We start from the raw sequence: 47277 nt of genomic DNA, 5'->3' as shown, positions 1-47277 counted from the left end.
GGGGGCGGCTTGGGCGGGGCGGCACCGGGCGCCAACGCGCCGGGCGGCCCCACCCCCGCGGGGGGCGGCCCGCCGGGCGGCTTCCCCGGAGGGGGCGAGGCGCCCGGCGGTGGCGGCCAGGCACCCGGCGGGAACGGCGAGCAGCCCCAGGGCGGCTTCCCCGGCGGCGGCCAGGACGCGGGCCAACCGGGCGGCGGGAACGGGGAGTTCCCCGGCGGCGGCCAGACGGAGGGCGGGAACGGCGGCGCCCCGGGCGGTACCGCGGAGGGGCCCGGCGGCGCGGGCGGTGACGGCGGGGGCGGTGGCGGCATGGGCGGGACCACCAGCAGCGCCCTGGCCTCCTATCTGGAGAAGCACCAGGACGGCGCCAAGTGGCTGCTGGCGGTGTCGAATTCGCAGGGCGCGGCGCAGCTGATCGTGAGCACCGGCAAGCCCGTCATCTCCATGTTCGGCTTCACCGGTTCCGACAAGGCGATGACCCTCGCCAAGCTCAAGGAGCTCGTGCGCAAGGGCGAGTTGCACTACATCCAGCTCGGCGGCGGCATGGGCGGCGGAATGGGCGGAAACAACACGCTCAGCTCGCAGATCACCACCTGGGTGGAGAAGAACGGCACGGCGGTTAAGGCGAGCGCGTACGACAAGTCCGCGTCGTCCGACTCCACTTCGGAGTCCGGATCCACTTCGGAGTCCGGGTCCGCATCCGGCGCCGGGTCCGACTCCGGATCGGGGGCGCGGAGTGGCGGCCAGTCGGCCTCGACGCTCTACCGGCTGGACCCGTCCGACGTCGGCTGACCCACCCGCCCGACACCCGGCGGCCCCTGACCACATGTCCGGTCAGGGGTCGCTCGTTCGTTCTGTCATGTCTCGCGTGGACTGCACGAGTTGTTGAATCCCGACACTGAACCGACACCTCCCCTTAACCCCAACTACCTCATGTCCATGTCACCCTCCCGATTACCCGCTCCATTCAACCCGCGTAGAACGGACACCCCACGATGCCCGCCACGCACATACGCCGCTGGAAGACCCTGGCGCTGAGCACCTCCGCGGTCCTCGTCGGCCTCACCCTGCCGACCGTGGCCGCGACCCCCGCGAATGCCACGACGACCGCGTACGACAGCACGTACTACAAGAACGCGGTCGGCAAGACCGGCACGACCCTGAAATCCTCGCTGCACACCATCATCAGCAGCCAGACCAAGATCTCGTACTCCGCGGTCTGGAACGCGCTGAAGGTCACCGACCAGGATCCGAACAACAGCAACAACGTGATCCTGCTGTACAGCGGTGTCTCGCGCAGCAAGTCCCTCAACGGCGGCGACGTCGGCGACTGGAACCGCGAGCACACCTGGGCCAAGTCGCACGGAGACTTCGGCGAGGTGACCGGTCCCGGCACGGATCTGCACCATCTGCGCCCGGCGGACGTCCAGGTCAACAGCATCCGCGGCAATCTGGACTTCGACAACGGCGGCAGCACGGTCACCAACGGGGGCGGCAGCCTCGTCGACTCCGACTCCTTCCAGCCGCGCGCCGCGGACCGGGGCGACGTGGCCCGCATGATCCTCTACATGGCCGTGCGCTACGAGGGCGACGACGGCTTCGCCAACCTGGAACCCAACGAGAAGGTCGGCAACGGCAGCAACCCGTACATGGGCAAGCTCTCCGTTCTCAAGGCGTGGAACGAGGCGGACCCGCCGAGCGCCTTCGAGGAGAAGCGCAACCAGGCCATCTACGACACCTACCAGCACAACCGCAACCCGTTCATCGACCACCCGGAATGGGTGGAAGCGATCTGGTAGGCAGAGTGATCGCCTGAGCTCCCTTTGCAGAAAAGGGAGTTCAGGCGGCTGCCGGGGCCCTCGGGCGCCGGAAGGTGACAAATGAATGGCCTCAGGGCGTACAACCAGTGACGCCCCGCCCGAGTCGCACTCCCTGGACGCGTCGGACCACCGCGTCCCACCGGAACGACGAAAGGCACCCGATGTCCCGAGCACGACGCAGAAGCCGCTCCGCGCGGTTGACCGCGCCCCTGGCCGCCGCCGCGCTGCTGGCCGGAGGGGTCGGCATCTGGGCCCTCACCGGCGCCACCGCCCAGGCCGCCACCGGGTCGGCGGACGCCCAGGACGACTTCAACGGGGACGGCTACGCCGACCTGGTCGTCGGCGCCCCGACCGCGACCGTGTCGAGCAAGGCCCGGGCGGGCTACGTGGCCGTCATGTACGGCTCCGCGGCCGGCCTGTCCGCCTCACACAAGAAGATCGTCAGCCGCTCCACCAGCGGGGTCCCCGGCTCCGCCACCGCGAACCAGCGCTTCGGGTCGTCCTTCACCAGGGCCGACCTGGACAAGGACGGCTACAGCGACCTCGTGATCGCGGGCGGCAAGGAGGGCTCGGTCGTCCTGTGGGGCTCCGCCTCCGGGCTCACCGGGGGCACGGCCCTCGCCGGATACGGCGCCGCGCCGGCGGCCGGCGACTTCGACGGCGACGGCACCACGGACCTCGCCCTGTTCTCCGCGAAGTCCGTCGCCGGCGACGACCCGATACCCACCTCGGCCGCCCTGTGGAAGGGCCCCGTCTCCCGCGCCGGCAAGCCGGCCGCCGTCCTGAACATCCTCGACAGGTCCTCCTGGTGGGGATACGAGGAGAACGACGCCTCCTGTGCCACCGGTCACGGCTGCGAGGAGGACGGCGACACGGTCAGCGGTCCCGTCACCTCCGGCCAGGTCGGCGACATCAACGGCGACGGCCGGGACGACCTCGTCCAGTGGTACTACGCCGGCGACGGACAATGGGGCAACCGGCTGCTGTACGGCAGCCCGTCGGGCTTCAAGCGTGCCGACGCCCCCGGCGGCGGCACGAGCATCACCCTGAACACCGGCGTCGGCGACGTGAACGGCGACGGGTTCGACGACGTCGTCTCCGGTGGCGCCGACTGGTACGACAAGGTGCGGATCGCGTACGGCTCCGCCGCCGGCCTCAGCGATCACGTGCAGACCTTCGACCAGGACCTGGCCGGCTTCCCCGGCGTCCAGGAGGAGGGCGACGAGATCGGTTCGGCCGTCTCGGTCGCCGACGTCACGGGTGACGGCTACGCGGACATCGCGCTCGGCATCGCCGGCGAGGACGTCGCCGGTGTCGTCGACGCCGGCTCGGTCGCCCTCGTCCATGGCGGCCCCTCGGGCGTCACGGGTGCCGGCACGCAGGTCTTCCACCAGGACACCGCCGGTGTGCCCGGCGCCGCCGAGACCGACGACCGGTTCGGCGTGGCCACGGCGCTGCTGGACGTGAACGGCAACGGCCGTCGCGACCTCGCCGCGTCCTCGACCGCGGAGAACGCCTCCGCCGGCGCGGTCTGGGTCCTGCGCGGCACCACGGCCGGCCTGACCACCACGTCCGCCCTCGCGTTCGGCCCGAAGACTCTCTCGGCGCCCTACACGAACGCGCTGTTCGGCTCGTCCCTGCGCTGAGCGGCCTCGCACGACGGAGCGCCGGGGAGTGGGTCGCACCCTCCCCGGCGCTCCCGCGTTCCCGCGGCCGCGTCCTGAGCGGTCAGCCCAGGTGCGTCGGCGCGAACATCCGCAGCAGGGCGGGCAGGACGACCACCGACGGACCGGGGGCGGCCAGGGCCTTGGCCAGGTCCTCCTCCAGCGTCTCGGGGCTCGTGAGGACGCCCGGCACGCCGAACGACTCGGCGAGGGCCACGTAGTCCGGGCGCGACAGCTCCGTGGCGGTCGCCTGGCCGAAGGCGCCGGTCATGTACTCGCGGAGGATGCCGTAGCCGCCGTCGTCCACGATGAGCCAGGTGACCGGGAGGTCGCACTGCTTCGCCGTGGCCAGTTCGGCGATGGAGTACAGCGCGCCGCCGTCGCCGGAGACCGCGAGGACCGGGCGGGAGGGGTCGGCCGCCGCCGCGCCCAGCGCCGCCGGGAAGCCGTAGCCGAGGCCGCCGGCGCCCTGGGCGGAGTGCATGGTGTTGGCGCCGCGCGGGTCGAAGGCCGACCACGCCCAGTACGCCAGGATCGTCATGTCCCAGAAGGACGGCGACGAGTCCGGGAGGGCCCGGCGGACGGACGCCAGCACGTCCTGTTCCAGGGTGAGTTCCTGGCCGGCGATACGGTCCGCGACCCGGGCGAGCACCGAGGTCACACGGTCCGCCGCCGACGGGTCGGGGCGTTCCTCCACCGTCTCCAGGAGCGCGGACAGCGCGAGGCGGGCGTCCGCGTGGATGCCCAGCGCCGGGTGGTTGGACTCCAGCTTGCCGAGGTCGGCCTCGATCTGGATCACCCGGCCGCGGGGCTTGAACGTGTGGTAGTTCGAGGAGAGTTCACCGAGGCCCGAGCCCACCACCAGCAGGACGTCCGCGTCCTCCAGGAAGTCGGTCGTGTACCTGTCCTCCAGCCAGGACTGGAGGGAGAGCGGGTGCTCCCAGGGGAAGGCGCCCTTGCCGCCGAAGGTGGTGACGACCGGCGCGTTCAGCCTCTCGGCGAGCGCGCACAGCTTGCCGGACGCGTCCGACCGGACGACCCCGCCGCCCGCGATGATCGCGGGGCGGGCCGCCGAGGACAGCAAGTGAGAGGCCAGCGCGGTCAGTTCGGGGCGCGGGACCACGTCCTCGGGGGTCGCGTCCATCGCCGTGACCACCGGCAGGCTCGTCTCGGCGAGCAGCACGTCCTGCGGGATCTCCACCCAGACCGGCCCGTGCGGAGCGGTCAGCGCCGACTCCCATGCCGCCGCGATCGCGGAGGGGATCTGGGACTGCGTACGGACCGTGTGGACCGACTTCACCACGCCGCGGAACGAGGCCTGCTGGTCGGGGAGTTCGTGCAGATAGCCGTGGCGGCCGCCGCCCAGCCCCGCGGTCGGGATCTGGCTGCTGATGGCGAGGACGGGCGCCGAGGCGGCGCGCGCCTCCTGGAGCGCGGCGAGCGAGGTCAGCGCCCCGGGGCCGGTGGAGAGCAGCAGCGGCGCGGCCTCGCCGGTGATCCGGCCGTAGGCGTCCGCCGCGAACCCGGCGTTGTTCTCGACGCGCAGGCCGACGTACTGGAGCGAGGAGCGGCGGAGCGCGTCGAACATGCCGAGCGCGTGCTGGCCCGGCAGCCCGAAGACGGTCGTCGCACCGAGACCGGAGAGGGTCTCCACGACCAGGTCTCCGCCGTTGCGGCCGGGGGGCGGGTTGAGCGCGGCCTCCGTCTGTGCCGCCGACGGACGGAGCACCAGGTCGTGGTCGTGGGTCACTTGCTTCGGGCCTCCGCGATCTGGCGGGACATGATGGTGGTCAGTTCGTAGGCGGTGTGGGACGCCGCCACCGCGGTGATCTCGGCGTGGTCGTACGCCGGGGCGACCTCGACCACGTCGGCCGAGACCAGGTTGCAGGACGAGAGGCCGCGCAGGATCTCCAGGAGCTCGCGGGAGGTCATGCCGCCCGCCTCCGGGGTGCCCGTGCCGGGCGCGTGCGCCGGGTCGAGGCAGTCGATGTCGATGGAGATGTAGAGCGGGCGGTCGCCGATGCGCTGGCGCAGCTGGTCGGCGACCTCGTCGGCGCCCCGGCGGTAGACGTCCGCCGAGGTGACGATGCCGAAGCCCATCTTCTCGTCGTCGGTGAGGTCCTGCTTGCCGTACAGCGGGCCGCGGATGCCGACGTGGGAGAGCGCGGAGGTGTCGAGGATGCCCTCCTCGACGGCGCGGCGGAACGGGGTGCCGTGCGTGTACTCGGCGCCGAAGTAGGTGTCCCAGGTGTCGAGGTGCGCGTCGAAGTGGAGCAGCGCGACCGGGCCGTGCTTCTTGGCGACGGAGCGGAGCAGGGGCAGCGCGATGGTGTGGTCGCCGCCCAGGGTCATCAGGCGGGCGCCGGTGCCGAGCAGCTCGTCGGCGGCGGCCTCCACCGTCTCCACGGCCTCGTTGATGTTGAACGGGTTCGCCGCGATGTCACCGGCGTCCGCGACCTGCGCGAGGGCGAACGGGGAGGCGTCCTGCGCCGGGTTGTAGGGGCGCAGCAGCCGGGACGCCTCGCGGATCGCGTTGCCGCCGAAGCGGGCGCCCGGCCGGTACGAGACACCGGAGTCGAACGGCACACCGACCACGGCGACGTCGGTGGTGCCGACCTCGTCGAGGCGCGGCAGCCGGGCGAAGGTCGCGGGGCCGGCGTACCGCGGGATGCGGGACGAGTCGACGGGTCCGCGGGGCGTCTCGTTGCTGCTCATGGGGTATTGCCTTCTTTCCTACGCTTCGTCGCGTATGTACAACTAAGTACAACTAGTACGACTCTACTGGGGAACCGGGACCGGTTCGGACACGGGTTCGGCGACGCGGCCCGCGAGCCGCTCCCGCCAGGCGGCCAGTACCGCGGCGTCGGTCGCCGGCGTGGCCAGCGAGACGATCACGTACGCGGCCAGCGAGAGGAGCAGTCCGTAGTAGACCGGCTCGTTCGCGAGGATGCCGTACGAGGCCATCAGACCGATGACGGCGACACCGCCGACGACGACGGAGGCCAGCGCGCCGTGCACCGTGCCGCGCTTCCACAGCAGACCGCCGAGGATCGGGACGAGCAGGCCGGCGACGAGCAGGTTGTAGGCGACGGTCAGCGCCTCGACGACGTTGTTCAGCGCGATCGCCGTGCCGATCACGGCGATGCCCATGACGAGGATGAAGACGCGGTTGCCCTTGACCTCGTCGTGGTCCTCCGCGTCGCGCTTCACGGCGCCGCGCAGCCGGGACCAGATGTCGTTGTTGGCGACGGTGGCGCAGGCGATCAGGGCGCCGGAGGAGGTGGACATCACAGCGGCGAGGGCCGCGGCGAGCACCAGTCCCCGCACGCCGACCGGGAGTTCGTCCTTGACGATGGTCGCGAAGGCGGTGTCGGCGCTGGGCAGCTTCGGGTACATGACCTTGGCCGCGGTGCCGATGACGGCGCCGGCCACGGCGTAGACCAGGCAGTAGGTACCGGCGACCGTGCCGCCCCACTTGGCGGTCCTGTCACCGCGTGCGGTGAACACGCGCTGCCAGATGTCCTGCCCGATCAGCATGCCGAACGTATAGATCAGCACGTAGGTGAAGATCGTCTCGCCGCCGATGCCCAGCGGGTCGAAGTACTCGGTGGGCAGCTTGGCCTTCATCTCGCTGAACCCGCCGGCCTTGACGACCGCTATGGGCAGGAGCAGGAGCAGCACGCCGACGGTCTTGACCACGAACTGCACCATGTCGGTGAGGGTGATCGACCACATGCCGCCGAGCGTCGAGTACGCGACGACGATGGAGCCGCCGAGGACGATCGCGAGCGTGCGGTTCATGTCGAACAGGACGTCGAAGATCGTGGCGTAGGCGATGGTCGAGGTGACCGCCAGCATCAGGGTGTACGCCCACATGACGACACCGGAGATGACTCCGGCCCGGCCGCCGTAGCGCAGGTCGAGCATCTCGGAGACGGTGTAGACCTTCAGGCGGGCGATGCGGGCGGAGAAGAAGACACTGAGCGCCAGCAGGCCGAGGCCGATGGTGAAGACCATCCAGGCACCGGAGAGCCCGTACTGGTAGCCGAGCCCGACACCGCCGATGGTGGACGCGCCGCCGAGGACGATGGCGGCCATGGTGCCGGAGTACATGACGGGCCCGAGCCTGCGTCCCGCGACGAGGAACTCGCTCTTGGACTTGGCGCGGCGCATGCCCCACCAGCCCATGGCCAGCATGCCGGCCAGATAGACGACGATGACTGCGTAGTCGACGGCCATGGGTCTCCTCGGGGTGCTCTGTGGCGTGTCGTGCGGGGATGTGGGGGTCGAGCCGGCAACTGATCGCGGGGACATCCGCCCGTACCCACGGCTGCCGGTCGGGACCGACACTAGGTGGCCGGAAAGCGGCTGCGAAGTGTACGTTTCATCCATTCGATCCGAACGGGATGGAGGGATCGTCCACCGTGCCGGACCCTCAGTCGCCGTCCGCCCCGGCCGTACCACCGACGCCTCCGGTGCCGCTGTCGGCGCTGCTCGCCCGCGAGGACCTGGCCCTGCGCCTGATCGCCGGGCCGGCGGACCCCGACACGGTGATCCACTGGGCGCACACGTCGGAGATGGCCGACCCCTATCCCTACCTGCTGGGCGGTGAGCTGCTGCTGACGGCGGGGGTCCACGTGCCCGAGACGGCCCGCTCCGGCGGGGACACCCCCGGCTCGAACGAGGCCGAGAGCTCGGCGGACTACTTCGACGGCTATGTCTCCCGCATCGTCGCGGCGGGCGGCGCGGCGCTGGGATTCGGTCTGGCCCCGGTCCACGACACGGTCCCCCGCGCCCTGGTCGCGGCGTGCGACACGTACGGGCTGCCCCTGCTGGAGGTCCCGCCCCAGACGACGTTCTCCGGGGTCGCCCGCGCGGTGTGGCAGCTCATGGCCCAGGCCAGGCTGGCCGAACTCCGCCGGGTGACCGAGGCCCAGCAGAGCCTGGCCGCCGCCGCGGCCCGCCCCGATCCGGTACCGGCGGTGCTCCGGCAACTGGCCCGGCGGGTGGGAGGCTGGGCCGTGCTGTACGGCCCCGAGGGCACGGAGCTGGCCCGGGCCGGAACGCTCCCGCCGACCGGCCTCCCGGCGACGGCACGGCCCACGCCCCCGGCCCACCCCACGCTTGCGGACCGGACGACGGACACGGCCCGCCCTACGGGTACGGCCCACCCGGCGGACACGGCCCACCCGGGGGCCACGGCCCACCCGGCGGACACGGCGTCTCTGGAGGAGGTGCTCGCCGAGCTTGCCGGTGTCGTGCGGCCCGGGGCTGCCGTCCAAGGCCCCAGGCCCGCCTCCGCCACCGACACCGTGGGCGGCGTCCACCTCGCGGCCTACGCCCTCGGCAGCGGGCAGGGCTTCGTCCTGGGGGTCGCCGCGCCGCGCCGCGACCCCGGCGACCACACGATCGCCTCCGTCGCGTCCGTGCTGCTCTCCCTCCTCACCGGGGAGCACCAGAGCGGGAGCGGGGCCGCGCGGTCGGCGGCCCTGGTGCGGCTGCTGCTCGGGGCCGCACCGGAAGCGGTGGCACCGCTGCTCGGCGGTGAGCGGTGGGTGGTCGTGCACGCGCGCCCCGCCGGGGACGGCCCCGCCCCGGACGCCGTCACCGCGTCCGCGCTGGCGGCCGCGCTGGGCTCCGCGCTGGTCGACGTGGGCGGCGCCGTCGTCCGCGTCCTCGTCCCCGGCGACCGCGAGCCCACCGCGCAGCCGGGCTGGACCTGCGGGGTCAGCGCGCCCGCGGGCCCGCACGCGTGGGCGGCCGCCGACACCCAGGCGGCTCGCGCGCTGGCCCGCGCCCGCGCGACCCGGGCACCCCTGGTCCGCCACGGCGACCGGCCCGCGCTCGCGGACCTCGTCCCCCCGGAAGACGCCGAGGCCCACGCCCACGCCCTCCTCGCTCCCGTCGCCGGGACCCCCGCCCTCACCGAGACCCTCCGCACCTGGCTCTCCCTGCACGGCAGTTGGGACCGCACCGCGGTGGCCCTCTCGGTCCACCGCAACACCGTCCGCCAACGCATCGCCCGCTGTGCGGCGTTGCTGGGCACGGACCTCGACGACCCCGACGTACGGATGGAGTTGTGGTTCGCGCTCAGGGACGACTGAGCCGAAGACCCGGGATCAGGTGTCGCGACGAGGTGCCGGTCCAGGCCTCCGCGCCGCCGGAGACCGCCGTTCCGCCCGGGGCGGGCACGGAGACGACCGCCCGTCGGCCGTCTCCGCCGCGCCCCGGGTCCCGCACACCCGAGTGACGCACATCCCAGCGACCGGGACAGCCGCGCCCTCGGCGGGAACGCACCGGCACAATGGGCGTATGCCGATACCCGGGACTCCCAGCCGCGCCGAACTTGTCGACCATCTCGTGAAGACCCGTATCGCGGGCGATGTCGCCACGCCCCGCGAGAACAACCTCTCCCACTACCGCAAGCTGGCGAACGGCGAGCGCAACTGGTGGCTCGGCCTGGAACTCGGCGACCGCTGGACCGACGAGCAGGACGTGCTCGCGGTGATGGCGGAGCGGGTCGGCGTGAACGACGACCCGGAGTACCGGTACGGCCAGGACACCATCGACCCCGAGCTGACCGTGGACGCGCTGGACCGCCTGGCGGCCCGGCTGCGCAAGGCGGCCGAGGACCGGCAGCGGGTGCTGTTCGCGACCGGCCACCCCGGCGGTCTGCTGGACGTGCACCGTGCCACGGCCGCCGCCCTGCGCGCCGCCGGCTGCGAGATCGTGGTGATCCCGGACGGGCTGCAGACGGACGAGGGCTATGTCATGCAGTTCGCGGACGTGGCGGTCCTGGAGCACGGCGCCACGCTGTGGCACACGCACTCGGGCGAGCCGATGCGCGCGATCCTCACCGGCCTGGAGCGCGCGGGGCGCCCGCTGCCCGATCTGGTCGTGGCCGACCACGGCTGGGCCGGCTACGCGGGCCGGCACGGTCTGGACTCCGTCGGCTACGCCGACTGCAACGACCCGGCCCTCTTCCTCGCCGAGTCGGAGGGCACGCTCCAGGTCGTGGTCCCGCTCGACGACCACGTCATCAGCCCGCGCCACTACGACCCGATGACGGCGTACCTGCTCGACGCGGCGGGCCTGGCCTGAGCCCCGGCGGCGCCTAGATCCCGGCGATCGATCCGGGGGCGCGTTCGGCGCGTGCGAGTCCCCGGATCACCTGGAGCGGCCCGTGCCGCCGGACCGCGAGGCGGGCGAGCAGGTCGACCACCGGCGCGGTCACCCGCTCGGGGAAGTCCGGTGCCGGCAGGCCCACGCTGTACGCCAAGTCGTCCGCGTGCACGACGAGTTCCATCAGCCGGGTGAGCAGGAAGTCGTCGAGGTCGAGGGACCAGTCGCCCCAGGACGGCATCCGGACGGGCCGTACGGCGGGGGTCCCGTGCAGCTCGGTCCGCAGCCGTTCGACGGCCTCCCGGGCCCGTTCCACGAGCACCTCGTGGCCGTCCGCCGCCGTGGCCTCTCCGCCGCGCCGGATACGGACGCTGACCGCGCCGTCGACGCCGGCGTCGAGCCAGGTCACCCGCTCCAGGTAGTACTCCCGCAGCGACACCACCGGCTCCACCGGAACCGGCCGTGTCAGCAGGTCCGGCAGGGCGAGTTCCGGCCAGACGGTGTGCCCCGCCAGCCCCTGGACACTGAAGTCCCGCAGCGCGCTGGGCTTTTCCCAGGCGGCGGCGACGGCGGGTTCGGCGAGCAGCCCGACGACCGTGCCCGCGGTCTCCAGGAAGACTTCCCGGACGCGTGTCCCGCGCCCGCTCCACGACTCATCCGTATAGGTCATGACCGCCATCCAACCCGCGGCGCCGGACCGCCTCAACCGCCTTTCACGGCCAGGGATTCAACCCCTCGTCCCGCCGCTGGGCGTACCCCGGCGTGGGGTCCAGATACACCCTGCTCACCGAGGGGAACACCGCCCGGAGCCGGTCCTCGGCCTGTTCGCAGGCCCACTCGATCTGGGCCGCGGTCGAGGCGTCCCGGAAGTCGACCTTGGCGGCGATGAGCGCCTCGCGCGGTCCCTGCATGAGCGTGATCAGTTCCAGTACGGCCTCCACGTGCTCCACCGCCAGCAGCTCCGCCCGGATCCGCTCCCGCATCGGCTTGGGCAGCGGCCGTCCGATCAGCAGCTCCGCGTTGGAACGGCCCAGCACCCAGGCGACGTAGAGCAGCAGGAGCCCGATGAGCAGCGAGGCGACGCCGTCCCAGACGCCCGATCCGGTGAGCTGTCCGCCGAGCAGGCCGCCCGCCGCGAAGACCAGTCCGACCAGGGCCGCCGAGTCCTCCATGACGACGGCCTTGACGGCGGTGTCGGGCGTGCGCCGGAGGTACGTCCTGAAGGAGGCGTCGACGCGGGCGGCCTCGCCGCGTGCCTGCCGCAGTCCCGTCCGCAGGGAGAAGCCCTCCAGGAGGAAGGCGACGGCCAGCACGATGTACGACACGAGCGGGTCGCCGAGTTCCTCCCCCGCCACCAGGGTGTGGATGCCGTCGTAGATCGAGAAGACCGCGCCGCCGACGAAGGTGGCGACGGCCGCGAGCAGAGCCCAGATGTAGCGCTCGGGGCCGTAGCCCAGCGGATGGTCCTCGTCGGCGGGTTTCTCGCTGCGTTTGAGCGCGGTGAGCAGGAGCAGCTCCGTGACGGTGTCGGCGACGGAGTGGGCGGCCTCCGACAGCATGGCGCTGGATCCGCTGATGACACCGGCGACCGCCTTGGCGAGGGCGATCCCGAGATTGGCGACGGCGGCGACGATCACCGTGAAGACGCTCTCGCCGCCGCCGTCCTGCGCTGTGTCGGTCATGCCTCAGTCTTACCGAGGAAGGCCGCCTAGCGCGGGACGCGGACCACGCCCTCCTGGATCACCGAGATGGCCAGCTTGCCGTCCTGGGTGTAGATCCGGGCCTGGCCGAGGCCGCGGCCTCCCGACGCCGACGGCGACTCCTGGTCGTAGAGCAGCCATTCGTCGGCGCGGAACGGGCGGTGGAACCACATCGCGTGGTCGAGCGAGGCCCCGACGACGTCGCCGGTCACCCAGCCGCCGCGCCCGTGGGCGAGCAGGATGGAGTCGAGGAGCGTCATGTCCGAGACGTACGTCGCGAGGACGACGTGCAGCAGGGGGTCGTCCGCGAGCTTGCCGTTGGTGCGGAACCACACCTGGGAGCGCGGCTCGCGGGCCTCGCCGACCGTGCCGTACGGCGGCGCGTCGACATAGCGCAGGTCGACGGACTCCCGGGCCTCCAGGATGCGCTCCACGACGTCGGCGTCGGTGAAGACGTCGGCGTACAGCGGGAGCAGCTCGGCGGCCGTGGGCAGCGTCTCCGGGTCGGGCGCGGGCGGCATCGGGGCCTGGTGCTCCATGCCCTCCTCGTACGTCTGGAAGGACGCGGAGAGATGGAAGATCGGCTGTCCGTGCTGGACCGCGACCACCCGGCGGGTCGTGAAGGACCGGCCGTCGCGGATGCGGTCCACGGAGTACACGATCGGTGCGCCGGGGTCCCCCACCCGCAGGAAGTACGCGTGCAGGGAGTGGGCGAGCCGGTCCTCGGGGACCGTCCGCCCGGCGGCGACCAGTGCCTGCGCCGCCACCTGTCCGCCGAAGACGCGCGGAACGACGGCGGACCGGGACTGGCCGCGGAAGATGTTCTCCTCGATCCGCTCGAGGTCGAGCAGATCGAGGAGAGACTCAAGTGCCTCACTCATGGGGCAGTTGTACCGTGCAGTCTTTTCGCGGACCTTACAGGCCCATGTCCTTGGCGATGATCGTCTTCATGATCTCGCTGGTACCGCCGTAGATGCGGTTGACGCGGTTGTCCGCGTACAGGCGCGCGATCGGGTACTCGTTCATGAAGCCGTAGCCGCCGTGCAGCTGGAGGCAGCGGTCGATGACGCGGTGCGCGACCTCGGTGCAGAACAGCTTGGCGCTGGCGGCCTCGGCCGGCGTCAGCTCACCCGCGTCGAGGGCCTCCAGGGCGCGGTCGGCGACGGCCTCGGCCGCGTCCACCTCGGCCTGGCAGGCGGCCAGCTCGAACTTGGTGTTCTGGAAGGACGCGACGGTCTTGCCGAAGACGGTGCGCTCCTGGACGTACTCCTTGGCGAACCGGACGGCGGCCTTGGCCTGCGCGTAGGCGCCGAAGGCGATGCCCCAGCGCTCGGAGGCGAGGTTGTGGCCGAGGTAGTAGAAGCCCTTGTTCTCCTCGCCGAGCAGGTCCTCGACGGGCACCTTCACGTCGACGAACGCCAGCTCGGCGGTGTCGGAGGTCTTCAGGCCGAGCTTGTCGAGCTTACGGCCGATGGAGTAGCCCTCGGCCTTGGTGTCCACGGCGAAGAGGGAGATGCCGAAGCGGCGGTCCTCGGCGGTGGGCGCGGAGGTGCGGGCGCAGACGATCACGCGGTCGGCGTGGACGCCACCGGTGATGAAGGTCTTGGAGCCGTTGAGGACGTAGTGCGTGCCGTCCTCGGAGAGCTTGGCGGTGGTCTTCATGCCCGCGAGGTCGGAGCCGGTGCCCGGCTCGGTCATCGCGAGGGCCCACATCTCCTCGCCGGAGACGAACTTCGGCAGGAAGCGCTTCTTCTGCTCGTCGGTGGCGAGCGACTTGATGTAGGGCAGGCCGAGCAGCACGTGCACACCGGAGCCGCCGAACTGGACACCGGCGCGCGAGGTCTCCTCGTACATCACGGCTTCGAACTTGTACGAGTCGATGCCGGCGCCGCCGAACTCCTCGTCCACGCGGATGCCGAAGACGCCGAGCTCGGCGAGCTTGTAGTAGAAGTCGCGCGGCGCCTGGCCGGCGGCGAACCACTCGTCGTAGACCGGGACGACCTCGGCCTCGATGAAGGCGCGCAGGGTCTCCCGGAACGCCTCGTGGTCCTCGTTGAACACAGTACGGCGCACCGCCGCCACCTCCGCCTGATTGCCTGGGTCATTTCTAAGCGCTTGCTCAGATACGAGGTTACCCGCCGGTCACGAGCGCCGTCCAGAGGTCGCCCCCCGAGACGCTCGTCACGCCCCGGGAGCCGCGGGGGCCTCAGGGGCCGCGGCCGCCGCGCCGAACGCCCCCCGCGCCATCCGGTGCAGCAGCTCGGCGGTCCCCGCGCGCCCCGGGAGCGCGCCCGGCCGCCCCAGGTGAGGGGTCGAGTTCAGCAGGCCGAAGACCGAGTGCACGGCCGACCGGGCGGCCGGCTCCGTCAGCTCCGGGTACACCTCGCGGACCACCTCCACCCACAGCTCGACGTACTGCCGCTGAAGCTGCCGCACGAGCTTGCGGTCACTGTCCCGGAGGCGGTCCAGCTCGCGGTCGTGCAGGGTGATCAGGGGGCGGTCGTCGAGCGCGAAGTCGATGTGCCCCTCGATGAGCGAGTCGAGGAGCGCCTCCGCGCCCCCTCCGGCCTCCGCCACCCTGCGCTTGCCGCCCGTGAGCAGCTGCCCGCTGATCCCCACCAGCAGCTCGGCGAGCATCGCGTCCTTGCCCGCGAAGTGCCGGTAGAGCCCGGGGCCGCTGATGCCGACCGCCGCTCCTATCTCATCAACTCCCACACCGTGGAAGCCGCGCTCGGCGAAGAGCCGGGCGGCTTCCTTGAGGATCTGCTCGCGGCGGGTGGGGGCGTCGGTTCTGGTGGCCATGAAAACAATTCTAGACAGGGAGGTTAGCGGTCGTTAACCTGAAGGAAATGCGTTAACGCTCATTAACTGGTCGACCACTGGTGAGGGGACCGCAGGATGCAAGAGGCACCGGAGCTGACGAGCGCGGCAGATCCCGCGTCGGAGGCCTGGAGGGCCAACGAGGCGGCACACCGCGCGCTGGGCGAGGAGCTGCGCCAGAAGCTGGCCGCGGCGCGGCTCGGCGGCGGCGAGAAGGCACGCGCGCGGCACACCGCGCGCGGAAAGCTGCTGCCCCGCGACCGTGTGGACACCCTCCTCGACCCCGGCTCCCCGTTCCTGGAGCTGGCGCCGCTCGCCGCCGACGGGATGTACGACGGAGCGGCCCCGGCCGCCGGCGTCATCGCCGGGATCGGCCGGGTCAGCGGGCGCGAGTGCGTGGTCGTCGCCAACGACGCCACCGTCAAGGGCGGCACCTACTACCCGATGACGGTGAAGAAGCACCTGCGCGCCCAGGAGGTCGCGCTGGAGAACCGTCTGCCCTGTATCTATCTCGTCGACTCCGGAGGCGCCTTCCTGCCCATGCAGGACGAGGTGTTCCCCGACCGCGAGCACTTCGGGCGGATCTTCTACAACCAGGCGCGGATGTCCGGCGCCGGGATCCCGCAGATCGCGGCCGTCCTCGGCTCGTGCACGGCGGGCGGCGCCTACGTACCGGCGATGAGCGACGAGGCCGTGATCGTGCGCGGTCAGGGCACGATCTTCCTCGGCGGTCCGCCGCTGGTGAAGGCCGCCACCGGCGAGGTCGTCACGGCCGAGGAGCTGGGCGGCGGCGAGGTCCACTCCCGCGTGTCGGGCGTCACCGACCATCTCGCGGAGGACGACGCGCACGCGCTGCGGATCGTCCGGAACATCGCGGCCACCCTCCCCGCGCGCGGGGAGCTGCCCTGGTCCGTGGAGCCGTCGGCCGAGCCCAAGGTGGACCCGTACGGGCTGTACGGCGCGGTGCCGGTCGACTCCCGCACCCCCTACGACGTGCGCGAGGTCATCGCGCGCGTGGTCGACGGTTCGCGCTTCGCCGAGTTCAAGGCCGAGTTCGGGCAGACCCTGGTCACCGGCTTCGCGCGGATCCACGGACACCCGGTCGGGATCGTCGCCAACAACGGCATCCTGTTCTCCGAGTCGGCCCAGAAGGGCGCCCACTTCATCGAGCTGTGCGACCAGCGCGGCATCCCGCTGGTGTTCCTGCAGAACATCTCCGGGTTCATGGTGGGCCGCCAGTACGAGGCCGGCGGCATCGCCAAGCACGGCGCGAAGATGGTGACGGCCGTCGCCTGCACCCGCGTGCCGAAGCTGACCGTCGTGATCGGCGGCTCGTACGGCGCGGGCAACTACTCGATGTGCGGCAGGGCGTATTCGCCGCGCTTCCTGTGGATGTGGCCGGGGGCCAAGATCTCCGTGATGGGCGGCGAGCAGGCCTCCTCGGTCCTCGCGACCGTCAAGCGCGACCAGATCGAGGCGCGCGGCGAGTCCTGGCCCGCCGCGGACGAAGAGGACTTCAAGGCGCCGATCCGGCAGCAGTACGAGCGGCAGGGGAACGCCTACTACGCGACGGCCCGGCTGTGGGACGACGGAGTCATCGACCCGATGGAGACCCGGCAGGTCCTCGGACTCGCCTTGACCGCCTGCGCCAACGCGCCCCTGGGTGACCCCCAGTTCGGCGTCTTCCGGATGTGAGGGGACCCATGTTTGACACGGTGCTTGTGGCCAACCGGGGCGAGATCGCCGTACGCGTCATCCGTACCCTGCGCGCGCTCGGCGTGCGCTCGGTGGCCGTCTTCTCGGACGCGGACGCCGACGCCCGGCACGTCCGGGAGGCCGACACGGCCGTACGGATCGGACCGGCACCCGCGTCGGAGAGCTATCTGTCGGTGGAGCGGCTGCTGGAGGCCGCGGCCAGGACCGGCGCCCAGGCGGTGCACCCGGGCTACGGCTTCCTCGCCGAGAACGCCGCCTTCGCGCGGGCCTGCGCGGAGGCCGGACTGGTCTTCATCGGCCCGTCCGCCGAGGCGATCTCCCTGATGGGCGACAAGATCCGCGCCAAGGAGACGGTGAAGGCGGCCGGAGTTCCGGTCGTCCCCGGCTCCTCGGGCAGCGGCCTGACGGACGCGGAGCTGATCGCCGCCGCCCGCGAGATCGGCGTGCCGGTGCTCCTGAAGCCGAGCGCCGGCGGCGGCGGCAAGGGCATGCGCCTGGTGCGGGACACCGCCCTCCTGGCCGACGAGATCGCCGCCGCCCGGCGCGAGGCGCGGGCCTCCTTCGGCGACGACACGCTTCTCGTCGAGCGCTGGGTCGACCGGCCCCGGCACATCGAGATCCAGGTCCTCGCGGACGGGCACGGCAACGTCGTGCACCTGGGCGAGCGCGAGTGCTCCCTCCAGCGCCGCCACCAGAAGATCATCGAGGAGGCGCCCAGCGTGCTCCTCGACCCCGCCACCCGGGCCGCGATGGGTGAGGCGGCCGTCCAGGCGGCCCGCTCCTGCGGCTACCGGGGCGCGGGCACGGTGGAGTTCATCGTCCCCGGCGGCGACCCGTCGTCGTACTACTTCATGGAGATGAACACCCGCCTCCAGGTGGAGCACCCGGTCACCGAACTCGTCACGGGCCTCGACCTCGTCGAGTGGCAGCTGCGGGTCGCCGCCGGCGAGCACCTGCCCTACGAACAGGACGACATCACCCTCACCGGGCACGCGGTGGAGGCCCGCATCTGCGCCGAGGACCCGTCGCGCGGCTTCCTCCCCTCCGGGGGCACCGTCCTCTCCCTGCGCGAGCCGCAGGGCGACGGGGTGCGCACCGACTCGGGCCTCTCGGAGGGCACCGAGGTCGGCAGCCTCTACGACCCGATGCTCTCCAAGGTCATCGCGTACGGCCCCGACCGCCCGACGGCACTGCGCCGGCTCCGGGCCGCCCTCGCCGACACGGTCACCCTGGGCGTCCAGACGAACGCGGGCTTCCTGCGCCGTCTGCTCGCCCACCCGGACGTGGTGGCGGGCGACCTGGACACCGGCCTGGTCGAGCGGGAGGCGGCCGGTCTGGTCCCGGCGGAGGTGCCGGAGGAGGTGTACGAGGCGGCGGCGGCCGTCCGGCTCGCCGGGCTGGCTCCGGCGGGCGAGGGCTGGACCGACCCGTTCTCCGTGCCGAGCGGATGGCGGCTCGGCGGCACACCCAGACCGGTGGGCTTCTCCCTGCGGGTCCTCGACCCCGTGGAGTACACCCCGCGCGGCACCCACACGGTCACCGCCGACCGGGTCGCGGTGACCCTCGACGGGGTGCGCCACACCTTCCACCGCGCCGCCGACTGGATCGGCCGCGACGGCGACGCCTGGCATGTGCGCGATCACGACCCGGTGGCCGCGTCGCTCACCGGCTCCGCGCACGCCGGTGCCGATTCCCTGACCGCCCCCATGCCGGGCACGGTGACCGTCGTGAAGGTCGCCGTCGGCGACGAGGTGACCGCCGGACAGAGCCTGCTGGTGGTCGAGGCGATGAAGATGGAGCACGTCATCTCCGCGCCGCACGCCGGAACGGTCAGCGAGCTGGACGTCACGCCGGGCACGACGGTCGCCATGGACCAGATCCTGGCGGTCATCACCCCCGTGGAGGAGGCGGAGACGGCATGAGCACTTCCCAACTGGGCCTGCCGATGGCCGTACCGGCCCAGGCTGTACCGGTCCAGAACCTGCCCGCCCGGGTGCGGATCTACGAGGTCGGCGCGCGCGACGGGCTGCAGAACGAGAAGGGGACCGTCCCGACCGAGGTCAAGGCGGAGTTCATCCGGCGCCTCGCGGACTCGGGGCTGACCACGATCGAGGCGACCAGCTTCGTCCACCCCAGGTGGGTTCCCCAACTGGCCGACGCGGAGCAGCTGTTCCCGCAGGTGGCCGACCTGCCGGTGGCCCTTCCGGTGCTGGTCCCGAACGAACGCGGGCTGGAGCGGGCGCTGGCGCTCGGCGCCCGGCACGTGGCCGTCTTCGCCAGCGCGACGGAGTCCTTCGCCAAGGCCAACCTCAACCGGACGGTCGACGAGTCGCTCGCCATGTTCGAGCCGGTGGTGAACCGCGCCAAGGCCGCGGACCTCACGGTCCGCGGCTACATCTCGATGTGCTTCGGAGACCCCTGGGAGGGCCCGGTCCCGGTCCATCAGGTCGTCCGCGTCTGCAAGGCGCTGATGGACATGGGCTGTGACGAGCTGAGCCTCGGCGACACGATCGGCGTGGCGACGCCGGGCCATGTGCAGGCCCTGCTCGCCGAACTGAACGAGGAGGGCGTGCCCACCGGCGCGCTCGGCGTGCACTTCCACGACACCTACGGCCAGGCGCTCTCCAACACCCTGGCCGCCCTCCAGCACGGCGTCAGCACCGTCGACGCCTCCGCGGGCGGCCTCGGCGGCTGCCCGTACGCGAAGTCCGCGACCGGCAACCTCGCCACGGAAGACCTCGTATGGATGCTCCAGGGCCTCGGTATCGACACCGGGGTCGACCTCGGCCGCCTCACCGCCACGAGCGTGTGGATGGCCGGACAACTGGGCCGACCCAGCCCGTCCCGCACCGTCAAAGCACTCGGTAAAACGACTCAGTCCCACCAGGAGTGATCCGCATGTCCCTGGACCACCGACTCTCCCCCGAACTCGAAGAACTCCGCCGTACGGTCGAGGAGTTCGCCCATGACGTCGTGGCGCCGAAGATCGGCGACTTCTACGAGCGGCACGAATTCCCGTACGAGATCGTGCGGGAGATGGGCCGCATGGGCCTGTTCGGGCTGCCGTTCCCGGAGGAGTACGGCGGCATGGGCGGCGACTATCTCGCCCTCGGCATCGCCCTGGAGGAGCTGGCCCGGGTCGACTCCTCCGTGGCCATCACCCTGGAGGCGGGCGTCTCGCTGGGCGCCATGCCCATCCATCTCTTCGGCACGGACGCCCAGAAGGCCGAGTGGCTGCCCCGGCTGTGTTCCGGGGAGATCCTGGGCGCCTTCGGCCTGACCGAGCCGGACGGCGGCTCGGACGCGGGCGCGACCCGTACGACGGCCCGCCTCGACCCCGAGACGAACGAGTGGGTCATCAACGGCAGCAAGTGCTTCATCACCAACTCCGGCACGGACATCACCGGTCTGGTGACGGTCACCGCGGTCACCGGCCGCAAGCCCGACGGCAAGCCGCTGATCTCCGCGATCATCGTCCCCTCGGGCACCCCCGGCTTCACGGTCGCCGCCCCGTACTCGAAGGTCGGCTGGAACGCCTCCGACACCCGTGAGCTGTCCTTCTCGGACGTCCGCGTCCCGGCGGCCAACCTGCTCGGCGAGGAGGGCCGCGGCTACGCGCAGTTCCTGCGCATCCTGGACGAGGGCCGCATCGCCATCGCCGCGCTGGCCACGGGTCTCGCGCAGGGCTGTGTCGACGAGTCGGTCAAGTACGCCAAGGAGCGGCACGCGTTCGGGCGTCCGATCGGCGCCAACCAGGCCATCCAGTTCAAGATCGCCGACATGGAGATGAAGGCCCACATGGCCCGCGTCGGCTGGCGCGACGCGGCGTCCCGCCTCGTGGCGGGCGAGCCCTTCAAGAAGGAGGCGGCGGTCGCCAAGCTCTACTCCTCCACGATCGCCGTCGACAACGCCCGCGACGCCACCCAGGTCCACGGCGGCTACGGCTTCATGAACGAGTACCCGGTCGCCCGCATGTGGCGCGACTCCAAGATCCTGGAGATCGGCGAGGGCACGAGTGAGGTCCAGCGGATGCTGATCGCCCGGGAGTTGGGGCTCACGGGCTGATCCTTCGGGCAGAGCCGGAACACCGCGCCACCGCCGGGCACCGCCCGGCGGTGGCCGCGGCGTGTCCGGCGCTCCACTCCCACCCAAGATCCCTGGCGATCCGTCGACAGCTACCGCGCCGGGATCCAGGAGACCGTCGGACAACCGGGTCACGGGCCGCCGGGTGGTCACCGGGGGCGAGGCCCGGCCGGCCGTCGCCTCGCCGAACCGGTCTGCAGGAGCAGGCGAGTTGATGTCCGCGGTTCCGGGTCCGAGCCGGGAGCCGCGGCGTCGGCGCATCTCCGCAGACCAGGGGCGGTCCGCGATGCCGATCCCGGTGCACCCCCACCCGCTGGACAAGTGATGAGGTTAGGCTAACCTACCTTCGAACTTGTCCGGCGGGCGCTCCCGCCCCGTGCCGAAAGCAGCCACACTCATGCCCAACGCCCGTGCCACTCACCTCACCCGTCGCGGCATCCTCGCCGCGGGCGGCGCCCTCGGCCTCGGTGCCGTCCTCGCCGCCTGCGGCGACGAGGACGCCTCGAAAAACGGTGGCTCGGACTCGACGAAGGCCGCCGAGAAGTCCGGCCCGTGGACCTTCAAGGACGACCGCGGCACGACGGTGAAGCTGGACAAGACCCCGGCGAACATCGTCGCCTTCACCGGCGCCGCCGCCGCGCTGTTCGACTACGGCATCGAGGTCAAGGGTGTGTTCGGCCCGACCAGGACCAAGGACGGCAAGGCCGATGTCCAGGCCGGCGACATGGACATCAGCAAGCTGACGATCCTCGGCAACGAGTGGGGCCAGTTCAACATCGAGAAGTACGCGGGCCTCGCGCCCGACGTCCTGGTCTCGACGATGTTCGACAACGCGGGCACCCTCTGGTACGTCCCCGAGGAGTCCAAGGACAAGATCCTCAAGCTGGCCCCGAGCGTCGGCGTCTCCGTCTTCGACATCCAGATGCCCAAGCCCCTGCAGCGGATGCTCGACCTGGCCGAGTCCCTCGGCGCCGACGTGAAGTCCGCGAAGATCGTCGAGGCGAAGAAGAAGTTCGAGACGGCCGCCGAGCGTCTGCGCAAGGCCGCCAAGGCCCGCCCGGAGATCAAGGTCCTCGCCGGCAGCGCGAGCCAGGACATCTTCTACGTCTCCGGCTCCAACTTCTCCATCGACCTGGAGTACTTCAAGGCGCTCGGCGTGAACATCGTCGAGCCCTCCGCCAAGGCCCTGAAGGCCAGCGGTGGCTGGTTCGAGAACCTGAGCTGGGAGAACGTCGACAAGTACGCGGCCGACGTCATCATCATGGACGACCGCTCCTCGACCATCCAGCCGGCCGACATCACCGAGGCCACCTGGAAGAAGCTGCCCGCCGTCAAGGCCGGCCAGGTCATCGCCCGGACGCCCGAGCCGATCCTGTCGTACGACAAGTGCACCCCGATCCTCGACAAGCTCGCCGAGGCCATCGAGAACGCGAAGAAGGTCGCCTGACACCCCCTCCGTGACCGCCTGACGATGACTCAGGAGCACTTATGACGACGGCCGTAGCCGCCCCGTTCCGTTTCTTCTCCCTCCGGGTCGTACGGACGAGGCGGCTCGGTCCGTCTCTGGTCCGGGTGACCTTCGCGGGGTCCGATCTGGACGCGTTCCACTCCGACGGGCGCGACCAGTCCCTGTCGCTGTTCCTCCCGCACCCCGGTCAGGACGAGCCGGCCGTGCCCATCGAGCTGGGCGACGACTGGCGGCAGGGCTGGCGTGAACTGCCCGACGACGTAAGGGCGGTGATGCGCTCGTACACGCTGCGCGCCCTGCGCCGCGAGCCCGACGAGATCGACATCGACTTCGCGCTGCACGGCATGGAGCCGGGCGCGGCCGTCCCCGCGGGGCCCGCCTCGCGCTGGGCGTCCGGAGCGCGGGCCGGTGACCGTGTCGTGCTGCTCGGCCCGGCCGTCGAGGACAACCGGGCCATCCGCTTCCGGCCGCCCGCGGACACGGACCTCGTCGTCCTGTGGGGCGACGAGACGGCCGTCCCGGCGGTCTCCGCGATCCTCGAATCGCTCCCGGCGGGCCTGCGCGTCCGGGCCTGGCTGGAGGTCCATCACCCCGGCGACATCCTGGATCTGGCGACCTCGGCCGACGCCGAGATCACCTGGCTCGTACGGGACGAACACGGCGCCGGGAGCGCGCCACCGGCGCTCGACGCCCTGCGGGCCGCTCAACTCCCGCCCGCCGAGGCCCCGTACGCCTGGATCGCGGGCGAGTCCGGCTGCGTGAAGGAACTGCGCCGCCATCTCGTGCGCGAGCGCGGCATCGACCGCAGGCGGGTCACCTTCGTGGGCTACTGGCGGCAGGGGCTGAGCGAGGAGCAACTGCGGGAGCAGGGCGAGTAGTTCGCGGGCCAGGCGGGCGCCCTCCGGCACTTCGGAACGAGGCGTACGTCACGAAAGACGGGGGCAGGGCGGAGCACGTGATCAACTTAGGTTAGGTTAACCTAAGTCGAACCTCGCGACTCCGCCCTTTCTCCTGTCCCGCTCGGACTCTCCCCCCGCACGGAGGACCCCCACATGCGCTCGCACCTGCTCAACGACACCACCGCGGACCGGTACCGCCGCTCCGTGATCGAAGGCGTCGAGCGGGTGGCTGCCAAACTCGCCACCACCGACCGCCCGTTCACGGGTGTCACGGTCGACGACCTCGCCCCCCGCATCGACGGCATCGACCTCGACCGGCCCCTGCACGACACCACGGCCGTCCTCGACGAGCTGGAAGAGGTCTACCTGCGGGACGCGATCTACTTCCACCACCCGCGCTACCTCGCCCACCTCAACTGCCCGGTCGTCATTCCGGCCGTGCTCGGCGAGGCCGTCCTCTCCGCCGTCAACTCCTCTCTGGACACCTGGGACCAGTCGGCCGGCGGCACCCTGATCGAGCGCAAGCTCATCGACTGGACGAACGAGCGCATCGGCTTCGGGCCCTCCGCCGACGGCGTGTTCACCAGCGGCGGCAGCCAGTCCAACCTCCAGGCGCTGCTGCTGGCACGCGAGGAGGCCAAGACCGACCACCTCGCCGACCTGCGCATCTTCGCCTCCGAGGTCAGCCACTTCAGCGTCAAGAAGTCGGCCAAACTCCTCGGCCTGAGCGCCGACGCGGTCGTCTCGATCCCCGTCGATCACGACAAGCGCCTGCAGACCGTCGCCCTCGCCCGTGAACTGGAGCGCTGCAAGCAGGACGGCCTCGTCCCCATGGCCGTCGTCGCCACCGCGGGCACCACCGACTTCGGCTCCATCGACCCGCTGCCCGAGATCGCGGAGCTGTGCTCCCAGTTCGGCGCCTGGATGCACGTGGACGCGGCCTACGGCTGCGGACTGCTGACCTCGCTGAAGAACCGGAACCGCATCGACGGCATCGAGCGGGCCGACTCCGTCACGGTCGACTACCACAAGTCCTTCTTCCAGCCGGTGAGTTCCTCGGCCCTGCTGGTCCGGGACGCCTCGACGCTGCGTCACGCCACCTACCACGCGGAGTACCTCAACCCGCGCCGCATGGTCGAGGAGCGCATCCCCAACCAGGTCGACAAGTCCCTCCAGACCACCCGGCGCTTCGACGCGCTGAAGCTGTGGATGACGCTGCGCGTGATGGGCGCCGACGGCATCGGTGAACTCTTCGACGAGGTCTGCGACCTGGCCGCGGAGGGCTGGAAACTGCTCGCCGCCGACCCGCGCTTCGACGTCGTCGTGCAGCCCTCGCTCTCCACCCTCGTCTTCCGCCACATACCGGCCGCCGTCACCGACCCGGCCGAGATCGACCGCGCCAACCTGTACGCCCGCAAGGCCCTGTTCGCCTCCGGTGACGCCGTCGTCGCGGGCACCAAGGTCAACGGACGCCACTACCTGAAGTTCACGTTGCTCAACCCCGAGACCACGACGGACGACATCGCCGCCGTCCTCGATCTGATCGCCGGCCACGCCGAGCAGTACCTGGGAGAGTCCCTTGACCGCGCTTGCTGAATCCACGAACAAGACCTACGACTTCGTGGGAATCGGGCTCGGGCCCTTCAACCTCGGCCTCGCCTGCCTGACCGAGCCGATCGCCGAACTGGACGGCGTGTTCCTGGAGACGAAGCCGCACTTCGAGTGGCACTCCGGAATGTTCCTGGAGGGCGCGCACCTCCAGACCCCGTTCATGTCGGACCTGGTCACCCTCGCCGACCCGACGTCCCCGTACTCCTTCCTCAACTACCTGAAGGAGTCCGGCCGTCTCTACTCGTTCTACATCCGCGAGAATTTCTACCCGCTGCGGGTCGAGTACGACGACTACTGCCGCTGGGCCGCGTCGAAGCTGAGCAGCGTGCGCTTCGGCACGACGGTCGCGCGGGTGACGTACGAGGACGAGGTGTACGTCGTACGGACGGAGGCCGGCGAGGTGTTCCGCGCCCGGCACCTGGTCCTCGGCACCGGCACCTCTCCCCACATCCCGGACGCCTGCGCGGACCTCGGCGGCGACTTCATCCACAACTCCCGCTACATGCAGCACAAGCAGGAGCTGCAGGCCAAGGAGTCGATCACCCTGGTCGGCAGCGGCCAGTCCGCCGCCGAGATCTTCTACGACCTGCTGAGCGAGATCGACGTCCACGGCTACCGGCTGAACTGGGTGACCCGCTCGCCGCGCTTCTTCCCGCTCGAATACACCAAGCTGACTCTGGAGATGACCTCCCCGGAGTACATCGACTACTTCCACGCGCTGCCCGAACCGACCCGCTACCGCCTCCAGTCGGAGCAGAAGGGTCTGTTCAAGGGCATCGACGGCGATCTGATCAACGAGATCTTCGACCTGCTCTACCAGAAGAGCCTCGGCGGCCCGGTCCCCGCCCGGCTCCTCACCAACTCCTCGCTGGAATCGGTGCGTCACGAGGGGGACACGTACACCCTCGGCCTCCGCCAGCAGGAGCAGGGCAAGGACTACGAGCTGAGCTCGGCGGGCCTGGTCCTGGCCACCGGCTACCGGTACGCCGAGCCCGAGTTCCTCGCACCGGTCCGCGACCGGCTGCGCTACGACGACCAGGGCAACTTCGACGTGGCCCGCAACTACGCCATCGACACCACCGGGCACGGGATCTTCCTGCAGAACGCGGGCGTCCACACCCACTCGATCACCTCGCCGGACCTCGGCATGGGCCCGTACCGCAACGCGTACATCATCCGCGAGCTGCTCGGCACCGAGTACTACCCGGTCGAGAAGGCCATCGCGTTCCAGGAGTTCTCCATATGACCACCGCCACCGACATCGGCACCTTCACGGTCCGCCCCCTCGACCCCGTCGAGGACGCCCCCACGCTGCACGGGTGGGTGACGCACCCCAAGGCCGCCTTCTGGATGATGCAGGAGGCGAAACTGCACGACGTGGAGCGCGAGTACATGGCCATCGCGGCCAGTGATCACCACGACGCCTTCCTCGGAGTGCTGGACGGTGAGCCCGTCTTCCTGATGGAGCGCTACGACCCCCGGTACGTCGAACTCGTCGGCCTGTACGAGCCGGAGCCCGGCGACGTCGGCATGCACTTCCTGGTCGCGCCGAGCGACACCCCCGTGCACGGCTTCACCCGGGCCGTGATCACCGCGGTGATGGAGCACCTCTTCGCCGACCCGGCGACCGAGCGGGTCGTCGTCGAGCCCGATGTGAGCAACACGGCCGTGCACGCGCTCAACGAGGCCGTCGGCTTCGTGCCCGAGCGGGAGATCCAGAAGCCGGAGAAGAAGGCGCTTCTGAGCTTCTGCACCCGGGAGCAGTTCGCGAAGGCGGTGGCGGCATGACCCTCGCCGACAGCGTCGCCCACCTCTCCCCCGAGCGCTGGGCCCTCGCCAACCGCCTCCTCGTCCGCAAGGCGCTCGCCGAGTTCGCCCACGAGCGGCTGATCACGCCGGAGAGCCTGCCGGACGGCCGCTACGAGGTCCGCGGCGACGACGGGCTGACGCGCTACCGCTACAGCGCCGTGCGGCGTTCCCTCGACCACTGGCAGGTGGCCGCCGAGTCGATCACCCGGCACCGCGACGGCACCGAACTCCCGCTGTCCGCGCTGGACTTCTTCGTCGAGCTGAAGGAGTCGCTCGGCCTGAGCGACGAGGTCCTGCCGGTCTACCTGGAGGAGATCTCCTCCACGCTCTCCGGCACCTGCTTCAAACTGACCAAGCCGCAGATCCCGGTCCGCGAGCTGGCCGGCGCCGGATTCCAGGCCATCGAGACCGGCATGACCGAGGGCCACCCCTGCTTCGTCGCCAACAACGGGCGGCTCGGCTTCGGGGTGCACGAGTACCTCGCCTACGCGCCCGAGACCGCGAACCCGGTCCGGCTGGTCTGGCTGGCGGCGCACCGCTCGCGGGCCGCGTTCACGGCCGGCGTCGGCATCGCGTACGAGTCCTTCGTGCGCGAGGAGCTGGGCGCGGAGACGGTCGAGCGGTTCGCCGGGACGCTGACCGGTCAGGGGCTCGACCCCGAGGACTACCTGCTCATCCCCGTCCACCCCTGGCAGTGGTGGAACAAGCTGTCCGTGACCTTCGCCGCCGAGGTGGCCGAGCGGCGCCTGGTCTGTCTCGGCGAGGGCGACGACGAGTACCTGGCCCAGCAGTCCATCCGGACGTTCTTCAACAGCAGCAGCCCCGGGAAGCACTATGTGAAGACGGCGCTGAGCGTCCTCAACATGGGCTTCATGCGCGGTCTTTCCGCCGCGTACATGGAGGCGACCCCGGCCATCAACGACTGGCTGGCCCAGCTCGTCGAGAACGACCCGGTGCTGAAGTCCACCGGTCTGTCGATCATCCGTGAGCGGGCGGCCGTCGGCTACCGGCACCTGGAGTACGAGGCGGCCACCGACCGCTACTCCCCGTACCGCAAGATGCTCGCCGCGCTGTGGCGCGAGAGCCCGGTCCCCTCGCTCCAGGACGGCGAGACCCTGGCGACGATGGCGTCCCTCGTCCATGTCGACCACGAGGGCGCCTCGTTCGCGGGAGCGCTGATCGAGCGGTCGGGGCAGACGCCGGTCGAGTGGCTGCGCGACTATCTGCGCGCCTACCTCACCCCGCTCCTGCACAGCTTCTACGCGTACGACCTCGTCTACATGCCGCACGGCGAGAACGTCATCCTCGTGCTCCAGGACGGCGCGGTGCGGCGGGCGGTCTACAAGGACATCGCCGAGGAGATCGCGGTGATGGACCCGCAGGCGGTGCTGCCGCCCGCGGTCGAGCGGATCCGGGTCGAGGTCCCCGAGGACACGAAGCTGCTGTCCATCTTCACGGACGTCTTCGACTGCTTCTTCCGGTTCCTGGCCGCCCAGTTGGCGGACGAGGGAATCCTCGGCGAGGAGGACTTCTGGCGGACGGTCGCCGAGTCGGTGCGCGCGTACCAGGAGGCGAATCCCGAACTCGACGACAAGTTCCGGCAGTACGACATGTTCGCCCCCGAGTTCGCGCTGTCCTGCCTCAACCGGCTCCAGCTGCGCGACAACCGGCAGATGGTGGACCTGACGGACCCGTCGGGCGCGCTGCAGCTGATCGGCACGCTGAAGAACCCGATCGCCGGGTTCTGAGCACCGGGCTCCGGGGCAGGCGGACACGCCCCCGGAGCCCCCAGGACAGGCGGGCGCCCCGGAGACGGTCCTCCGGGGCGCCCGTCGGCATGCCTCCTAGCCGGCCGGCCAGGGGACCTGGGGCGACCGGTAGTAGCCGATGCCCAGCGCGTCCCAGCGCGGGGCCTGCGCCGCGAGCCGCACCTTGTAGGTGTCCCAGTCGTGCGTGGACGCGGGCGACCAGCCGAGTTCGGCGGCCCCGGGCAGCCTCGGGAAGGCCATGACGTCGATGTCGGCGGAGGTCGCGATCGTCTCCGTCCACAGCGGCGCCTCGACACCCTTGACGGCCGACGCGGGCACTCCCGGAAGGTAGCCGCCCGGGTCCCAGTCGTAGGCCCGGCGCACCTCCACGAGTCCGGCCCAGTCCTGGCCGAGCGGGGTGTCGGCGGTGTACTTCATGTCGAGGTACAGCCGGTCGGCGGGCGACAGCACGAGCCCGGTCCCGTTCCGCGCGGCCCGGGCGACCTGCGCCTTCTCCTCGGCGCCGGTGTCGTCGAGGCCCCAGTACTGCGCGATGGCGCCCTTCGCCGGGGTGGTCCCGGTCAGCTGGTGCCAGCCGATCACCTTCTTGCCGTACTTGGCGACGACGGGCTGCACCTTGTCCATGAAGGTCACGTAGTCGGCGTGGCTGGTGGAGTGGGCCTCGTCGCCGCCGATGTGGAGGTAGTCGCCCGGGGTGATCGCGGCCAGCTCGCGGATCACGTCGTCCACGAAGTCGTACGTCAGCGGCTTGTTCACGCACAGCGAGGAGAAGCCGACCTCGGTACCGGTGTAGAGCGGTGGCGCGACGCCGTCGCAGTTCAGCTCGGCGTACGAGGCGAGGGCGGCGTTGGTGTGTCCGGGCATGTCGATCTCCGGGACGACCTCCAGATAGCGCGCGGCGGCATACCGGACGATCTCCCGGTAGTCGGCCTTGGTGTAGAACCCGCCCTGTCCGCCGCCGACCTGGGTGGAGCCGCCGTGGGCCGTCAGCCGCGGCCAGGAGTCGACGGCGATGCGCCAGCCCTGGTCGTCGCTCAGGTGCAGATGCAGCTTGTTGACCTTGTAGAGCGCCAGTTCGTCGATGTAGTGCTTGACCTGGGGGACGGTGAAGAAGTGCCGGGAGACGTCGAGCATGGCGCCGCGGTAGCCGTAGCGCGGGGTGTCCGTGATGGTGCCGCCGGCGATACGCCAGGGCCCCGGCTGTACGGACTTCTTCTCGACGGCGGCGGGCAGCAGCTGACGCAGGGTCTGGACGCCGTGGAAGAGGCCCGCGGGTCGTCCGGCCGTGATGGTGACGCCCGACCGGCCGCTGTCGAGGCGGTAGCCCTCCTCGCCCAGTCCCTTGCCGCCGAGCCGGAGCCGGATCGCTCCCCCGCCCTGCGAGGTGACGGGAAGCCGGTAGCCGGTGGAGGGCCGCAGGATGTCCGCGAGGTACGCGCCGACCGTGCGGGCCTCGCGCGAGTCGTCGACGCGGATGCGGGTGTCACCGGTGATGCGGTACGGGGATCCGCCCGGGTCGACCGAGGCGGGGGCCGGTACGACGCGGCCCAGCGGAGTGACGGTCGCGGCGGGCGGCGTCGCGCCGACGAGGGAGATACCGGCTGCCGCCACGAGCAGCAGCGTACCGAGAAGGCGGGGCGTTCTGTGGTGCTGTCTCACATCGCTCCCTTCGGTGCCCGGCGGAGGCCCGCGGCCTGCCCTTGGCCATGCCCTTCGCCGTGCCCTTCGAATTGGTCGAGACCACTCTCCCGCAGACGCGGTGAAACAATCCCTCTCATGGCGGAAATCATCCAGCGGGACGGCACGTGGATCTTCGACGGCGACGCTCTGCGACTGACCCCCGGGCGGGACAAGAACGTCGGCCTGCTGCGCAAGGCACTGGGTGAACTGACCTTGCCGCTCGACGCGTTGGCGAGTATCTCGCTGGAGCAGGGCAGGAAGGCCGGGCGGCTCAGGCTCCGGCTGCGCGACGGCGCCGACCCGCTGCTCCAGGCGACGGGCGGCAGGCTCACGGAGCCGAACGACCCGTACCAGCTCACGGTGGAGGCCGACCGTTTCGGCGTCGCCGAGTACTTCGTGGACGAGGTCCGGAGCGCGCTGCTTCTCGACCAGGTGCCGTCCGACGGGGTCGACGGCTATCTGCTCCCCGGTCCGGCGGTGCCGCTGTCCGCCTCCGCCGGTGACGGCACGGCGAGCTTCGACGGCGAGCGCGTCCGCCTGGAGTGGAACTGGAAGACGGAGGACGCGAAGTCGGCGGCGGGCGCCCGCACGCTCGCCCTCGGCGACATCACGGCCGTCGAGTGGCATCCGGCGGCCGGCCTGGAGAACGGCTGCCTGCGCTTCGTCGTACGGGGCGCCGAGACCAAGGCGCCGGCGAAGTACGACCCCAACTCCGTGGAGTTGTGGGGCTTCAAGAAGGACCCGCTGATGGCGCTGGTCGCCGCGGCCGTGCAGGCGCGGCTGCCGCATCCGGCCGCGGCGGTGGAGGACCGGCCGGCGGCCGAGGAGCCGGCCCGGGCGGCGATCCCGGGGCCCGCGTCCGAGGCCGACCACGACGCCCTGCTGCGCAGGCTGCGCGAACTCGGCGAGCTGCACAGGGAAGGCGTCCTGACGGAAGAGGAGTTCACCCTGGCCAAGCAGGCGGTCCTCAAGCGCCTGTAGGAACGGGTGCGGGGAAGGACCGCGGCTCGCGGCTCGCGGGAGGGGACCGCCGACCGGGGAGGCGGTACGCCCCGCCTGCCGGGCTCACCGGGGCCTACTTGGCCCGGCGCGCGACCGTGAAGTGGTCGACCTCTTCACCGGCCTCGGCGATGCCGCGGACCTTCAGTGTGGGCCAGGCGGCACCGCTGGCGACGGCACCGACGGTCACGGCACCGCCTCTGATCATGTTGCGCCGGGAGAACTTGGCGCGAAGGTACTCGTGCCGCTCGGCCATGGTCATCTTCTCGGCGAGCAGCCGCCGCTCGCCGCTCGGGTACGCCCATGCTTGACATCCTCTCCCTCTGAAAAGAGGGGGATTCCAACCCAGGTGGGTTGAGGTTCACGGACGCTCGACCGCTGTCTGGGCGGTGTCGTCCCTCCGGCACCGGCTGAGCGCCGGGGGCGAGGAATCCCGCCCTGTCCTGCCGCGACGTTGGTTGCTGCGTTGGTATCCGCGTTGCAGGTGAAGCCGCAGAAGGAGCAGACGAACTCGGCTTGGCTCTTGCGTGAGTTCTTGTCGATCCATCCGCAGGCGCTGCATCGCAGGCTGGTGTAGGGGGCGGGGACGTCTTCGACCCGGCCCGGGGCCTTGTGCCCGGTGCGCTGCCGGAGCAGGCCCCAGCCCTGGGCGAGGATCGCCCGGTTCAGCCCGGCCTTCTGTTTGACCTGCTTGCCGGGCTGCTCGGTGGTTCCCCTGGCCGAGCGGGTCATGTACTTGATGTTCAGCTTCTCGAACCGCACCAGGCCGTAGGTGCGGGCCAGCATCGTCGAGGTCTTCTCGCACCAGTCCTTGCGCCGGTCGACTTCACGCGCTTTGAGCCTGGCCACCTTGGCGTACTCGGCGGTCTTCTGCTCGCTTCCCTTCGGGGCACGAGCGGCACGTCGCTGGTGTTTACGGACCCGCGCGCGTTCCTTCACGGTAAGCCGCGGGCAGTTCAGCTTCCGCCCGTCGGAGAGGGCGGCCGTGATGTTCACGCCCCGGTCGACACCGATGACCTCGCCCGTACCGGGCGCCTCGACCGGTGCGGGGATGACCGCGAAGGCGATGTGCCACCGGCCGTTGCGGTAGGTGACGCGGAACGTCTTCGCGGCGGGCAGCGCGGTCCGGGTGATGCGGAAGCGGACCCAGCCGCAGCCGGGCACCTTGACCTGCGCCCACCGGCGGTTGAGCTTGCGCACCACCACGGACCGGCCCATGACCTGCTTGCCCGTCTTCGCGTTCAGCTTCGGCGAGCCGTCCTCGGCCAACTCCGGGACGCGGTCGGTGCCGATGACACGGAAGCCCTCGTGCACGAACTTCTTACGCCAGGCCGGCTCACCGAACCCGGACGCGAAGCGGGCGCTCTTGGCCTTGGCGAAGTCCTTCAGTGCCTGTTGCTGAACGTCCGCGTTCCCGGCACCGAGCCACTCGTTCTCACGCCGGGCCTCGGTGAGCTGCCGGAACTGCTCGGCAAAACCGGGCGCGGACCTACGCCACCTGCGCCAGTGCGCATGCTGCTCGACTGCGAGGTTCCACACGAGGAATCACCCTGACGACGATTACCCCTGCCCTGCACCGCAGGGGTTCACATTCACACCCACCCTGAAGGCCGCAGCACCTTGCGAGGAGGCGAGGTGGAGTGTCCATGGCTCCAGAAGTTGCTCCGGGCAATCGACGGGACGCAGGACGCCGGATGGACAGCCTGCAAACAGCACACCATGAGAGATTCAACAAGCACTTGCCCGATATCGGGCAGGATTCTTGCGAATCGCCTTCCGGTACCCCAGGATCAACGGGTGCACGACGAACTCGTTGATCATTTGACGCGGTCGACCCCCCTGAACCGGGGTGAGGCGCTGCGGGTGATCCAGGACGTTCTCGCCTACTTCGACGAGACGACCCAGGAGTTCGTCCGCCGCCGCCACCGCGAGCTCCAGGCCCAGGGCCTGGTGAACGAGTCGATCTTCGAACGGATCGAGGCGGACCTGAAATATCGCGCGGTCGCGCCGCCGGAGCTCACGCTCAGGCAGCTCCGCCGCATCGTCTACGGCTGAGGAACCTTACGTATATGTGCGGAATCGTCGGATACATCGGCAGGCGTGATGTGACCCCGCTGCTCCTCGAAGGCCTTCAGCGCCTGGAGTACCGCGGCTACGACTCGGCGGGCATAGTCGTGACCTCCCCGAAGTCGGCCGGCCTGAAGATGGTCAAGGCGAAGGGGCGGGTCCGCGACCTGGAGGCGAAGGTCCCCAAGCGCTTCGCCGGCACCACCGGCATCGCCCACACCCGCTGGGCCACGCACGGCGCCCCCTCCGACGAGAACGCGCACCCGCACATGTCCGGCGACAGCAAGGTCGCGGTCGTCCACAACGGCATCATCGACAACGCCTCCGACCTGCGGAAGAAGCTCGAGGCCGACGGCGTCGAGTTCCTCTCCGAGACAGACACCGAGGTCCTCACCCACCTCGTCGCCCGCTCCCGGCAGGAGAAGCTGGAGGACAAGGTCCGCGAGGCGCTGCGCGTCATAGAGGGCACCTACGGCATCGCGGTCATGCACGCCGACTTCCCCGACCGCATCGTGGTGGCGCGCAACGGCTCCCCGGTCGTGCTCGGCATCGGCGAGAAGGAGATGTTCGTCGCCTCGGACATCGCCGCGCTGGTCACCCACACCCGCCAGATAGTCACGCTGGACGACGGCGAGATGGCCACGCTCAAGGCCGACGACTTCCGGACGTACACCACCGAGGGCACCCGCACGACGTCCGAGCCGACCACCGTGGAGTGGGAGGCGGCGTCGTACGACATGGGCGGCCACGACACGTACATGCACAAGGAGATCCACGAGCAGGTCGAGGCCGTGGACCGCGTGCTGCGCGGCCGCATCGACGACCGGTTCTCCACGGTCCACCTCGGTGGCCTGAACCTGGACGCCCGCGACGCGCGCGCCGTGCGCCGCGTGAAGATCCTCGGCTGCGGCACCTCGTACCACGCGGGCATGATCGGCGCCCAGATGATCGAGGAGCTGGCCCGCATCCCCGCGGACGCCGAGCCGGCCTCCGAGTTCCGCTACCGCAACGCGGTCGTCGACCCCGACACCCTGTACATCGCCGTCTCCCAGTCCGGCGAGACCTACGACGTGCTGGCCGCCGTCCAGGAGCTGAAGCGCAAGGGCGCCCGGGTGCTCGGCGTGGTCAACGTCGTCGGCTCGGCGATCGCCCGTGAGGCGGACGGCGGCATGTACGTCCACGCGGGCCCCGAGGTCTGCGTCGTCTCGACGAAGTGCTTCACCAACACCACCGTCGCCTTCGCGCTGCTCGCCCTGCACCTCGGCCGCACCCGCGACCTGTCGGTCCGCGACGGCAAGCGGATCATCGAGGGCCTGCGCAGGCTGCCCGCCCAGATCGCCGAGATCCTGGAGCAGGAGGACGAGATCAAGAAGCTGGCCGCGCAGTACGCCGAGGCCCGCTCGATGCTCTTCATCGGCCGCGTCCGGGGCTACCCGGTGGCCCGTGAGGCCTCCCTGAAGCTGAAGGAGGTCTCGTACATCCACGCCGAGGCCTACCCGGCCTCCGAGCTCAAGCACGGCCCGCTGGCGCTCATCGAGCCCGCGCTGCCCACCGTCGCGATCGTCCCCGACGACGACCTGCTGGAGAAGAACCGCGCCGCCCTCGAGGAGATCAAGGCCCGCAGCGGCCAGATCCTCGCGGTCGCGCACCAGCACCAGGAGAAGGCCGACCAGACGATCGTCGTCCCGAAGAACGAGGACGAGCTGGACCCGATCCTGATGGGCATCCCGCTCCAGCTCCTCGCCTATCACACGGCGTTGGCGCTCGGCCGGGACATCGACAAGCCGCGCAACCTGGCCAAGTCGGTCACCGTCGAGTAGTACTCCGTCCGGCAAGTCCCTTGCCGCGGAACGGACATGAACGATCCCCGTGCGCGCCACCCGCGCACGGGGATCGTTCATGAAGGGCCGGAGCCGCCCAATACTCCGACCCGCGCCGATGTCAGCCGGTGGCCGTCACTCCCCGGCCGGCGGCGCGTCGTGGAAGTACCGTGGGCCGGTGGGCGAGAGCCGCTGTCGCCGCGCACCGGGCGACCGCGCCCGCCGCGACGGCGAACCAGCCGCCCGCCTCGGCGAGTTCGGCGTTGTCCACGGCGGGCTCCCTCCATGCCTGTGCGGTTGTGCTGTGTCGTACCGGTCGCCGCTGAAGGACCGGCGTCCCGTATATGCCCTTCACAAAGGCACAAACACCTCTACGCGCGGGTAGGTTCACTCACCGCACACGGAAGGCGTCGGTTCCCGGGGCTCGTCCCACCGGGGGCGACGGCGCGCTACGGAATGACGACGACGGGGCGCTTGGCGCGCTTGGCCAGCCGGCCCGCGACCGAGCCGAAGATCCGCCCGACGATGCCGTGCGTGGAGCCGACGACGATCGCGTCCGCCTCGTACTCCCGGCCCACCTCTTCGAGTTCGTGGCAGATGTCGCCGCCGCGCTCGACCAGGATCCAGGGCACCTCGGAGAGGTATTCGGCACAGGCGAGCTCCAGCCCCAGCACCTCGGTGCGGTGGTCGGGAACGTCGACGAAGACCGGCGGCTCACAGCCCGCCCACACCGTGGTGGGCAGCCGGTTGGCCACATGGACGATGATCAGGCCCGAACCGGAGCGGTGGGCCATCCCGATCGCGTAGGCGAGGGCACGCTCGCTGGACGTCGAACCGTCGAAACCGACGACGACGCCGTGCTTGAAGGCGGGATCGCAGGGCTGGCGGGGTTCTTCCGCCGCCAGGGGCTCGGCCGCCGTGGGATCGGCGAGCGGGCGCTTGCGGTCCGCGTTATCGAAGAATTCGTGACCGGCCATGGGTGTCTCGGCGTTTGGATCCTCGTGGTGGGGACGACAACGATCGGCAGAGCTGTGTCTGGGAAACATCTTCCCAACCCCATACCCCCAAGGGTACGGCGGCACTCCTCCTCTGCCCAGATCCTGCGCGCCTTGTACGGCGTTCCAGGGAGCATGCATGAGAGGGCGCCCGTAACGCAATGGTTGCTGCCCCGTACAGGCGGTTTGCACAGGGTTCACCCGGCGGCCGGACTTCCATCGCCGCAGGGGGTCGCGCGCGCCTCTTCCGGACAGACCCGCCACCGGCCGGGCAGTGACCGGCCGGTCGAACACGCGTTGAACCGGTCGCGGCCACCGCCATGGAGAGCATGGAGCACACCGGAGCACCAGGAGCAGCACGTGAGTACCAGGGAGCAGCACGTGCACGGACCCGACACCGCCCCCCGTTCCACCGTCCCCTCGACACCCCCCGGCGCCCCCGCGACGCCGCCGTCCGGATCGCGCCCCGGAACGCACCCCCCGGCGGCGCCGGCGACGGACACGGTGAGCGACGTGGTCCGCTGGGCGGCCTTCAGCTGCGTCCTGGTCCCGGTGGTCCTCCTCTGGTACGGCACCTCGCTCGCCGGCGCGGCCGGCACGGCCCTCGGTCTGGCGGCCGTGACCGGGGCCTGCCTGGTCCTGCTGCGCCGGTCCGAGCGGGGCGCGGCGCTCCTGGCCGAGGAGCAGCGGGGCGCGTCCCGCTCGCGCGTGCGGCAGCGGGCACCGCAGCAGCGCGGACGGCACGGGAGGACCGGCCCGTGGGGCGCCGGACGCGGGAGTGGAGCGGGAGCGGGGGCGGGGGCGGATCCACGCGGCGCGAGCGGCGCGGGAGTTCACCGTGGCGGCCGGCACAGTACGGGGAACAAGCCGGTCGACTGACCGGTTTGCGTGCACGCTTGCGCTTCTTTTCAGCCAACTTCTGGTTGTGGCGCATCCCTTGCTCGAACGACCCCCCAACCCCCGTTCCACCTGCACCGAAAGGGGTACGGAGGGCGCGCACACCCTACGTGGATTGGCCACTGCCACGAGGCGCACTTCCCTGCACGGCCCACGAGTGCAACGCTTCGTGATCGAATGCTTCACGCCAAGTTGCCATGTCGACATTCTACGGAGTACCGAACTGGTCACCTTGGCGCCACGGGACACAGTAGATTCGATCTTGTCTTACGGCGGGGGACTCGTGCAGGACCGAGGGGAAACGTGCAGGAGCGACACAACCGAGGAGCCGCGACCACCGAGGGGGGCTTAGCAGGATGAGCCACGACTCCACTGCCGCGCCGGAAGCCGCGGCCCGGAAGCTGTCCGGGCGACGCCGCAAGGAGATCGTCGCGGTGCTGCTGTTCAGCGGCGGCCCCATTTTCGAGAGTTCCATACCGTTGTCGGTGTTCGGGATTGACCGCCAGGACGCCGGCGTGCCGCGCTACCGCCTTTTGGTGTGTGCCGGCGAGGAAGGCCCTCTGCGGACCACAGGGGGCCTGGAACTCACCGCACCACATGGCCTGGAAGCGATCTCCAGGGCAGGCACGGTGGTCGTGCCCGCCTGGCGGTCGATCACCTCGCCACCACCGGAGGAGGCGCTCGACGCACTGCGCCGCGCCCATGAGGAGGGCGCCCGGATAGTCGGACTGTGCACCGGCGCCTTCGTGCTCGCGGCGGCCGGATTACTGGACGGCCGTCCGGCGACCACCCACTGGATGTACGCACCGACCCTGGCCAAGCGCTATCCGTCGGTGCACGTCGACCCCCGCGAGCTCTTCGTGGACGACGGCGACGTACTGACATCGGCGGGCACGGCGGCCGGAATCGACCTCTGTCTGCACATCGTGCGGACGGACCACGGCAACGAAGCGGCCGGTGCGCTCGCCCGGCGACTGGTGGTGCCACCGCGGCGCAGCGGCGGCCAGGAGCGCTATCTCGACCGGTCACTGCCGGAGGAGATCGGCGCCGACCCCCTCGCGGAGGTCGTCGCCTGGGCGCTGGAGCATCTCCACGAGCAGTTCGACGTCGAAACACTGGCGGCACGCGCCTACATGAGCCGCCGCACCTTCGACCGCCGGTTCCGCTCGCTCACCGGAAGCGCTCCCCTGCAGTGGCTGATCACTCAGCGCGTCCTGCAGGCGCAGCGCCTCCTGGAGACCTCCGACTACTCGGTCGACGAGGTCGCGGGCCGCTGCGGCTTCCGTTCGCCGGTGGCGCTGCGGGGTCACTTCCGGCGCCAGCTGGGTTCGTCCCCGGCGGCGTACCGGGCGGCGTACCGCGCCCGCAGGCCACAGGCCGAGCGCTCGTCGGAGCCGGACGGACCGACGGGCCACGTCGGACCGCCACCTTCGGTGCACCACGAGCACCCGGGCCCGGTCCCGATGCAGACCCGCCGCACCGCGGCGGCCGGCGCCCTGGGCGCGGCGGCGTCGCTCTCCGCGGAGGCGATGCGGGAACGCCCGGAGCTGTACGCCGCGGGCAGGCCGAGCCTGCCCGGACAGCGCAGCGCGCCGTAGTCCGGCGACAGGAAGACGCGCGGGGCCCGCACCTTCGGGTGCGGGCCTCTTCGCACGTGGGCCCGGCCCCGGCGCGATCCGCCGACCCGGCGGGGCGCACGGGCGGGTCCACCCGACCGGGGCGGGCCGTAGGGTGAGACACATGAACGATCGCATGGTGTGGATCGACTGCGAGATGACCGGACTCTCGCTGTCGGATGACGCGCTCATCGAAGTGGCCGCACTGGTCACCGACTCGGAGCTGAACGTGCTCGGCGAAGGTGTGGACATCGTGATCCGCCCGCCGGACGCGGCCCTGGAGACGATGCCGGACGTGGTGCGCCAGATGCACACGGCCTCCGGTCTGCTGGAGGAGCTCGCCGGGGGTACGACCCTGGCGGACGCCGAGGAGCAGGTCCTCTCCTACGTACGTGAGCACGTCAAGGAGCCGGGCAAGGCCCCGCTGTGCGGGAACTCGGTCGGCACGGACCGCGGCTTCCTGCTGCGCGACATGCCGACGCTCGAGGACTATCTCCACTACCGCATCGTGGACGTCTCCTCCGTGAAGGAGCTGGCCCGCCGCTGGTACCCGCGGGCCTACTTCAACAGTCCGGAGAAGAACGGCAACCACCGCGCGCTGGCCGACATCCGCGAGTCCATCGCCGAACTCCGCTACTACCGCGAGGCGATCTTCGTCCCGCAGCCCGGTCCCGACTCGGACACCGCCCGCACCATCGCGGCGAAGCACGTCCTGCCCGCCGAATAGGCCTTCGACGGGGCCCTGATGGGCCCCGGAAAAAGGCGTGCGCGAGCACCCCTTCAGACCCTGTACACTTTTTCTCGGCCGGTCAGGGAAATCCCAAAGACCGGACGCGGTGGGTGTAGCTCAGTTGGTAGAGCACCTGGTTGTGGTCCAGGTGGCCGCGGGTTCAAGTCCCGTCACTCACCCTGAGTAATCAGCCGGTGACCTGTTGAACAGGTCACCGGCTGATTGCGTTCCAGGAGACCATCGGTCCGTGCGGCGGGCGAAACGGGAGTGGTGATGGAGGCCGAGAGCACCTCGCGGCTCGATCTCGTGCCGCTGCGGGCCGAGCACGCCGAGGAGATGGCCGAGGTGCTGTCGGATCCGGCGCTGCACACGTTCATCGGCGGGGAACCGTCCACTCCACAGGCGCTGCGGTCGCGGTACGAACGCCTCGTCGCGGGGTCCCCCGATCCCGCCGTGCTCTGGTGCAACTGGGTTCTGCGGGAGCGTACGGAGGGATTCCTGGTGGGGACGGTCCAGGCGACCGTCTCGGGAGGGGTCGCGGAGATCGCCTGGGTGGTGGGCACGCCCTGGCAGGGGCGGGGATACGCGGTGGAGGCGGCGCGGTCGCTGGTCCGCCACGTGATCCGCGCGTTCCCCGTCCGCACGGTCGTGGCCCATGTGCACCCCGCTCACCACGCGTCCGCCGCCGTCGCCGCCGCCGCGGGGCTCTCCCCGACCGGCAGCGTCCAGGACGGCGAGGTCCGCTGGGAGCTGACCGTACGGCGGTGATCTCACCTCTCCCGGGTCCCTCGGGCCGCGTCCCGGGTTCCGTCGGCGGCGCGCCACGCGGCCGCGAAGCGGTGCACGTCGGGGAACCGGTCGTCCGGGGCGGGAAACGTCGCGCGTTCGACGACCGCCAGCTGCCGCCCGGTCCCGCGCCAGGCACGCTCCTCGTCCCCCGCGTCGAGCAGGAGGCGAGCGGCTCGGCCGAGGGTGAACACGGTCGTACGGGTGTCGATGACGGCGCCGCGGACGAACTCCTCGGGGGCCATGAAGCGACGTGAGCCCGGCAGACGTTCGTCGGCGAGGACGAAGGGGCCGGGCCGGTACTCGTCTAGGTCGATGAGGTGGATCGCGCCGGCGTTGAAGTCGTAGAGCAGCGCGCCGTCGTAGAAGTCGACGGCGACATGGCCGGCTGCCTCCACGGCGAGGTGCGCGTCGAGGACCCGGTCGAAGGCGCGCAGGACGGCGGCGGCGGGCAGGGACCGGAAGCGGGACATCGGGCTGCCCGGGCTCGTACGGTCACGGGGTCCGCCCACGGTGGCGTGGTACAGCACCTCGCCCGAGCGCCAGGGCATGACCACCGCCCAGCCCCCGCGCACGGCGATCCGGTGGACCTGCGGCACGATCGCCGCGTGCCGTACGGCCCGGTGAAATGCCCAACCTCGGTCGAGTGACCGGCGGCCGCGTTCGTTGACCGCCTCCTTGACGAACCAGCGGGCGCCGTCGAGCAGCCGCACCCCGTACGACACACACCCCGAGTCCTGGTCCCCGAACACCCTGAACACCTCACCCACCCGCCCCAAGTGCGTTTCCACGGCGGGCACTTCATCGACTCCGAGCAAGGGGTGGAGGACCATGGACGTCAGCCTGCCCTACCCGGCCGCCCCAGGAGGACAGAAGCCGCAGACCAGACGTTCCCCGTTGAAGCCGGGCGCCCTACGACGACGCCCGCACCACCAGTTCCGCCGGCAGCACCAGCTGGCGCTTCTCCAGGCCCCGGGAGATCGCGGGACGGCGGTCCGCTATCTCGCCGAGGAGGAGGTCGATCATCGCGCGGCCCATCTCCTCGATGGGCTGGCGGACGCTGGTGAGGGGCGGGTCCATGTGGCGGGCTATGGCCGAGTCGTCGTAGCCGATGAGCGCCACGTCGTCGGGGATGCGGCGGCCGCTCTCCCGCAGGACCTGGCGGGCGCCCGCCGCCATCACGTCGGAGCCGGCGAAGACGGCGTCGAGATCGGGGCACCGCTCCAGCAGCAGGGACATGGCACGCCGGCCCCCTTCCTCGGTGAAGTCGCCGGGGACGATCAGCCGCTCGTCCACCGCGTGGCCCGCGTCGAGCAGGCCCTGCCGGTAGCCGTCGACGCGGCGCTGGGCACCGTAGACGTCCATGCGGCCGGCCAGGTGGGCGATCGAACGGCGGCCCCGGGCGATCAGGTGTTCCACGGCCGCGCGCCCGCCGCCGTAGTTGTCGGAGTCCACCGACGGAAGCGTCTCCTCCGCCGAGCGCCGGCCGCTGATCACCGCCGGGATCTCCAGCTGGGAGAGCAGATCGGGGAGCGGGTCGTCGGCGTGCACCGACACCAGCAGGACGCCGTCCACGCGGTGCGCCGCCAGATACTGGGCGAGGCGCTGGCGCTCCCGGTCGCTGCCCGCGAAGATCAGCAGCAACTGCATCTCGGTCTCGGAGAGTTCGGCACCGACACCGCGCAGCATGTCCGAGAAGTACGGTTCCGCGAAGAAGCGGGTCTCCGGCTCGGGGACGACGAGGGCGATCGCGTCCGTGCGGTTGGCGGCGAGTGCGCGGGCCGCCGTGTTCGGGACGTACCCGAGCTCCGCCACCGCCGCCTCGACCGCGGCACGGGTCGCGTCACTGACCCGCGGGGAGCCGTTGATCACCCGGGAGACCGTGCCACGGCCCACCCCGGCGCGTGCGGCCACCTCTTCGAGGGTCGGCCGCCCGCCGCTGCGGCCCCGCGCTCCGTGGACTGCCATGGGCTCCGCCTCCCGTCGACACCAAGTGGCCTGGAATGTAACAGCCTCACCCGAGGAGGCGAGCGTCACCGGGCCGCCACCTCAGGAGCCCCTGCAGCACCGACCACTCGCCCTCGGACGCCGAACGAGCTATAAGACTCTTCCGGCCATGTGGCGGAATGACATCTTCAGCTAACAGGCCGATAACTGAACGCATCTCTCCGCTCCCCCACCCTTGACACCCCCGCTGGAACCGACGACTCTTCAACACATCACCTGTGGGAGCGCTCCCACAGTACCTGACACATACACATCCCGCACGTTCCCCGCCCGAGCCGCAGCGAGAAACAACGGGCGCCACCAATGCAGTTGGCCGGGGGGTCGGCACGTCAGGCAACAGGAGGACGCAATGCGCACGAGTACCCGCCGGTCCCGCAGGCTGGGGGCCATCGCGGTCGTCGCCGCGCTCGCTACGGGACTGCTGGCCGGCTGTTCCAGCGACCCGGACGACGGCTCGTCGGACAACGGCAGTGGAAGTGGCAAGGGCAAGACGACCCTGACCATAGGCACTTTCGGCGTCTTCGGCTACAAGCAGGCCGGCCTCTACGACGAGTACACGAAGCTCCACCCCGAGATCTCCATCAAGGAGAACGTCACCACCCGCACCGACGTCTACTGGCCCAAGACGCTCACCCGTCTCCAGGCCGGCGCCGGCACCGACGACATCCAGGCGATCGAGGTCGGCAACGTCACCGAGGCCGTCCAGACCCAGGCCGACAAGTTCGTCGACCTCGGCAAGGAGGTCGACAAGTCGCAGTTCCTGGACTGGAAGGTGTCCCAGGCCACCACCAAGGACGGCAAGACGATCGCGCTCGGCACCGACATCGGCCCGATGGCGATCTGCTACCGCAAGGACCTGTTCGAGAAGGCCGGTCTGGAGACGGACCGCGTCAAGCTCGCCGCGCAGTGGAAGGGCGACTGGTCCAAGTACGTCGCCGTCGGCAAGGACTACATGAAGAAGGCGCCGAGCGGCACCAAGTTCGTGGACTCCGCCTCCTCGGTCTACAACGCGGCGCTCGGGGGCGAGAGCGAGCGGTACTACGACAAGGACGGCAACGTCATCTGGGACAAGTCCAAGGGGGTGAAGAAGTCCTGGAACACCGCGATGTCGGTGGCGACCAGCAACATGTCGGCGAAGCTGAAGCAGTTCGACCCGACGTGGGACCAGGGCTTCGCCAAGGGCTCGTTCGCGACCGTGGCCTGCCCCGCCTGGATGATGGGCTACATCCAGGAGAAGTCCGGTGACTCGGGCAAGGGCAAGTGGGACGTGGCCGCCGCGCCGACCGCGGCCAACTGGGGCGGCTCGTTCATCGGCGTGCCGACGGCGGGCAAGCACCAGAAGGAGGCCGTCGCGCTGGCCAAGTGGCTGACCGCGCCCGAGCAGCAGGCGAAGGTCTTCGCCAAGCAGGCGAGCTTCCCGTCGACCCCGTCGGCGTACGCGGACCTGAAGCCGGCCGCCGCCACCACGGAGTACTTCTCCGACGCGCCGATCACGCAGATCTTCGGCGACTCGGCGAAGACCATCCCGGTCCAGTACTTCGGCACCAAGGACCAGCCGATCAACACCGCGATCTCCGACGTGGGCATCCTCCAGGTCGAGCAGAAGGGCAAGTCCCCCGACCAGGGCTGGAGCGCGGCAAAGGCTGAGGTCAAGGACGTGCTCGGCCAGTGACCAGCTCCAAGCAGGCTCTCGCGCACCCCGCGACGAGCGCCGACGCCGCGCCCGGCTCCCAGCCGGGCGCGGCCCGGGGCGCTCAGGGTCGCGGTACGCCGCCGCCGGGCCCTGGTTCCTGGCGCAGCCGGCTGTACCGCTGGGACATGAAGGCGTCGCCGTACGCGTTCGTCGCCCCCTTCTTCATCATCTTCGGAGCCTTCGGGCTGTTCCCGCTGCTGTACACGGCCTGGTACTCGCTGCACAACGTGCAGCTGTCCGGCCTGGACCACCAGACCTGGGTCGGCCTCGACAACTACACGAACCTGCTGTCCTCGGAGTTCTTCTGGAACGCTTTGGGGAACACCTTCACCATCGGCGTGATCTCCACAGTGCCGCAGCTGATCATGGCGCTCGGGATCGCCCACCTGCTCAACTACCGGCTGCGCGGCTCGACCGTGTGGCGGGTCGTGATGCTCACCCCGTACGCCACCTCGGTGGCGGCGGCGACGCTGGTCTTCACGCTGCTGTACTCGTGGGACGGCGGCATGATCAACTGGCTGCTGCACTTCGTCGGGGTCGACCCGATCAACTGGCGCGAGTCCGACTGGGGCGGCCAGTTCGCCGTCTCCTCGATCGTGATCTGGCGGTGGACCGGCTACAACGCGCTGATCTACCTCGCGGCGATGCAGGCGATCCCCGCCGACCTGTACGAGTCGGCGTCGCTGGACGGCGCCAACCGCTGGCAGCAGTTCCGTCACGTGACGATCCCCATGCTGCGACCGACGATCCTGTTCACGGTGGTCGTGTCCACGATCGGCGCGACCCAGCTGTTCGGTGAACCGCTCCTGTTCGGCGGGGTCAGCGGCTCGAAGGGCGGCTCCGCGCACCAGTACCAGACGCTCGGCCTGTACATGTACGACCAGGGCTGGAACATCGGCAACCTCGGCAAGGCGTCGGCGATCGCATGGACGATGTTCCTGATCCTGCTGATCATCGCCGCGATCAACCTGCTGATCACCCGACGGCTGAGGAAATCCCAATGACCACGACTGAACTGACTGTCCCCCCGGCAGACGCGAAGCCGACCCCGGACAAGCGCGAGCCCGGACGCCGCCGGGTGCTCGGCGCGGGCAAGCAGCTCCACGCGGGTCCGGTCACCCATGTCGTCCTGACCGTCTTCGCGCTGGTCTCGCTCGCTCCGCTGGTCTGGACGGCCATCGCGGCCTCGCGCAACAGCGCGCGGCTGGCGCAGACACCGCCGCCGCTGTGGTTCGGCGGGAACCTGTTCAAGAACCTCGAGGCAGCTTGGGACCAGGCCGGGCTCGGCACCGCGATGATCAACTCCACGATCGTCGCCGGCACCATCACCATCGGCACGGTCGTGTTCTCCACGCTCGCCGGGTTCGCCTTCGCCAAACTGCGGTTCAAGTTCTCCGGCCTCCTGCTGCTGCTGACCATCGGGACGATGATGATCCCGCCGCAGCTCGCCGTCGTACCGCTGTACCTGTGGATAAGCGACCTGGGCTGGTCCAACCAGCTGCAGACGGTCATCCTGCCCACCCTGGTGAGCGCCTTCGGCACGTTCTTCATGCGGCAGTACCTGGTGCAGGCCCTGCCCTCCGAGTTGATCGAGGCGGCGCGGGTGGACGGCGCGAACAGTCTGCGCGTGGTCTGGCACGTCGTCTTCCCGGCGGCGCGCCCGGCGATGGCGGTGCTCGGCCTGCTGACATTCGTAATGGCCTGGAACGACTTCCTGTGGCCGATCATCGCCCTGAACCAGCAGAACCCGACGGTGCAGGTCGCCCTCAACTCGCTGGGCACCGGTTACATCCCGGACCAGGCCGTCATCATGGCGGGCGCGCTGCTCGGCACCCTGCCGCTGCTCATCGCCTTCCTCCTGTTCGGCAAGCAGATCGTGGGCGGGATCATGCAGGGCGCGATCAAGGGCTGACCGCCCTTCCAGGGGCCGGGTCACGCCGCCTCGGCCCCTTTGTTCCGCCTCTACTTCCCCACCTCCAACTCGTCGGTCTTCACGACCCCCTTGGGAGCGCTTCCATGCCTGAGTCCGCAACACCCGTGACTTTTCCTCCGGCCTTCCTCTGGGGTGCGGCGACCTCCGCCTACCAGATCGAGGGTGCGGTGCGGGAAGACGGCCGAACGCCGTCGATCTGGGACACCTTCAGTCATACACCTGGCAAAACGGCCGGCGGCGAGCACGGTGACATCGCTGTCGACCACTACCACCGCTACCGCGACGACGTGGCCATGATGGCGGACCTCGGACTGGGCGCGTACCGCTTCTCGGTCTCCTGGTCGCGGGTGCAGCCGACCGGCCGGGGCCCCGCGGTCCAGCGCGGCCTCGACTTCTACCGGCGTCTGGTCGACGAGCTGCTGGCGCACGGCATCAAGCCGGCCGTCACCCTCTACCACTGGGATCTTCCGCAGGAGTTGGAGGACGCGGGCGGCTGGCCCGAGCGCGAGACGGCGCTGCGCTTCGCCGAGTACGCGCAGATCGTGGGCGAGGCGCTGGGCGACCGCGTCGAGCAGTGGATCACGCTGAACGAGCCCTGGTGCAGCGCCTTCCTGGGGTACGGCTCCGGGGTGCACGCCCCCGGCCGGACGGACCCGGCGGCTTCGCTCCGCGCCGCCCACCATCTGAACCTGGCGCACGGTCTGGGCACTTCGGCGCTCCGTTCCGTGATGCCGTCCCGCAACTCCGTTGCGGTGAGCCTCAACTCCTCGGTGGTCAGGCCCGTTTCGCAGGACCCTGCGGACCTCGACGCCGTCCAGCGCATCGACGACCTGGCCAACGGCGTCTTCCACGGCCCGATGCTGCACGGCGCCTACCCTCAGACCCTGTTCGCGGCGACGCGGTCGGTCACCGACTGGTCGTACGTCCAGGACGGCGATCTCACGGCGATCCGCCAGCCGTTGGACGCGCTCGGTCTCAACTACTACACGCCGACGCTGGTCTCGGCGGCCGCCGCGCCCGCGGACGGTCCGCGCGCGGACGGGCACGGCGCCAGCTCGCACTCCCCCTGGCCGGGCGCGGACGACGTCGCGTTCCACCAGACCCCGGGCGAGCGCACCGAGATGGGCTGGACGATCGACCCGACGGGCCTGCACGACCTGATCATGCGCTACACCCGGGAGGTTCCGGGCCTGCCCCTGTACGTGACGGAGAACGGCGCCGCCTACGACGACAAGCCGGACCCGGACGGCCGCGTCCACGACCCCGAGCGCATCGCCTACCTGAACGGCCATCTGTCCGCCGTGCACCGCGCGATCGCCGACGGCGCGGACGTCCGCGGCTACTACCTCTGGTCCCTCATGGACAACTTCGAGTGGGCCTACGGCTACGAGAAGCGCTTCGGCGCGGTCTACGTCGACTACGCGACCCAGATCCGCACCCCGAAGTCGAGCGCCCACTGGTACAGCCAGGCGGCCCGCACGGGGACGCTGGCACCGGTGACGCCGGCCGAGTAGGTCATCGCCCGGGAGACACGGGGAAACCGAGGCGAGGGGCACGGGGGGTACGGGGGACC

At 70.7% G+C, this 47277-nt stretch carries 40 protein-coding genes, 1 tRNA gene and 1 pseudogene; 27 read left to right on the top strand and 15 right to left on the bottom strand.

The window, feature by feature from the left end; translation table 11 throughout:
* The 3 genes and pseudogenes from ACFWBT_RS14780 to ACFWBT_RS14770 form a co-directional block, all read left to right on the top strand.
* Nucleotides 1–792: pseudogene (locus ACFWBT_RS14780) on the top strand (hypothetical protein); the annotation flags it as partial.
* A 203-nt stretch (nt 793–995) separates the two neighbouring features.
* Nucleotides 996–1799 carry an endonuclease I family protein gene (locus tag ACFWBT_RS14775; RefSeq protein WP_385699749.1) on the top strand — a complete coding sequence of 268 codons (804 nt, stop codon included), beginning with the start codon at nt 996–998 and terminating at the stop codon, nt 1797–1799.
* Nucleotides 1800–1981: 182 nt separating this feature from the next.
* Nucleotides 1982–3466 (top strand): FG-GAP-like repeat-containing protein, encoded by a 1485-nt coding sequence (locus tag ACFWBT_RS14770; protein ID WP_385699747.1) that lies wholly within the window; start codon nt 1982–1984, stop codon nt 3464–3466.
* Between the two features lie 82 nt (nt 3467–3548).
* Here the strand turns inward: ACFWBT_RS14770 and ACFWBT_RS14765 are convergent, their stop codons facing one another.
* The 3 genes from ACFWBT_RS14765 to ACFWBT_RS14755 all read right to left on the bottom strand — a co-directional run bounded on the left by ACFWBT_RS14765 (nt 3549) and on the right by ACFWBT_RS14755 (nt 7723).
* Entirely contained in the window at nt 3549–5234 is a 1686-nt protein-coding gene (locus ACFWBT_RS14765; RefSeq protein ID WP_385699744.1) for a thiamine pyrophosphate-binding protein, read from the bottom strand.
* On the bottom strand, nt 5231–6199 hold the full coding sequence (speB, locus tag ACFWBT_RS14760; protein WP_266759015.1) for an agmatinase: 969 nt from the start codon (nt 6197–6199) through the stop codon (nt 5231–5233). Before speB ends, ACFWBT_RS14765 begins: the two co-directional genes overlap by 4 nt.
* Nucleotides 6200–6262: 63 nt before the next feature.
* Complete coding sequence (locus ACFWBT_RS14755; protein WP_385699741.1) at nt 6263–7723, bottom strand: sodium:solute symporter; 1461 nt, start codon at nt 7721–7723, stop codon at nt 6263–6265.
* 167 nt (nt 7724–7890) lie between these two features.
* On the opposite strand from ACFWBT_RS14755, the gene ACFWBT_RS14750 reads away from it, so the two are divergent.
* Together ACFWBT_RS14750 and ACFWBT_RS14745 are read left to right on the top strand one after the other, a co-directional pair.
* Nucleotides 7891–9588, top strand: a complete 1698-nt coding sequence (locus ACFWBT_RS14750; RefSeq protein ID WP_385699739.1) for a helix-turn-helix domain-containing protein — start codon at nt 7891–7893, stop codon at nt 9586–9588.
* 208 nt (nt 9589–9796) lie between these two features.
* The gene (locus tag ACFWBT_RS14745) at nt 9797–10585 is read left to right on the top strand and encodes a phosphatase (RefSeq protein ID WP_385699736.1); all 789 of its coding nucleotides are present in this window, start codon (nt 9797–9799) and stop codon (nt 10583–10585) included.
* 13 nt (nt 10586–10598) lie between these two features.
* Here ACFWBT_RS14745 and ACFWBT_RS14740 read toward each other — a convergent pair whose 3' ends face one another.
* The 5 genes from ACFWBT_RS14740 to ACFWBT_RS14720 all read right to left on the bottom strand — a co-directional run bounded on the left by ACFWBT_RS14740 (nt 10599) and on the right by ACFWBT_RS14720 (nt 15108).
* The gene (locus tag ACFWBT_RS14740; RefSeq protein WP_385699733.1) at nt 10599–11276 is read right to left on the bottom strand and encodes a maleylpyruvate isomerase N-terminal domain-containing protein; all 678 of its coding nucleotides are present in this window, start codon (nt 11274–11276) and stop codon (nt 10599–10601) included.
* 43 nt (nt 11277–11319) lie between these two features.
* Complete coding sequence (locus ACFWBT_RS14735) at nt 11320–12288, bottom strand: cation diffusion facilitator family transporter (RefSeq protein WP_385699730.1); 969 nt, start codon at nt 12286–12288, stop codon at nt 11320–11322.
* Nucleotides 12289–12314: 26 nt separating this feature from the next.
* Nucleotides 12315–13187 (bottom strand): acyl-CoA thioesterase II, encoded by an 873-nt coding sequence (gene tesB, locus ACFWBT_RS14730; protein WP_385699727.1) that lies wholly within the window; start codon nt 13185–13187, stop codon nt 12315–12317.
* Between the two features lie 34 nt (nt 13188–13221).
* Nucleotides 13222–14379 (bottom strand): acyl-CoA dehydrogenase family protein, encoded by a 1158-nt coding sequence (locus tag ACFWBT_RS14725; protein ID WP_266759029.1) that lies wholly within the window; start codon nt 14377–14379, stop codon nt 13222–13224.
* Between the two features lie 108 nt (nt 14380–14487).
* Nucleotides 14488–15108 carry a TetR/AcrR family transcriptional regulator gene (locus ACFWBT_RS14720; protein WP_385699724.1) on the bottom strand — a complete coding sequence of 207 codons (621 nt, stop codon included), beginning with the start codon at nt 15106–15108 and terminating at the stop codon, nt 14488–14490.
* A 96-nt stretch (nt 15109–15204) separates the two neighbouring features.
* Between ACFWBT_RS14720 and ACFWBT_RS14715 the strand changes: the two genes are divergently transcribed.
* From ACFWBT_RS14715 to ACFWBT_RS14670, 10 genes are all read left to right on the top strand, one after another.
* Nucleotides 15205–16821: a carboxyl transferase domain-containing protein gene (locus tag ACFWBT_RS14715; protein ID WP_385699722.1), complete on the top strand. Its 1617-nt coding sequence runs from the start codon at nt 15205–15207 to the stop codon at nt 16819–16821.
* Nucleotides 16822–16829: 8 nt separating this feature from the next.
* Nucleotides 16830–18764 carry an acetyl/propionyl/methylcrotonyl-CoA carboxylase subunit alpha gene (locus ACFWBT_RS14710; protein ID WP_385699720.1) on the top strand — a complete coding sequence of 645 codons (1935 nt, stop codon included), beginning with the start codon at nt 16830–16832 and terminating at the stop codon, nt 18762–18764.
* Complete coding sequence (locus ACFWBT_RS14705) at nt 18761–19735, top strand: hydroxymethylglutaryl-CoA lyase (protein ID WP_385699718.1); 975 nt, start codon at nt 18761–18763, stop codon at nt 19733–19735. Before ACFWBT_RS14710 ends, ACFWBT_RS14705 begins: the two co-directional genes overlap by 4 nt.
* Nucleotides 19736–19746: 11 nt before the next feature.
* Complete coding sequence (locus tag ACFWBT_RS14700; RefSeq protein ID WP_356748374.1) at nt 19747–20907, top strand: acyl-CoA dehydrogenase family protein; 1161 nt, start codon at nt 19747–19749, stop codon at nt 20905–20907.
* 415 nt (nt 20908–21322) lie between these two features.
* Nucleotides 21323–22372 (top strand): ABC transporter substrate-binding protein, encoded by a 1050-nt coding sequence (locus ACFWBT_RS14695; protein WP_385699716.1) that lies wholly within the window; start codon nt 21323–21325, stop codon nt 22370–22372.
* Between the two features lie 41 nt (nt 22373–22413).
* Nucleotides 22414–23271: a siderophore-interacting protein gene (locus ACFWBT_RS14690; protein ID WP_385699714.1), complete on the top strand. Its 858-nt coding sequence runs from the start codon at nt 22414–22416 to the stop codon at nt 23269–23271.
* Nucleotides 23272–23445: 174 nt separating this feature from the next.
* On the top strand, nt 23446–24888 hold the full coding sequence (gene desA / locus ACFWBT_RS14685) for a lysine decarboxylase DesA (RefSeq protein ID WP_385699711.1): 1443 nt from the start codon (nt 23446–23448) through the stop codon (nt 24886–24888).
* The gene (locus tag ACFWBT_RS14680) at nt 24872–26149 is read left to right on the top strand and encodes a lysine N(6)-hydroxylase/L-ornithine N(5)-oxygenase family protein (protein ID WP_385699708.1); all 1278 of its coding nucleotides are present in this window, start codon (nt 24872–24874) and stop codon (nt 26147–26149) included. The genes desA and ACFWBT_RS14680 overlap by 17 nt, the downstream gene beginning before the upstream one ends.
* The gene (locus tag ACFWBT_RS14675; RefSeq protein ID WP_385699707.1) at nt 26146–26691 is read left to right on the top strand and encodes a GNAT family N-acetyltransferase; all 546 of its coding nucleotides are present in this window, start codon (nt 26146–26148) and stop codon (nt 26689–26691) included. The genes ACFWBT_RS14680 and ACFWBT_RS14675 overlap by 4 nt, the downstream gene beginning before the upstream one ends.
* On the top strand, nt 26688–28460 hold the full coding sequence (locus ACFWBT_RS14670) for an IucA/IucC family protein (protein ID WP_385699705.1): 1773 nt from the start codon (nt 26688–26690) through the stop codon (nt 28458–28460). Before ACFWBT_RS14675 ends, ACFWBT_RS14670 begins: the two co-directional genes overlap by 4 nt.
* A gap of 96 nt (nt 28461–28556) precedes the next feature.
* Here the strand turns inward: ACFWBT_RS14670 and ACFWBT_RS14665 are convergent, their stop codons facing one another.
* Nucleotides 28557–30140: a beta-N-acetylhexosaminidase gene (locus tag ACFWBT_RS14665; protein ID WP_385699702.1), complete on the bottom strand. Its 1584-nt coding sequence runs from the start codon at nt 30138–30140 to the stop codon at nt 28557–28559.
* Nucleotides 30141–30257: 117 nt separating this feature from the next.
* On the opposite strand from ACFWBT_RS14665, the gene ACFWBT_RS14660 reads away from it, so the two are divergent.
* Nucleotides 30258–31142: a DUF4429 domain-containing protein gene (locus ACFWBT_RS14660; RefSeq protein WP_385699700.1), complete on the top strand. Its 885-nt coding sequence runs from the start codon at nt 30258–30260 to the stop codon at nt 31140–31142.
* 94 nt (nt 31143–31236) lie between these two features.
* Here ACFWBT_RS14660 and ACFWBT_RS14655 read toward each other — a convergent pair whose 3' ends face one another.
* Together ACFWBT_RS14655 and ACFWBT_RS14650 are read right to left on the bottom strand one after the other, a co-directional pair.
* A complete protein-coding gene (locus ACFWBT_RS14655) occupies nt 31237–31416 on the bottom strand; it encodes a hypothetical protein (protein ID WP_385699756.1) in 180 nt (59 codons plus the stop codon).
* A gap of 2 nt (nt 31417–31418) precedes the next feature.
* Nucleotides 31419–32699: an RNA-guided endonuclease InsQ/TnpB family protein gene (locus ACFWBT_RS14650; protein ID WP_385699697.1), complete on the bottom strand. Its 1281-nt coding sequence runs from the start codon at nt 32697–32699 to the stop codon at nt 31419–31421.
* Between the two features lie 258 nt (nt 32700–32957).
* Between ACFWBT_RS14650 and ACFWBT_RS14645 the strand changes: the two genes are divergently transcribed.
* Both ACFWBT_RS14645 and glmS read left to right on the top strand, forming a co-directional pair.
* Nucleotides 32958–33215: a hypothetical protein gene (locus ACFWBT_RS14645; protein WP_326787600.1), complete on the top strand. Its 258-nt coding sequence runs from the start codon at nt 32958–32960 to the stop codon at nt 33213–33215.
* Between the two features lie 14 nt (nt 33216–33229).
* Nucleotides 33230–35047, top strand: a complete 1818-nt coding sequence (glmS, locus tag ACFWBT_RS14640) for a glutamine--fructose-6-phosphate transaminase (isomerizing) (RefSeq protein WP_385699694.1) — start codon at nt 33230–33232, stop codon at nt 35045–35047.
* 121 nt (nt 35048–35168) lie between these two features.
* Here glmS and ACFWBT_RS14635 read toward each other — a convergent pair whose 3' ends face one another.
* Together ACFWBT_RS14635 and ACFWBT_RS14630 are read right to left on the bottom strand one after the other, a co-directional pair.
* Nucleotides 35169–35318: a hypothetical protein gene (locus ACFWBT_RS14635; RefSeq protein WP_385699754.1), complete on the bottom strand. Its 150-nt coding sequence runs from the start codon at nt 35316–35318 to the stop codon at nt 35169–35171.
* A 178-nt stretch (nt 35319–35496) separates the two neighbouring features.
* Nucleotides 35497–36024: a universal stress protein gene (locus ACFWBT_RS14630; protein WP_266759060.1), complete on the bottom strand. Its 528-nt coding sequence runs from the start codon at nt 36022–36024 to the stop codon at nt 35497–35499.
* Between the two features lie 522 nt (nt 36025–36546).
* Here ACFWBT_RS14630 and ACFWBT_RS14625 point away from each other — a divergent pair.
* The 5 genes from ACFWBT_RS14625 to ACFWBT_RS14605 all read left to right on the top strand — a co-directional run bounded on the left by ACFWBT_RS14625 (nt 36547) and on the right by ACFWBT_RS14605 (nt 40053).
* Nucleotides 36547–36921, top strand: coding sequence for a hypothetical protein (locus ACFWBT_RS14625; RefSeq protein ID WP_385699751.1), 375 nt, complete (start codon nt 36547–36549; stop codon nt 36919–36921).
* A 374-nt stretch (nt 36922–37295) separates the two neighbouring features.
* Nucleotides 37296–38537: a helix-turn-helix domain-containing protein gene (locus ACFWBT_RS14620; protein ID WP_385699690.1), complete on the top strand. Its 1242-nt coding sequence runs from the start codon at nt 37296–37298 to the stop codon at nt 38535–38537.
* A gap of 142 nt (nt 38538–38679) precedes the next feature.
* Nucleotides 38680–39282, top strand: a complete 603-nt coding sequence (gene orn, locus ACFWBT_RS14615; RefSeq protein ID WP_266759064.1) for an oligoribonuclease — start codon at nt 38680–38682, stop codon at nt 39280–39282.
* Nucleotides 39283–39391: 109 nt separating this feature from the next.
* Nucleotides 39392–39464 (top strand) — tRNA-His (locus ACFWBT_RS14610).
* A gap of 94 nt (nt 39465–39558) precedes the next feature.
* Nucleotides 39559–40053, top strand: coding sequence for a GNAT family N-acetyltransferase (locus tag ACFWBT_RS14605; protein ID WP_385699687.1), 495 nt, complete (start codon nt 39559–39561; stop codon nt 40051–40053).
* A gap of 2 nt (nt 40054–40055) precedes the next feature.
* Here ACFWBT_RS14605 and ACFWBT_RS14600 read toward each other — a convergent pair whose 3' ends face one another.
* Together ACFWBT_RS14600 and ACFWBT_RS14595 are read right to left on the bottom strand one after the other, a co-directional pair.
* The gene (locus ACFWBT_RS14600; RefSeq protein ID WP_385699684.1) at nt 40056–40904 is read right to left on the bottom strand and encodes a serine/threonine protein kinase; all 849 of its coding nucleotides are present in this window, start codon (nt 40902–40904) and stop codon (nt 40056–40058) included.
* Nucleotides 40905–40983: 79 nt separating this feature from the next.
* Nucleotides 40984–42039 carry a LacI family DNA-binding transcriptional regulator gene (locus ACFWBT_RS14595; RefSeq protein WP_385699681.1) on the bottom strand — a complete coding sequence of 352 codons (1056 nt, stop codon included), beginning with the start codon at nt 42037–42039 and terminating at the stop codon, nt 40984–40986.
* A gap of 388 nt (nt 42040–42427) precedes the next feature.
* Here ACFWBT_RS14595 and ACFWBT_RS14590 point away from each other — a divergent pair, with 388 nt between their 5' ends.
* The 4 genes from ACFWBT_RS14590 (at nt 42428) to ACFWBT_RS14575 (ending at nt 47218) form a co-directional block, all read left to right on the top strand.
* A complete protein-coding gene (locus ACFWBT_RS14590) occupies nt 42428–43750 on the top strand; it encodes an ABC transporter substrate-binding protein (RefSeq protein ID WP_385699678.1) in 1323 nt (440 codons plus the stop codon).
* The gene (locus tag ACFWBT_RS14585; RefSeq protein ID WP_385699675.1) at nt 43747–44775 is read left to right on the top strand and encodes a carbohydrate ABC transporter permease; all 1029 of its coding nucleotides are present in this window, start codon (nt 43747–43749) and stop codon (nt 44773–44775) included. The genes ACFWBT_RS14590 and ACFWBT_RS14585 overlap by 4 nt, the downstream gene beginning before the upstream one ends.
* Nucleotides 44772–45683, top strand: a complete 912-nt coding sequence (locus ACFWBT_RS14580) for a carbohydrate ABC transporter permease (RefSeq protein ID WP_385699672.1) — start codon at nt 44772–44774, stop codon at nt 45681–45683. The genes ACFWBT_RS14585 and ACFWBT_RS14580 overlap by 4 nt, the downstream gene beginning before the upstream one ends.
* Before the next feature lie 104 nt (nt 45684–45787).
* Nucleotides 45788–47218, top strand: a complete 1431-nt coding sequence (locus tag ACFWBT_RS14575; protein WP_385699669.1) for a GH1 family beta-glucosidase — start codon at nt 45788–45790, stop codon at nt 47216–47218.
* Nucleotides 47219–47277: the final 59 nt, after the last annotated feature.

Origin of the sequence: Streptomyces sp. NPDC060027 (genome assembly GCF_042737005.1) — a bacterium.
Taxonomy (GTDB): Bacteria; Actinomycetota; Actinomycetes; order Streptomycetales; family Streptomycetaceae; genus Streptomyces.
Note: the sequence above shows the minus strand (reverse complement) of the source record. Positions and strands in the feature narration are given on the sequence as shown.

What these genes read in the sequence shown, in the direction of transcription:
- ACFWBT_RS14775 (WP_385699749.1), top strand. Translation starts at nt 996, where the DNA reads ATGCCCGCCACGCACATACGCCGCTGGAAGACCCTGGCGCTGAGCACC.
- ACFWBT_RS14770 (WP_385699747.1), top strand. Translation starts at nt 1,982, where the DNA reads ATGTCCCGAGCACGACGCAGAAGCCGCTCCGCGCGGTTGACCGCGCCC.
- speB (WP_266759015.1), bottom strand. Translation starts at nt 6,199, where the DNA reads ATGAGCAGCAACGAGACGCCCCGCGGACCCGTCGACTCGTCCCGCATC.
- ACFWBT_RS14755 (WP_385699741.1), bottom strand. Translation starts at nt 7,723, where the DNA reads ATGGCCGTCGACTACGCAGTCATCGTCGTCTATCTGGCCGGCATGCTG.
- ACFWBT_RS14750 (WP_385699739.1), top strand. Translation starts at nt 7,891, where the DNA reads ATGGAGGGATCGTCCACCGTGCCGGACCCTCAGTCGCCGTCCGCCCCG.
- ACFWBT_RS14745 (WP_385699736.1), top strand. Translation starts at nt 9,797, where the DNA reads ATGCCGATACCCGGGACTCCCAGCCGCGCCGAACTTGTCGACCATCTC.
- ACFWBT_RS14740 (WP_385699733.1), bottom strand. Translation starts at nt 11,276, where the DNA reads ATGACCTATACGGATGAGTCGTGGAGCGGGCGCGGGACACGCGTCCGG.
- ACFWBT_RS14735 (WP_385699730.1), bottom strand. Translation starts at nt 12,288, where the DNA reads ATGACCGACACAGCGCAGGACGGCGGCGGCGAGAGCGTCTTCACGGTG.
- tesB (WP_385699727.1), bottom strand. Translation starts at nt 13,187, where the DNA reads ATGAGTGAGGCACTTGAGTCTCTCCTCGATCTGCTCGACCTCGAGCGG.
- ACFWBT_RS14720 (WP_385699724.1), bottom strand. Translation starts at nt 15,108, where the DNA reads ATGGCCACCAGAACCGACGCCCCCACCCGCCGCGAGCAGATCCTCAAG.
- ACFWBT_RS14715 (WP_385699722.1), top strand. Translation starts at nt 15,205, where the DNA reads ATGCAAGAGGCACCGGAGCTGACGAGCGCGGCAGATCCCGCGTCGGAG.
- ACFWBT_RS14710 (WP_385699720.1), top strand. Translation starts at nt 16,830, where the DNA reads ATGTTTGACACGGTGCTTGTGGCCAACCGGGGCGAGATCGCCGTACGC.
- ACFWBT_RS14705 (WP_385699718.1), top strand. Translation starts at nt 18,761, where the DNA reads ATGAGCACTTCCCAACTGGGCCTGCCGATGGCCGTACCGGCCCAGGCT.
- ACFWBT_RS14695 (WP_385699716.1), top strand. Translation starts at nt 21,323, where the DNA reads ATGCCCAACGCCCGTGCCACTCACCTCACCCGTCGCGGCATCCTCGCC.
- ACFWBT_RS14690 (WP_385699714.1), top strand. Translation starts at nt 22,414, where the DNA reads ATGACGACGGCCGTAGCCGCCCCGTTCCGTTTCTTCTCCCTCCGGGTC.
- desA (WP_385699711.1), top strand. Translation starts at nt 23,446, where the DNA reads ATGCGCTCGCACCTGCTCAACGACACCACCGCGGACCGGTACCGCCGC.
- ACFWBT_RS14675 (WP_385699707.1), top strand. Translation starts at nt 26,146, where the DNA reads ATGACCACCGCCACCGACATCGGCACCTTCACGGTCCGCCCCCTCGAC.
- ACFWBT_RS14670 (WP_385699705.1), top strand. Translation starts at nt 26,688, where the DNA reads ATGACCCTCGCCGACAGCGTCGCCCACCTCTCCCCCGAGCGCTGGGCC.
- ACFWBT_RS14660 (WP_385699700.1), top strand. Translation starts at nt 30,258, where the DNA reads ATGGCGGAAATCATCCAGCGGGACGGCACGTGGATCTTCGACGGCGAC.
- ACFWBT_RS14655 (WP_385699756.1), bottom strand. Translation starts at nt 31,416, where the DNA reads ATGGCCGAGCGGCACGAGTACCTTCGCGCCAAGTTCTCCCGGCGCAAC.
- glmS (WP_385699694.1), top strand. Translation starts at nt 33,230, where the DNA reads ATGTGCGGAATCGTCGGATACATCGGCAGGCGTGATGTGACCCCGCTG.
- ACFWBT_RS14630 (WP_266759060.1), bottom strand. Translation starts at nt 36,024, where the DNA reads ATGGCCGGTCACGAATTCTTCGATAACGCGGACCGCAAGCGCCCGCTC.
- ACFWBT_RS14620 (WP_385699690.1), top strand. Translation starts at nt 37,296, where the DNA reads ATGAGCCACGACTCCACTGCCGCGCCGGAAGCCGCGGCCCGGAAGCTG.
- orn (WP_266759064.1), top strand. Translation starts at nt 38,680, where the DNA reads ATGAACGATCGCATGGTGTGGATCGACTGCGAGATGACCGGACTCTCG.
- ACFWBT_RS14605 (WP_385699687.1), top strand. Translation starts at nt 39,559, where the DNA reads ATGGAGGCCGAGAGCACCTCGCGGCTCGATCTCGTGCCGCTGCGGGCC.
- ACFWBT_RS14600 (WP_385699684.1), bottom strand. Translation starts at nt 40,904, where the DNA reads ATGGTCCTCCACCCCTTGCTCGGAGTCGATGAAGTGCCCGCCGTGGAA.
- ACFWBT_RS14595 (WP_385699681.1), bottom strand. Translation starts at nt 42,039, where the DNA reads ATGGCAGTCCACGGAGCGCGGGGCCGCAGCGGCGGGCGGCCGACCCTC.
- ACFWBT_RS14590 (WP_385699678.1), top strand. Translation starts at nt 42,428, where the DNA reads ATGCGCACGAGTACCCGCCGGTCCCGCAGGCTGGGGGCCATCGCGGTC.
- ACFWBT_RS14580 (WP_385699672.1), top strand. Translation starts at nt 44,772, where the DNA reads ATGACCACGACTGAACTGACTGTCCCCCCGGCAGACGCGAAGCCGACC.
- ACFWBT_RS14575 (WP_385699669.1), top strand. Translation starts at nt 45,788, where the DNA reads ATGCCTGAGTCCGCAACACCCGTGACTTTTCCTCCGGCCTTCCTCTGG.